This window comes from Bacillus sp. MN7755, assembly GCF_054771475.1.
Map to the genome: position 1 here is coordinate 1 of NZ_BTRL01000003.1, position 57671 is coordinate 57671.

The 57671-nt window shown below is 36.2% G+C and carries 58 protein-coding genes and 1 riboswitch (1 of these 59 running past the window's edge); of the genes, 19 read left to right on the forward strand and 39 right to left on the reverse strand.

Annotated elements, in window-relative coordinates; all coding sequences use genetic code 11:
- Positions 1–2367: Cna B-type domain-containing protein (locus tag ACYVEC_RS02515; protein ID WP_460505556.1), on the reverse strand; the 2367-nt coding region annotated here is incomplete at its 3' end.
- Between the two features lie 1685 nt (positions 2368–4052).
- On the opposite strand from ACYVEC_RS02515, the gene ACYVEC_RS02520 reads away from it, so the two are divergent.
- On the forward strand, positions 4053–4427 hold the full coding sequence (locus ACYVEC_RS02520; RefSeq protein WP_063223907.1) for a hypothetical protein: 375 nt from the start codon (positions 4053–4055) through the stop codon (positions 4425–4427).
- Between the two features lie 26 nt (positions 4428–4453).
- Here the strand turns inward: ACYVEC_RS02520 and ACYVEC_RS02525 are convergent, their stop codons facing one another.
- From ACYVEC_RS02525 to ACYVEC_RS02545, 5 genes are all read right to left on the reverse strand, one after another.
- A complete protein-coding gene (locus ACYVEC_RS02525) occupies positions 4454–5125 on the reverse strand; it encodes an anti-sigma factor (RefSeq protein WP_147786823.1) in 672 nt (223 codons plus the stop codon).
- Positions 5109–5423: an anti-sigma factor gene (locus ACYVEC_RS02530; protein WP_199677979.1), complete on the reverse strand. Its 315-nt coding sequence runs from the start codon at positions 5421–5423 to the stop codon at positions 5109–5111. Before ACYVEC_RS02530 ends, ACYVEC_RS02525 begins: the two co-directional genes overlap by 17 nt.
- Positions 5410–5937, reverse strand: a complete 528-nt coding sequence (locus ACYVEC_RS02535) for an RNA polymerase sigma factor (protein WP_147786824.1) — start codon at positions 5935–5937, stop codon at positions 5410–5412. Before ACYVEC_RS02535 ends, ACYVEC_RS02530 begins: the two co-directional genes overlap by 14 nt.
- Positions 5938–6211: 274 nt before the next feature.
- Positions 6212–7882 (reverse strand): arginine--tRNA ligase, encoded by a 1671-nt coding sequence (argS, locus tag ACYVEC_RS02540; RefSeq protein ID WP_098556248.1) that lies wholly within the window; start codon positions 7880–7882, stop codon positions 6212–6214.
- Complete coding sequence (locus ACYVEC_RS02545) at positions 7882–8319, reverse strand: YwiB family protein (protein WP_000414868.1); 438 nt, start codon at positions 8317–8319, stop codon at positions 7882–7884. Before ACYVEC_RS02545 ends, argS begins: the two co-directional genes overlap by 1 nt.
- Before the next feature lie 202 nt (positions 8320–8521).
- On the opposite strand from ACYVEC_RS02545, the gene ACYVEC_RS02550 reads away from it, so the two are divergent.
- Positions 8522–9508 carry a S66 family peptidase gene (locus ACYVEC_RS02550; protein ID WP_460505560.1) on the forward strand — a complete coding sequence of 329 codons (987 nt, stop codon included), beginning with the start codon at positions 8522–8524 and terminating at the stop codon, positions 9506–9508.
- A 25-nt stretch (positions 9509–9533) separates the two neighbouring features.
- On the opposite strand, the gene ACYVEC_RS02555 is transcribed toward ACYVEC_RS02550, so the two are convergent.
- On the reverse strand, positions 9534–9896 hold the full coding sequence (locus ACYVEC_RS02555) for a YxeA family protein (protein ID WP_063223913.1): 363 nt from the start codon (positions 9894–9896) through the stop codon (positions 9534–9536).
- Between the two features lie 234 nt (positions 9897–10130).
- Between ACYVEC_RS02555 and ACYVEC_RS02560 the strand changes: the two genes are divergently transcribed.
- A complete protein-coding gene (locus ACYVEC_RS02560) occupies positions 10131–11168 on the forward strand; it encodes a PTS sugar transporter subunit IIC (protein ID WP_063223914.1) in 1038 nt (345 codons plus the stop codon).
- A 264-nt stretch (positions 11169–11432) separates the two neighbouring features.
- On the opposite strand, the gene speB is transcribed toward ACYVEC_RS02560, so the two are convergent.
- From speB to ACYVEC_RS02580, 4 genes are all read right to left on the reverse strand, one after another.
- A complete protein-coding gene (gene speB / locus ACYVEC_RS02565; protein ID WP_063223915.1) occupies positions 11433–12305 on the reverse strand; it encodes an agmatinase in 873 nt (290 codons plus the stop codon).
- A gap of 218 nt (positions 12306–12523) precedes the next feature.
- Positions 12524–13351: a polyamine aminopropyltransferase gene (gene speE / locus ACYVEC_RS02570; RefSeq protein ID WP_000424696.1), complete on the reverse strand. Its 828-nt coding sequence runs from the start codon at positions 13349–13351 to the stop codon at positions 12524–12526.
- 186 nt (positions 13352–13537) lie between these two features.
- On the reverse strand, positions 13538–14701 hold the full coding sequence (locus ACYVEC_RS02575; protein ID WP_098556245.1) for an MFS transporter: 1164 nt from the start codon (positions 14699–14701) through the stop codon (positions 13538–13540).
- Positions 14702–14706: 5 nt separating this feature from the next.
- Positions 14707–15114: a MerR family transcriptional regulator gene (locus tag ACYVEC_RS02580; protein WP_000276566.1), complete on the reverse strand. Its 408-nt coding sequence runs from the start codon at positions 15112–15114 to the stop codon at positions 14707–14709.
- 152 nt (positions 15115–15266) lie between these two features.
- On the opposite strand from ACYVEC_RS02580, the gene ACYVEC_RS02585 reads away from it, so the two are divergent.
- Together ACYVEC_RS02585 and ACYVEC_RS02590 are read left to right on the forward strand one after the other, a co-directional pair.
- Positions 15267–15992, forward strand: coding sequence for a glycerophosphodiester phosphodiesterase (locus ACYVEC_RS02585; RefSeq protein ID WP_063223919.1), 726 nt, complete (start codon positions 15267–15269; stop codon positions 15990–15992).
- Positions 15993–16091: 99 nt separating this feature from the next.
- Complete coding sequence (locus ACYVEC_RS02590; RefSeq protein WP_098556243.1) at positions 16092–18143, forward strand: transglycosylase domain-containing protein; 2052 nt, start codon at positions 16092–16094, stop codon at positions 18141–18143.
- A gap of 141 nt (positions 18144–18284) precedes the next feature.
- On the opposite strand, the gene ACYVEC_RS02595 is transcribed toward ACYVEC_RS02590, so the two are convergent.
- Together ACYVEC_RS02595 and ACYVEC_RS02600 are read right to left on the reverse strand one after the other, a co-directional pair.
- Entirely contained in the window at positions 18285–18794 is a 510-nt protein-coding gene (locus tag ACYVEC_RS02595) for a YwhD family protein (protein WP_460505565.1), read from the reverse strand.
- Positions 18795–18819: 25 nt separating this feature from the next.
- Entirely contained in the window at positions 18820–19494 is a 675-nt protein-coding gene (locus tag ACYVEC_RS02600; protein WP_060632996.1) for a site-2 protease family protein, read from the reverse strand.
- A gap of 111 nt (positions 19495–19605) precedes the next feature.
- Between ACYVEC_RS02600 and ACYVEC_RS02605 the strand changes: the two genes are divergently transcribed.
- Positions 19606–19791, forward strand: a complete 186-nt coding sequence (locus tag ACYVEC_RS02605; RefSeq protein ID WP_001147171.1) for a 2-hydroxymuconate tautomerase — start codon at positions 19606–19608, stop codon at positions 19789–19791.
- A gap of 39 nt (positions 19792–19830) precedes the next feature.
- On the opposite strand, the gene ACYVEC_RS02610 is transcribed toward ACYVEC_RS02605, so the two are convergent.
- The 6 genes from ACYVEC_RS02610 to ACYVEC_RS02635 all read right to left on the reverse strand — a co-directional run bounded on the left by ACYVEC_RS02610 (position 19831) and on the right by ACYVEC_RS02635 (position 25840).
- The gene (locus tag ACYVEC_RS02610) at positions 19831–21135 is read right to left on the reverse strand and encodes an HD domain-containing protein (RefSeq protein WP_460505567.1); all 1305 of its coding nucleotides are present in this window, start codon (positions 21133–21135) and stop codon (positions 19831–19833) included.
- Positions 21136–21281: 146 nt separating this feature from the next.
- Positions 21282–22226 (reverse strand): ABC transporter substrate-binding protein, encoded by a 945-nt coding sequence (locus tag ACYVEC_RS02615; protein WP_063223923.1) that lies wholly within the window; start codon positions 22224–22226, stop codon positions 21282–21284.
- A 190-nt stretch (positions 22227–22416) separates the two neighbouring features.
- Entirely contained in the window at positions 22417–23229 is an 813-nt protein-coding gene (locus tag ACYVEC_RS02620) for an ABC transporter ATP-binding protein (RefSeq protein ID WP_016085424.1), read from the reverse strand.
- A 15-nt stretch (positions 23230–23244) separates the two neighbouring features.
- Entirely contained in the window at positions 23245–24261 is a 1017-nt protein-coding gene (locus tag ACYVEC_RS02625) for a FecCD family ABC transporter permease (RefSeq protein WP_098556240.1), read from the reverse strand.
- Positions 24258–25313: a FecCD family ABC transporter permease gene (locus tag ACYVEC_RS02630; protein WP_063223925.1), complete on the reverse strand. Its 1056-nt coding sequence runs from the start codon at positions 25311–25313 to the stop codon at positions 24258–24260. The genes ACYVEC_RS02625 and ACYVEC_RS02630 overlap by 4 nt, the downstream gene beginning before the upstream one ends.
- A gap of 302 nt (positions 25314–25615) precedes the next feature.
- Complete coding sequence (locus ACYVEC_RS02635; RefSeq protein ID WP_000526076.1) at positions 25616–25840, reverse strand: YuzB family protein; 225 nt, start codon at positions 25838–25840, stop codon at positions 25616–25618.
- A 284-nt stretch (positions 25841–26124) separates the two neighbouring features.
- On the opposite strand from ACYVEC_RS02635, the gene ACYVEC_RS02640 reads away from it, so the two are divergent.
- Positions 26125–26817 (forward strand): RsfA family transcriptional regulator, encoded by a 693-nt coding sequence (locus ACYVEC_RS02640; RefSeq protein WP_199677976.1) that lies wholly within the window; start codon positions 26125–26127, stop codon positions 26815–26817.
- A gap of 128 nt (positions 26818–26945) precedes the next feature.
- Positions 26946–27791 (forward strand): lipoate--protein ligase family protein, encoded by an 846-nt coding sequence (locus tag ACYVEC_RS02645; RefSeq protein ID WP_098556238.1) that lies wholly within the window; start codon positions 26946–26948, stop codon positions 27789–27791.
- A gap of 48 nt (positions 27792–27839) precedes the next feature.
- Here ACYVEC_RS02645 and pta read toward each other — a convergent pair whose 3' ends face one another.
- Positions 27840–28811 carry a phosphate acetyltransferase gene (gene pta, locus ACYVEC_RS02650; protein WP_000067215.1) on the reverse strand — a complete coding sequence of 324 codons (972 nt, stop codon included), beginning with the start codon at positions 28809–28811 and terminating at the stop codon, positions 27840–27842.
- Between the two features lie 280 nt (positions 28812–29091).
- Between pta and hemQ the strand changes: the two genes are divergently transcribed.
- From hemQ to gerQ, 4 genes are all read left to right on the forward strand, one after another.
- Positions 29092–29835, forward strand: a complete 744-nt coding sequence (gene hemQ, locus ACYVEC_RS02655; RefSeq protein ID WP_060633003.1) for a hydrogen peroxide-dependent heme synthase — start codon at positions 29092–29094, stop codon at positions 29833–29835.
- 324 nt (positions 29836–30159) lie between these two features.
- The gene (locus ACYVEC_RS02660) at positions 30160–31431 is read left to right on the forward strand and encodes a serine hydrolase (protein ID WP_063223927.1); all 1272 of its coding nucleotides are present in this window, start codon (positions 30160–30162) and stop codon (positions 31429–31431) included.
- A gap of 174 nt (positions 31432–31605) precedes the next feature.
- The gene (gene cwlJ, locus ACYVEC_RS02665) at positions 31606–32028 is read left to right on the forward strand and encodes a cell wall hydrolase CwlJ (RefSeq protein WP_063223928.1); all 423 of its coding nucleotides are present in this window, start codon (positions 31606–31608) and stop codon (positions 32026–32028) included.
- Positions 32029–32055: 27 nt separating this feature from the next.
- A complete protein-coding gene (gerQ, locus tag ACYVEC_RS02670; RefSeq protein WP_000068638.1) occupies positions 32056–32493 on the forward strand; it encodes a spore coat protein GerQ in 438 nt (145 codons plus the stop codon).
- 31 nt (positions 32494–32524) lie between these two features.
- Here the strand turns inward: gerQ and ACYVEC_RS02675 are convergent, their stop codons facing one another.
- From ACYVEC_RS02675 to ACYVEC_RS02685, 3 genes are all read right to left on the reverse strand, one after another.
- Positions 32525–32893, reverse strand: a complete 369-nt coding sequence (locus ACYVEC_RS02675; RefSeq protein ID WP_199677975.1) for a DUF423 domain-containing protein — start codon at positions 32891–32893, stop codon at positions 32525–32527.
- Positions 32894–32957: 64 nt separating this feature from the next.
- Complete coding sequence (locus ACYVEC_RS02680; protein WP_063223929.1) at positions 32958–33245, reverse strand: YwdI family protein; 288 nt, start codon at positions 33243–33245, stop codon at positions 32958–32960.
- Between the two features lie 6 nt (positions 33246–33251).
- Positions 33252–34244 (reverse strand): potassium channel family protein, encoded by a 993-nt coding sequence (locus tag ACYVEC_RS02685; protein WP_063223930.1) that lies wholly within the window; start codon positions 34242–34244, stop codon positions 33252–33254.
- Positions 34245–34339: 95 nt separating this feature from the next.
- On the opposite strand from ACYVEC_RS02685, the gene ACYVEC_RS02690 reads away from it, so the two are divergent.
- The 3 genes from ACYVEC_RS02690 to ACYVEC_RS02700 all read left to right on the forward strand — a co-directional run bounded on the left by ACYVEC_RS02690 (position 34340) and on the right by ACYVEC_RS02700 (position 37123).
- Positions 34340–35623 carry a purine/pyrimidine permease gene (locus ACYVEC_RS02690; RefSeq protein ID WP_063223931.1) on the forward strand — a complete coding sequence of 428 codons (1284 nt, stop codon included), beginning with the start codon at positions 34340–34342 and terminating at the stop codon, positions 35621–35623.
- 178 nt (positions 35624–35801) lie between these two features.
- On the forward strand, positions 35802–36623 hold the full coding sequence (locus ACYVEC_RS02695) for a Cof-type HAD-IIB family hydrolase (protein ID WP_063223932.1): 822 nt from the start codon (positions 35802–35804) through the stop codon (positions 36621–36623).
- Between the two features lie 209 nt (positions 36624–36832).
- The gene (locus tag ACYVEC_RS02700; RefSeq protein ID WP_002191320.1) at positions 36833–37123 is read left to right on the forward strand and encodes a DUF3817 domain-containing protein; all 291 of its coding nucleotides are present in this window, start codon (positions 36833–36835) and stop codon (positions 37121–37123) included.
- Between the two features lie 41 nt (positions 37124–37164).
- Here ACYVEC_RS02700 and ACYVEC_RS02705 read toward each other — a convergent pair whose 3' ends face one another.
- From ACYVEC_RS02705 to ACYVEC_RS02725, 5 genes are read right to left on the reverse strand one after another with little or no spacing between them, the layout of a single operon-like run.
- Positions 37165–37842, reverse strand: a complete 678-nt coding sequence (locus ACYVEC_RS02705; RefSeq protein WP_063223933.1) for a uracil-DNA glycosylase — start codon at positions 37840–37842, stop codon at positions 37165–37167.
- 19 nt (positions 37843–37861) lie between these two features.
- A complete protein-coding gene (locus ACYVEC_RS02710; protein WP_063223934.1) occupies positions 37862–38854 on the reverse strand; it encodes an ABC transporter permease subunit in 993 nt (330 codons plus the stop codon).
- Positions 38847–39764: an ABC transporter ATP-binding protein gene (locus ACYVEC_RS02715; RefSeq protein ID WP_063223935.1), complete on the reverse strand. Its 918-nt coding sequence runs from the start codon at positions 39762–39764 to the stop codon at positions 38847–38849. Before ACYVEC_RS02715 ends, ACYVEC_RS02710 begins: the two co-directional genes overlap by 8 nt.
- Positions 39761–40642 (reverse strand): SGNH/GDSL hydrolase family protein, encoded by an 882-nt coding sequence (locus ACYVEC_RS02720; protein ID WP_153039385.1) that lies wholly within the window; start codon positions 40640–40642, stop codon positions 39761–39763. Before ACYVEC_RS02720 ends, ACYVEC_RS02715 begins: the two co-directional genes overlap by 4 nt.
- A gap of 13 nt (positions 40643–40655) precedes the next feature.
- On the reverse strand, positions 40656–41633 hold the full coding sequence (locus ACYVEC_RS02725; RefSeq protein ID WP_063223937.1) for a LacI family DNA-binding transcriptional regulator: 978 nt from the start codon (positions 41631–41633) through the stop codon (positions 40656–40658).
- 97 nt (positions 41634–41730) lie between these two features.
- Here ACYVEC_RS02725 and ACYVEC_RS02730 point away from each other — a divergent pair, with 97 nt between their 5' ends.
- Complete coding sequence (locus tag ACYVEC_RS02730; RefSeq protein ID WP_063223938.1) at positions 41731–42357, forward strand: YczE/YyaS/YitT family protein; 627 nt, start codon at positions 41731–41733, stop codon at positions 42355–42357.
- Between the two features lie 24 nt (positions 42358–42381).
- Here the strand turns inward: ACYVEC_RS02730 and ACYVEC_RS02735 are convergent, their stop codons facing one another.
- The 3 genes from ACYVEC_RS02735 to ACYVEC_RS02745 all read right to left on the reverse strand — a co-directional run bounded on the left by ACYVEC_RS02735 (position 42382) and on the right by ACYVEC_RS02745 (position 46006).
- On the reverse strand, positions 42382–43677 hold the full coding sequence (locus ACYVEC_RS02735) for a homoserine dehydrogenase (protein WP_063223939.1): 1296 nt from the start codon (positions 43675–43677) through the stop codon (positions 42382–42384).
- Between the two features lie 141 nt (positions 43678–43818).
- Entirely contained in the window at positions 43819–44724 is a 906-nt protein-coding gene (gene metA, locus ACYVEC_RS02740; RefSeq protein WP_063223940.1) for a homoserine O-acetyltransferase MetA, read from the reverse strand.
- The gene (locus ACYVEC_RS02745; RefSeq protein ID WP_063223941.1) at positions 44708–46006 is read right to left on the reverse strand and encodes a bifunctional O-acetylhomoserine aminocarboxypropyltransferase/cysteine synthase; all 1299 of its coding nucleotides are present in this window, start codon (positions 46004–46006) and stop codon (positions 44708–44710) included. The genes metA and ACYVEC_RS02745 overlap by 17 nt, the downstream gene beginning before the upstream one ends.
- A 93-nt stretch (positions 46007–46099) precedes the next feature.
- Positions 46100–46204: riboswitch (SAM riboswitch) on the reverse strand.
- 319 nt (positions 46205–46523) lie between these two features.
- Between ACYVEC_RS02745 and ACYVEC_RS02750 the strand changes: the two genes are divergently transcribed.
- On the forward strand, positions 46524–47756 hold the full coding sequence (locus tag ACYVEC_RS02750; RefSeq protein WP_063223942.1) for a chloride channel protein: 1233 nt from the start codon (positions 46524–46526) through the stop codon (positions 47754–47756).
- A gap of 40 nt (positions 47757–47796) precedes the next feature.
- Here the strand turns inward: ACYVEC_RS02750 and ACYVEC_RS02755 are convergent, their stop codons facing one another.
- Positions 47797–48492 carry a YjjG family noncanonical pyrimidine nucleotidase gene (locus ACYVEC_RS02755; protein ID WP_063223943.1) on the reverse strand — a complete coding sequence of 232 codons (696 nt, stop codon included), beginning with the start codon at positions 48490–48492 and terminating at the stop codon, positions 47797–47799.
- A gap of 106 nt (positions 48493–48598) precedes the next feature.
- Between ACYVEC_RS02755 and ACYVEC_RS02760 the strand changes: the two genes are divergently transcribed.
- The gene (locus tag ACYVEC_RS02760) at positions 48599–49270 is read left to right on the forward strand and encodes a transcriptional regulator YeiL (RefSeq protein ID WP_063223944.1); all 672 of its coding nucleotides are present in this window, start codon (positions 48599–48601) and stop codon (positions 49268–49270) included.
- A 62-nt stretch (positions 49271–49332) separates the two neighbouring features.
- Here ACYVEC_RS02760 and ACYVEC_RS02765 read toward each other — a convergent pair whose 3' ends face one another.
- From ACYVEC_RS02765 to ACYVEC_RS02775, 3 genes are all read right to left on the reverse strand, one after another.
- Complete coding sequence (locus ACYVEC_RS02765; protein WP_063223945.1) at positions 49333–49959, reverse strand: FMN-dependent NADH-azoreductase; 627 nt, start codon at positions 49957–49959, stop codon at positions 49333–49335.
- Between the two features lie 191 nt (positions 49960–50150).
- Positions 50151–50798, reverse strand: coding sequence for a response regulator (locus ACYVEC_RS02770; protein WP_098556234.1), 648 nt, complete (start codon positions 50796–50798; stop codon positions 50151–50153).
- A 20-nt stretch (positions 50799–50818) separates the two neighbouring features.
- The gene (locus ACYVEC_RS02775; protein ID WP_460505579.1) at positions 50819–52369 is read right to left on the reverse strand and encodes a GAF domain-containing sensor histidine kinase; all 1551 of its coding nucleotides are present in this window, start codon (positions 52367–52369) and stop codon (positions 50819–50821) included.
- 134 nt (positions 52370–52503) lie between these two features.
- Here ACYVEC_RS02775 and pdxK point away from each other — a divergent pair, with 134 nt between their 5' ends.
- Positions 52504–53328: a pyridoxine/pyridoxal/pyridoxamine kinase gene (gene pdxK, locus ACYVEC_RS02780; RefSeq protein WP_063223948.1), complete on the forward strand. Its 825-nt coding sequence runs from the start codon at positions 52504–52506 to the stop codon at positions 53326–53328.
- 78 nt (positions 53329–53406) lie between these two features.
- On the opposite strand, the gene ACYVEC_RS02785 is transcribed toward pdxK, so the two are convergent.
- The 4 genes from ACYVEC_RS02785 to ACYVEC_RS02800 all read right to left on the reverse strand — a co-directional run.
- Positions 53407–54465: a GGDEF domain-containing protein gene (locus ACYVEC_RS02785; protein WP_063223949.1), complete on the reverse strand. Its 1059-nt coding sequence runs from the start codon at positions 54463–54465 to the stop codon at positions 53407–53409.
- Positions 54466–54611: 146 nt separating this feature from the next.
- A complete protein-coding gene (locus tag ACYVEC_RS02790) occupies positions 54612–54815 on the reverse strand; it encodes a YbdD/YjiX family protein (RefSeq protein ID WP_142332786.1) in 204 nt (67 codons plus the stop codon).
- Positions 54808–56883, reverse strand: a complete 2076-nt coding sequence (gene cstA / locus ACYVEC_RS02795) for a carbon starvation protein CstA (RefSeq protein ID WP_063223951.1) — start codon at positions 56881–56883, stop codon at positions 54808–54810. The genes ACYVEC_RS02790 and cstA overlap by 8 nt, the downstream gene beginning before the upstream one ends.
- Before the next feature lie 121 nt (positions 56884–57004).
- Positions 57005–57671, reverse strand: partial view of a LytR/AlgR family response regulator transcription factor gene (locus tag ACYVEC_RS02800; RefSeq protein WP_098556227.1) — the 3' portion only. 50 nt of this gene lie beyond the right edge of the window; only the last 667 of its 717 coding nucleotides appear in the window; its start codon lies off the right edge, out of view; the stop codon is at positions 57005–57007.

Sequence of the window (57671 nt, forward strand, 5' to 3'; positions counted from 1 at the left end):
TTTCGCGTTATCATCTTTCCATGTTTTCGTTCCTTCTACTTTTGTTTCGCCTACTTTTGTATTTGTGATATCAGTACCACTTACTTTGGATTCATATCCTGGTACTGCTTGTTCTTTCACTTCATACTTGTACGCTGCTCCGTTTGCATCGTATGCCTGAAGTTTTTCAAACGTGTACTTCCAATTTGTTGCCGCTGTTACTTCTTTTGTATCTACTACTTTACCGTTTTGTAAAAGGTCTACTTTGATCATTTCCGGACGATCTTTCGCGTTATCGTCTTTCCATGTTTTCGTTCCTTCTACTTTTGTTTCGCCTACTTTTGTATTTGTGATATCATAACCATTGACTTTGGATTCGTATCCATCTACCGGTTGTTCTTTCACTTCATACTTGTATGCTTTTCCATTTGCATCGAACGCTACTAAATCTTTAAATTCATACTTCCAACCTGTTTCTTTGCTGACTTCTTGTGTCGCAATCACTGTACCGTTTTGTAGTAAGTCTACTTTGATGGCTTTATGCTCTTCCTCTGTGCCACCTTTCCACGTCTTCGTTCCTGCAACTGATGTCTTGCCTACTTTTGTATTCGTGATGTCATAACCATTGACTTTGGATTCGTATCCGTCTACTGCTTGTTCTTTCACTTCATACTTATATGCTTTTCCGTCTGCATCGGTTATCGCCAAATCTTTAAATTCATATTTCCATCCTGTTGCTTCGCTTACTTCTTGCGTCGCAATCACTGTACCGCTTTGTAGTAAGTCTACTTTAATCATCGTTGGACGACCTTCCGCATTTCCGTCCTTCCATGTTTTCGTTCCTTCTACTTTGGTTTTTTGTACCACTTTTGTATTTGTAATATCATAACCGTTTACTTCTGTTGTGTATCCATCTATCGGTTGTTCTTTTACTTCATACTTGTACGCTACTCCATTTGCATCATACGTTGCTAGGTTGTCGAATTTGTATTTCCAACCATCTGCCGCTGTTACTTCTTTCGTGTCTACTACTTTCTCATTTTGTAGTAATTCTACTTTGATTGAACTTGGACGATCTTTCTCGTTATCGCCTTTCCACGTCTTGGTCCCTGCAATAGATGTAGTTTTCACCTTATTCGGAATTGGCAACTTAACTCCATTTACAGCATCTGATTTAACTTCAAAAATTACTTTTGCTTGAGGATCGAAATCAACATAGTCTGGAGCTGAAACTTCTTTCACATAATATTTACCTGGTTGTAAATTAGGGATTTCAATTATCCCTTTTTCATCTGTTTTATATACATCTCCAACTTGTTCATCAGGCTCTTTATACAACTTAAACGAAACATTTGGGATTACTTTTTCTTCATCCCCTTCAATATGCTTCACAATTTTTAGTGTTCCTTTTGGAGTCACGTTACCTTCAGCACCACCGCCAGCTGTCATATTTTCGACTGGATGAGTACCCGATTCATTAACTGGTTCCTTGTTTAGAACTTGGTAATCAATCGTATAATCATTCTTAAAAAACTCTTGCTTCTTCCCAGCTTCCGTTATAGTAGATGTATAACCAATCGAAAAGGAGGCAAGACGCGCTTTATCCTTATTAAGCACAACTTTAAATGATTTGTCTCCAGTAAAGGTAATCGTTCCGTAACCTTGCTTTTCAAGCTCTTGTAGCGTTAAAGATCGACGACCTATATAATCATCTACAATTATATAGAAACTATCCTTATTAAGTGTTTGACCTTCCTGTAAATTATCAGTCACAACAATATCACGACTTAACTCTTCTTTAGCCAAGTTTATATTCAAGAACCAACGTACTTCATCGCTCTTACCTGAGTTCATATCACCAGTTTTATAAAAAAATGGTGGCTTTCCAGGATCTGTACCCCCACCACTGCTTGGGCCGGTAATTGTTACAGATTGCTTATCTACATTTGTACCGAAATTGGTTTCAATCTCTTTCTTTTCATCCGTTCCTACATTAGCAGCTTCCACAAAAAAGTTTAAATACCCTTTAATATTTTGATGTGTACTCACTTTATCATTAAATGTACATACCACAGTACCTGCAGTGACTTTACAAGTACCATAATCATCTAATAGAAACTCTGTATTTAATCCTTTTAATTCTGGAGGCAGTGTTAATGTTAGTGTGTCTCCAGACTTCAGCTTAAGACTATCTTTTTCACTGAAGTTTATAGTTACTTTAGTCCGTTGTCCGATAGAAAGATCTGTTTTATCAATCTTAAAACTATCCACAAGTCCTAATGTATTTAATTCTTGTGCGTTTGCTACTATAGGTAAAAGACTCTGACCTATAGTAAACATGAAAATCATTATAATCGAAAAAATAGAAGTTATTCTCTTTAAATACATACTTTATGTTAGCCTCCTCATAATTTAAAATATAAATAGTTTCTGGTACAAACATGTTATGATGAAAATTCTATTATCCAACTATTTCACCTACGTATTTTTAATAGCTATTATGATTTCTCTTCCCCCCTTCACTACTACTTAACAACTTGAAACTTGATTTTTTATAAGTGTATCTAACATTTTCGACACGCCTACAATTATGTACTTTTGACCTATATTTTTTAATAGGAACATAGATAAACTTTGACAAAAAAGTTTAAATAATAAATACATATAGACGACAGATACTGGAATACATTTAAAATCAGGAAAAAATGATTTAAAATGCATTCCAGACGAAACTCATGACAACCATTCTTCTTTTTGTGCCTTAGGGATTATAAAATGATTATTCTATGTGTAAAAGATTTTAGTGCGGGCAAATATAGACTAACTACTTCACAGCAAATATGCATCCTATCAACTTCCATACTTATCGTTCTGAAAAATAACGAAAATTAAGGGTTATAGTCGAAATAAGCATACCAACAAAAAAACTTGTAAATGTGGAGCGAGTTAAAATATTACGGACGAAGTATTGTTTGTCTATGAAGATAAAAGAAATATTCTCCAAATCTGAATAAAGTGAAACAAGTTTGGGGGTAACTAAAAACGATTGTGATTTTCAACTGATTTCATGTGAATTTTGCAGAAATACGGGAATCAGTCTTTTCATTTTTGGAGTATATAAATGGGTGTCGAGAAAAAGGGTTTCTCCTGATGGATCTGATTCTAGAGCTATGTCAAAAAATTAAAATAAACCTACATATCATCTATCCGCTAAAAATTTTTAATTTCTTTACGAATAATAAAATATTTATATATACTTATATACATTTATGTATTAATATATATATAAAAGATGTTAAATCAAAAATAAGAGTTGTATATCTCCTCATTATTTTTATCGAATCTAAAAAATCAAGTTGATTAGCACCAAATCCTTGACTCCTTAAATAAGAAGTTTTGAGGATTACCTACTCAGTTGTTAGATAGATTATAATTTTAAGTACACTTACCTTGATTGTAATAACATGATTTAAAGCAATTACAACATTCCCTATTAGCATTTCATCAATAAATAATACAGACATGCCTTTTTTCGTAATTCCCCCAAAAAACAACAAATTTTTTCCATAGTCTATTATTCTAGAATTGTTACCAAAAATCAATAGTTAATTGTTGCTCCCCATTTTTACTTCATTATTATAAGGCATCTTTAGGTTAACCGATTATCCTATTTTACATATCATATTCTGGCTAAGGTTGACCACCCTCATATAATTCTCCTTAATTTACACAACATTATATGTTTAGGTTTTTCAGAAAAAGCCACCTTTCTTCTAAAAGTAATAGCATCTATATCCTCATTAAAAATATACAAATAATTCAGGTTGCACTTTTCTATTTCTCAATATAAATTAATTAAAATAAAGAAAATATATAATAAAGTCTTTATCCGTCTTCTTTTGTCAATCCAAAAGAAAAACAATTAGTTATAGCAAAAATCACCTACTTTAAAGTGGTGATATTTTATTGAGAAAAAATATATATGCATAAAAGCATATTTTTTCCTACTCATTATCGTATACAATATTTACTGTAACAAAAACGATTACAACTAATAGGGAGGCTTTTCTACTATGAAAAAAATGATTTTAGCTGGTGCGTTAACTTTAGCAGGAATTACTGGTGCTACCGCATTTATTCCTGAAACAAAAGCTGCGGCTGCCGCTCAAGAACAAAGTTTCACAAAATTTTATTCTTTGCAAACTGGAGGTAGTTCTGAACAAGAACCTATTTTCCTTCAAAAGGGACAAGAGCTAACAATTCAACCTAACAGTAAAACTCCTAGTTACAGTGTTTATGACTCAAATCATAATCTTATTGGACGTTATTCTGATGGTTACGGCCGTATTTTCACTGCAAAAACGGATGGAAATATGTATGTTCAATTTCATGCACCCTTCGTTTACTACAGTCCTGTGAGCTTTTCTGTTACTTATACTATTCAATAGAAAAGAGGTCCTTTACAGGGCCCCTTTTATTTCTCTTCCCAATTCACTTTTACAAATCCATCTTTCACCATTACACCACTTATATTAAACACATATTTTTCATTTGCTTTCAATGTAACTGTAAAAGTACCTTTTTTCGATTCACAAATTTCCTTTAATTCGTTTATACCTCCTCCTTGTCTTTCATATACGCTAAAGCATAAGTTCCCTCGTTTTGCATCTGTCTCATAAGAAAATGTCACTTCTGTATCCTTTTCATACTGAAGTTCAATATCTTTACCGGCAATATCCCATGATGAGAATTTTGCCTCGTAACTTGTCTCCCCTTGCTTCTCATTTTCTAAATATATATCTCCTGCTCTCCACGCATCATCTAACGTTTGCGCAAAAGTAAAACCACTAAGTAATACAAACATTGTACTTGCCAATATCGCAACTAATATTACCTTCTGTTTTTTAACAAAATTCATCTTATATTCTCCTTCAACTTTCTTTTTACTTCTTCTCACCATATATAATAAAAACCCAATAAAGAATGGCAATATAACCGCTAAAACACTCCATCCTTTACTCATTTGATGTGCTTTAGCATCTGTATATACCCATGATGCAACACATATTAAAAGTGCTATAAAAGCTAAAAACATTGTCACTCCAGCTACTTCAAATATTACAAACGGATTAGCGAACTCTTTCATGTAATTTATACTCCTTCTTTAAAAATGACTGTATTACAACATATATCTGAATGTATACGTGCATCATAATAAAGACTGCTATAATAATTGGAATTTTGTTATCTAAATGAGTAACAAATTGTTCTATAACAACTGTTAACAAAACAATCCAAATGGCGTGAATACAAATCATCCATCTCTTCTCTAACTTCTGAGCCTTTCGCACGCCCTGCTTCGTATTATTTATCAGCTCTTCGCTAGGAATCATCTCTCCCGCTAAACTACTTTTTATCTTTTGATCAAATTTATCTTCCTTCATAAACGAACCCCTCCAAATGTTCTCGCATTTGCCTCTTCGCATAATTAAGGCAGTATTTCACCGTACCAATTGGTATATTTAATATTTCACTCATTTCTTTGTAAGAATATTGTTCATAGTAGTAGAGTACGAGCACAGTTTTATATTTTTCATTTAATAACTGTATAACTTCTCGTATCATTTCTGCTTCGACTTTTTGAATAAATTCTTCTGATATATTCACATCATCTGCATGCTCTATTTCTCCACCATCTTCTTTATGAAATAAATCCAATACACGATCTTTCCACCTTTTCTTTTTCCGATAAAAATCATAAAACGTACGAACACAAATTGTAGTAATCCACTTTTTATAATTCTCCACGTAAGAGAGTTGGTACCGCGATGAAAAAACTTTTATCCACGTCTCTTGAAAAATATCTTCCGCGTCTTCTTTCGTCTTCGCTAACTTATAGCATAAGGAATATATTTGCTGCTTATATATATCAATTAATTCTTCTACCTTTTCTGCCATCATAAACCTCCTGTCATTTATATAAGACGACGCAAATTCTCCTTTTGTTTGATAAAATTTTATTTTTTTATTATCTCCACACAAAAAGGCAATCACAACATCGTGTGATTGCCTTTTACTGAAAAACGAAAGTCCGCTTCCGCTTTTCTTTATGTCCAGCTCTGCCTCCTAGCCCCTTCTGTCTAAGAACCTTCCCCACGAGAAGATAAAATGCATCTTCTGTGGGAAAGAACCTTAGCCTTCGGGACTAAACAGTCGGCTCCGCTTTTCTTTATTACATTTTTTCTGGTGCAGATACTCCTACGATTGCTAATGCGTTTTGAAGTGTAGTGCGTACTGCTTTCATTAATTCGTAACGAGCTTTACTTAATTCTAAGTTATCTTGGTTTAATACTTTTTCTGCATTGTAGAAGCTGTGTAGTGCTGCAGCTAATTCAAATGCATAGTTTGTAATGCGGTGTGGCAGACGTTTTTGTGCTGCATCCGCAACTACAGCTGGGAATTCACCAAGTTTTTTCAGTAACTCTACTTCTTTCTCAGAAGTAACAAGTTTGTAGTTCACGTCTCCGCCTGTAGCTAATCCTAACTCTTCACCTTGACGAAGGATACTGCATACACGAGCATGAGCATATTGTGCATAGTATACTGGGTTTTCATTAGATTTTGATACAGCTAAGTCCATATCGAAGTCTAAATGAGAATCACCGCTACGCATTGCGAAGAAGTAACGCATTGCGTCCACGCCTACTTCTTCCATAAGCTCACGAAGTGTAACTGCTTTACCTGTACGTTTACTCATCTTCATTTTTTCACCGTTTTGGTATAGTTGTACCATTTGGATGATTTCTACTTCAAGTGTTTCTTTATCGTAACCTAACGCTTGAATAGCAGCTTTCATACGAGGAATGTAACCATGGTGGTCAGCACCCCAAATGTTAATTAACTTATCGAAACCACGCTCTAATTTATCACGGTGATACGCGATATCTGGCGTTAAGTATGTGTAAGAACCGTCGTTTTTAATTAATACACGGTTTTTGTCATCGCCGTAAGTCATTGAACGGAACCAAGTTGCGCCGTCTTCTTCAAAGATTTCTTCACGCTCTTTTAATACAGCAAGAGCTTGATCGATTTTTCCGTTTTTGTATAATGAAGTTTCTGAGAACCATACATCAAATTTAACACGGAAGCTTTCTAAGTCTTTTTGAAGTTTTGCTAATTCATATTTTAAACCGTATGAACGATAGAACTCATAGCTTTCTTCAGCATCAGCTTTTGCATAACGATCGCCAAATTCTTCAGCTAAACGCTTACCGATTCCAATGATATCCGCACCATGGTATCCGTCTTCTGGCATTTCTTTCTCTAGGCCTAAAGCTTGCATGTAACGAGCTTCAACAGAAAGAGCTAAGTTATGAATTTGGTTACCAGCGTCATTAATATAGTACTCACGAGATACATCGTACCCTGCTTTTGCTAATAGGTTACATAGAGTGTCACCTACTGCTGCGCCACGTGCATGTCCTAAGTGAAGGTCACCTGTTGGGTTCGCAGATACGAACTCAATTTGTACTTTTTCACCTTTACCAGTATTCGTTTCACCGTAAGCTTCGCCAGCGTTAACGATTGTTGGAATTAAGTCTGTTAAGTAGCTATTATCCATGTAGAAGTTAATGAAACCAGGACCTGCGATTTCAATTTTTTCAATAGAAGCTTTTGCTTTATCGAAGTTTGCAACTAATTCTTCTGCAATCATACGAGGTGCTTTTTTCGCAACGCGTGCAAGTTGCATTGCCATGTTTGTAGAGAAGTCACCATTTGTTTTATCTTTTGGAGATTCTAATACAACGTTTGGAATCTGTTCTTCTGTTGCTAATTCTGCCTTTAATACAGCAGCTTGAATTTCTTCTTTAATCAATCCTTTTACTTGTTCTAAAGAATTCATTATTTTGCCTCCTTCAAATTAAGTGTAATTGTATATCTGCCAGCTTCTTGTTCACTTAGAAGCAATGCGTACGTTAAGAAGAGTTGTCCTTTTTTCTTTTCATCCGACCATTTAAAAAGAACGTTATCAGTCTTTGTTTGCAATGCAAACGTACCAAGTTCACTCGTGTACGTACCAGTTGTCCATTCACCTTTCACATGCGTTTGACGCATTGAAACAGCACCTGAACGCATAATGAGAACTTGTTCATCTTGAATTTTAATAATTGTTTTCACTTCGCCCTGTTCGTTCGGCTCTTGGAATGTTACATATGTACCTTGACCTTTTACATAGTATTGACCATTTGCTTCAAAAGCAACGGTTTCCTTCCTCGCCCCTTCACGGATTTCTGTTACGAAATGAACGTGTACCGGCAAGCCTGCAAGTTGTTTCTCCACGTCTTGCACACCTTTCAAATGTTATAGATATTAAATAATGTATATAATAAATCACTTTTCCTATCATATCAAAAAAAACCTCTGTCTGTCTGCTGAAAAATCAGGAAAACTCCATTTCAAAAAATAATTCACTTTCACTTTATTTCATATGATAAAATATTTTTTAAATCTAAATATTCTTTCATTTAAAGGGGTGAGTTATGTGCTACCAACAAGATTGAAAAAAGGTGATGAAATTAGAGTTATTTCACCATCTTGTAGTTTAAGTATTGTCTCAACTGAAAACAGAAAGCTTGCTATAAAAAGATTAGCCGACATGGGCTTTCAAGTTACATTCTCAACATATGCTGATGAGATAGATCGATTTGCTTCCTCTTCTATTTCTTCACGCGTTCAAGACTTCCACGAGGCATTTGGAGACCCTAATGTAAAAGCCATTTTGACGACACTTGGCGGATACAACTCTAATGGTTTATTAAAGCATCTCGATTATGATCTAATTCGAGAAAATCCGAAGTTTTTCTGTGGCTATTCTGATATTACCGCTTTAAATAATGTAATTTACACAAAAACAGGACTTGTTACATATTCAGGACCCCATTTCTCTTCATTTGGAATGAAGAAAGGACTCGAGTATACGAACGATTACTTTTTAAAATGCTTAACTTCTAATGAGCCTATTGAAGTCCTGCCCTCTGAAACATGGAGCGATGATTCTTGGTATGTAGATCAGGAAAACCGAGATTTCATTAAAAATGAAGGATACTTTTCAATTCACGAAGGCGAAGCAACTGGAGAGATTATCGGTGGTAATATGAGCACATTGAATTTACTGCAAGGTACACCATATATGCCAAATTTACAGGATAAAATTTTATTTCTTGAGGAGGATAGCTTAACTGGAAAAGCTACTCTTAAAACCTTTGATCGTTATTTACATTCCCTTATGCAGCAACAAAATTTTGAGTACGTAAAAGGCATCGTTATAGGAAAGATGCAAAAAGATGCAGAATGTAAGATAGAAGACATTCAAGAAATGATTACTTCAAAACCTGAACTTGCACATATTCCTATCATTGCAAACGCAAGTTTCGGGCATACAACCCCAATTTTCACTTTCCCAATTGGTGGACGTGCAAAAATCATGTCTAACAAAGAAAAAACATCTATCACTATTTTAACGCACTAAAAAAGGAGCGAATAAGTCGCTCCTTTTATGGTTTTTCTATTTTTTGCAACGCTTTTTGTGGGATTGACTCTTTTGGGATTTCAGCCCACCCTTTTCCTTGCATACCTTTTGCATAAATTTTTATAAACGCCCCTGTATGCAATTCACGGTTCATCATTCTTTTAACAACTTGTAACTTTCCGTCTTCTGTATACCCTTTAAATGTATACAAGTAATCTCCGTCTTTTTTCTCACCTTTATCTATAACCGCATAATAATCTTGTATTTCTTTATTTGAAAAGAAGTTGTCTACAAAAGCATGTACACCTTCTGTTTTTGTGTTCAAATAGTACGCTGTTCCACCTAGAATGATGGCGAATACAACCAAAACTTTAATTACCAATTTCATACATGCGCCTCCTGTTTGCACTTCTTTTTCCCTAGTCATATATCCATACTTGTATTATACGAAAAATGACATACTATACTCTATCTAAACACCTTACACTTTCCTTACATTATTGTAAGGCATTTTCACCTTATAGCAATTTCCCAATAAAAAATTTTTCCGTTTCATGAACTTTTATATTATTATTGAATGATACAAATTTTTATTACAAAAATCAAAGGAGACAGTTTTCAAATGGCTATCTTGCAAGGTTTAGCACTATTACTTGTTGTACTTTGTCTATTTACACTTTTTAGTTATCGTGCTCCTTACGGAATGAAAGCAATGGGTGCTTTAGCTAATGCAGCAATCGCAAGTTTTCTTATTGAAGCATTTCACCGTTATATCGGTGGAGAAATGTTTCATAATGACTTTCTACAATCAGTAGGAGAAGCTTCTGGTAGTATGAGTGGTGTCGCAGCGGCAATTTTAGTCGCACTAGCAATCGGTGTTTCACCTGTATATGCTGTTTTAATCGGTATCGCTACTAGTGGATTCGGTATTTTACCAGGATTTTTCGCTGGATACGTTTGTGCTTTCGTCGTGAAATTTCTCGAAAAGAAATTACCAGCTGGTGTAGAGTTTTTAGCAATTTTATTTATTGCTGCACCAATCTCACGCGGAATGGCAATGCTTATGGATCCGCTCGTGAACGCAACGCTCGGTAAAATCGGCTCTATGATTTCAGTTGCAACTACAGAAAGTCCTATCATTATGGGCATTATGCTTGGTGGATTAATCACAGTTATTTCTACTTCTCCACTGAGTTCTATGGCACTAACTGCCATGCTTGGATTAACAGGTTTACCAATGGCAATTGGTAGTCTTGCCGTAGCAGCCTCAGCCCCAATGAACTTTATTTTCTTTAAACGATTAAAAATTTGTTCAAAGAAAGACACAATCGCTGTAGCAATCGAGCCTTTAACACAAGCCGATGTTGTTTCAGCAAATCCAATCCCAATCTATGCTACAAACTTTGTTGGCGGTGCACTTGCTGGTATTATTACATCTCTGTTCCAACTCGTTAATAATGCACCAGGAACAGCATCACCAATCCCAGGACTTCTTGTCTTATTCGGATTTAATGACGTTGTAAAAGTAACGATTGCTGCTGTATTATGTGGAATCGTTACCACGATTGTTGGATACATCGGATCAATCTTGTTCCGTAAATATCCAATTCGTTCTGCTGATGAAATTCGTGGCATTACTTCGGAAGAAAAAGTAGCATAAGAAAAAGAGTTATTCTCATCGTTTGAGGATAACTCTTTTTTGTGTTGTGTGATAGCCAGTGAAATTATATCAGCGATTTTTTTAATATATCGACTTACCGACACATAACGACAAAATAAGAGCCCCCTAATCATATAGGAGGCTCTTATTTTATCCAGCTACAGCGGCTAGAATGATCAGTGGCTTCACTTCTTCCCTCGAGGTAAAAAGCACCTTTTGCAGGAAAGAACTTTAGTCACCAGGTCTAAACAGTCGGCTTCACTTTTATTTCACCCAACCGAGCAGCATTTCCCGCACGAATTTGCTTGCTGCGACTGGTGTTTGATCACTATGGTCGTAGACCGGAGCTACTTCTACTAAGTCTGCTCCAACTACATTTATATTTGAATTTGCAATTGCCACGATGGAATCTAATAATTCTTTAGATGTGATACCTCCAGCTTCTAATGTTCCTGTTCCAGGAGCATGAGCTGGGTCTAATACGTCAATGTCAATTGTGACATAGACTGGGCGTCCTGCAAGTTTCGGTAATACTTCTTTTAACGGTTCTAATACGTCAAATTTATATAAGTTCATACCTACTTCTTTTGCCCATTCGAATTCTTCCTTCATTCCAGAACGAATACCGAAAGAATATACGTTTTCCGGACCAATTAAATCGCACACTTTACGAATTGGTGTAGAGTGAGATAAAGGCTCCCCTTCATACGATTCACGTAAATCAGTATGAGCATCCATGTGGATGATTGCTAAATCCGGATATTTTTTTGCCATTGCCTTAAAAATTGGCCAAGACACTAAGTGCTCACCGCCGAGACCTAGTGGAAACTTATCGGCATCTAAAAGTTCTGATACATACTCTTCAATCATATCTATGCTGCGTTGTGCGTTTCCGAATGGTAATGGGATATCACCCGCATCAAAATATTTTACCTCTTCTAGTTCACGATCTAAATATGGGCTATATTCTTCAAGACCGATTGATACTTCACGAATACGTGCAGGGCCAAAGCGAGATCCTGGACGGTAACTTACTGTCCAATCCATAGGCATCCCGTAAATAACTACCTTTGACTCTTCAAAACTTGGATGACTTTTAATAAATACTTTACCTGAATAAGCTTCATCAAAACGCATATTCTTTTCCTCCTTATGTGGAACTTAAGGTATCCCAACCTTTCATTATTTCTCAAATTTGGAGCGAGCTGCTCCTCTTTCTCGATTTACCGGTGTCTTCTTTTTTACAATAAGAAGACGATTTTCTTTACAGAAGTGTAAATAGCTAGCATGTTCAAGTCTTCTGGACAAACACCTTAAATGAGCTACTTACACTTTATTTGTTCCATACGATTCTCTTACTTAATTAGATCGCCAACAAATTTCGGTAATGCGAATGCTGCATTGTGTAATTCTTTTGTGTAGTATTTCGTTTCGATTTCGTGGAAACGCTCTTCACTTACTTCTAATGGATCATGTTTTTTAGATCCAATTGTGAATGTCCAAAGACCACTTGGGTAAGTTGGAATGTTCGCTGTGTATAAACGAGTAATTGGGAAAATCTCTTTTACGTCTTTAAACACAGTTGTAATTAGTTCTGGTGTGAACCAAGGGTTGTCCGTTTGTGCAACGAAAATACCGTCTTCTTTTAACGCTTTTGAAATTCCAGCGTAGAAGCCTTTTGTAAATAGATTTACGGCTGGGCCTACTGGCTCAGTAGAATCTACCATAATTACGTCATATTCATTTTCGCTTTCTGCGATGTGTAGGAAACCATCTCCTACTTTTACTTCTACACGCTCATTATCTAATGCGCCTGCAATTGATGGTAAGTATTGTTTAGAGTACTCAATTACTTTTCCATCGATTTCAACAAGAGTTGCTTTCTTTACGCTTGGGTGCTTTAACACTTCACGAATAACACCGCCATCGCCGCCACCTACAACTAATACGTTTTCAGGGTTTGGATGTGTAAATAAAGGTACGTGCGCTACCATTTCATGATAAACGAACTCATCTTTTTCTGTTGTCATAACCATGCCATCTAAAATAAGCATGTTTCCGAACTCTTCCGTTTCAACCATATCAAGTTTTTGGAATTCTGTTTGCTCCGTATGTAATGTGCGGTTAATACGCGCCGTAATCCCAAAATGTTTTGTTTGTTTTTCAGTGAACCATAGTTCCATCGTACAATCACGCCTTTCAATGCAAATTTATAATAGGGACATCATTAATGTCCCCTAACAAAAATAAAACAAAACATCCAAAATGTATAGTTAAAAGTACAAAAATACCGAAAATATATTTTAGTCAGAGGGTTCTAACATATGTACGAAAAGGGTTTGCCCCATAACAGGAAAGAAAACCCTTTCTTAAGAAAGGGCTTTTGTCTCTACTTCTACTGGTTTACGAATTGGAATTAGGATCATAATACAACCAATTAACACCACAATTCCACCTACTAAAAATGGACTTTGTGGTGAAACAGTATGACCGATAACTCCTGATAAAATCGGAGCAATTGCGCCTCCTAACCAACGAACAAAGTTATAAACACCTGATGTAACAGATCTTTCATAAGGTGAAATATCCATTACATAACTTGTAAATAATGCATTATTTAATCCTGATGCTAATCCTGATAGAACAATTAATACAATTTGTAACCACATAATTTTCACAAAGAATAGTGCAATTAAGAAAATCGCAAATACGAGTAAACTACCTTTCAATAATGCTTTTGGCTCATATTTACCTTCTAGCTTATGCGCTAAAATTGCAGAACCGTAGGCTAACGCTAATCCCCATCCACAGAATACAAATCCTAATTGAATAGCAGATAAATGCATAATAAGTGGTGAATATGCTAACACAACGAAAAATCCGTAGTAGTATAACATCCCTGAAATCGCACCTTGCATAAATGGCTTATACTTCACTAGGTTAAGTAATTCCCCTACGCCTGCTGCTTTACGTTTCACTTTTCGCTCTGGTTCTTTCACAAAAAAGAAAACTAAAATAAATGCTAAGAAAATTAAAATACTCGTCGCGAAAAACGGATAACGCCAAGAATGTCCACCTAATATACCACCTAATAAAGGCCCGCCTGCCATTCCTAAACCGATAGCTGCTTCATATAATCCAACTGCTTCATGAACCTCTTTACTTAATGCAATCAATAATGTCATCGCCGTTGCGAAGAACATCGCATTTCCTAATCCCCATCCAGCGCGGAAAAGAGATAATTGAGCAATCGTTTGCGATATACCACATATAAACGCAAATACAGTTACGATCGCAAGACCAATTGTCATCATTCGTTTATCACCAAATCTTGATGCAAATATTCCAGCTGGTAACATCATAATTGCCATCGTTAAAATATACGCCGTAAATAACATCTCGACTTGCCAATGCGTTGCACCAATCTTTTCAGCAATAATCGGCAAAATCGGGTCGACTACCCCTATACCCGAAAAGGCAAGAAAGGTAGCCACCACTGTAATCAATCTCCCCAGTTTTCGTTTGCTCTCCATTTTGATTACTCTCCTTTTGTATTCTCTAAAAATGTCACTGCACGATGTAAGCTATCCTCAAGTTCCGCCTTTACACGCTGCATTTGCTCCATTTTCTCGTCTAACGTTTGCACTTGTTTTTCAAGCATCTCTTTAATTTCTTGAATCACTTCACGGTCACGAGGATTCTCGCTATTTCTTCTCTGTTCCATTCTTTCTTTTAACGATAAGAAATGCTGCATTTCTTGTAGCGTAATTCCTAGTACTTCTTTCGCTTCCACAATCCTTTTAATCCTTGCGATATCCTCATCTGTATACAGGCGAATGTTCCCCTCACTACGTTCAGGGGGATGAATTAAACCAATTTCCTCATAATAACGAAGTGTACGTTTTGTTAAACCAACTTGCTTTGTGACTTCATCAATCTTATACATGTTTATTCCTCCCTTCACTTGATTATTACATTTTACGTTAACGTTAACTTTTGTGCAACTGTTAGACTTTTGTAAATGTTTGTCATATTAAATTGTATTTTTTCCAAAGCAGTTTCATAATGGAAGAAAAGAGATGATAAGGAGAATTTCACATGAGTAAACCACTTATTTTCGCTCACCGCGGCGTAAAAGGAACACATCCCGAAAATACGATGATTGCCTTCCAAGAAGCTGAACGCATTGGCGCTCATGGAATTGAGCTTGATGTCCACCTATCAAAAGATGGTGAACTTGTCGTAATTCACGACGAAACAGTCGATCGTACAACAAATGGCATAGGACTTGTTTCCGAAAAAACGGTGGAGGAGTTACAAGCTTTAGATGCTGGTAGCCATAAAGACCCTTCTTTCCAGGAAGCAAAAATCCCAACGTTACGAGAAGTATTTATTTGGCTATCTACAACAAGCTTACAACTCAATATTGAATTAAAAACAGACGTGATTCACTATCCAAGTATCGAAGAAAAAGTTGTGGCTCTTGTTCGAGAATATCATCTATCGAATCAAATTGTATTTTCCTCATTTAACCACGAATCTGTTTCATTATTAGCAGAGATTGCTCCTGAAATCCCAAGAGCGATTTTATATGATACACCACTTGCTGATCCTATCGCTGAAGCAAAAACTAGAGAAGCAACTGGTTTACATCCAAACTTTCAACTACTAACAAAAGAATTTGTTCAACTAGCACAAAAACAAGGATACGTTTTCCGTCCGTATACAATTAACGAATACAAAGATTTACAAACTATGATTGATTATGGCGTAGATGTCATTATTACTGATTGGCCAGCACGCGCCTTTGAGCTCCTTTCTTAATTGAAGGAGCTTTTTGTTTTCCAAATTTCATTGTTTAAAATAACCGAAAACCCTCAATACTAATACAATAATGTTTGTATGAATGAGGGGCTGAAAAAGATGGATCAAACTATGAATCCGAAACTTAAAAAATATAAACGTCTTTTCTTCACCGTAATGTTTTCTTCTGTTCTTTTTTTCGTTTTTTCCTTTTTTGTTATTATTATAGTTGCAAAAATTATGGGACCTCCTCCTGTTGCTGTCCCGCAAACAAGTGTCTTTTACGCTAATGATGACACTGTTATAGGACAAAGTAATGAAATGCAAAAACGCTACAATGTATCTCTCAATGAAATCTCTCCTTATGTAAAAGAGGCGACACTATCTATCGAAGATCAACGATTCTACAAACATCATGGCTTTGATATGAAGCGTATTGCTGGTGCCATTGTTGCTGATTTAAAAGCGATGGCAAAAGTCCAAGGTGCTAGTACAATTACACAACAATACGCACGTAATCTGTATTTAGATCATGATAAAACGTGGAAACGTAAACTATTAGAAGCAATGTACACAATCCGCCTTGAAGTAAACTATAATAAAAATCATATTTTAGAAGGATATTTAAATACAATTTATTACGGGCATGGTGCTTATGGAATCGAAGCTGCGTCTCGTCTATATTTCGATAAAACAGCAAAAGAATTAACATTAGCGGAGGCTAGTATGCTCGCAGGAATCCCGAAAGGACCTAGTGTCTACTCTCCCTTTTTAAAAGAGGATCGTGCGAAAGGACGACAATCTCTCATATTAGATGAAATGGTAGAACAAGGTTATATTACGAAGAAACAAGCAACTTCAGCGAAGAAAGAGCCATTAACTTTTGCCTCATTGGATACAAAAAAAGTCGCAGAGATTGCACCTTATTTCCAAGATGCTGTACAAGCTTCTCTTCTTCGTGATATCGGATTAGATGAACAAGCCTTACAAAAGGGTGGCCTGCGTATTTATACAACACTAGACCCTAAACTACAATCAGTTGCAGAGCAAGCTGTAAGAGATCACATACCTGAAACAACAAACATACAAACTGCTCTCGTCTCTATGAATCCAAAAACAGGTGAAGTAGCTGCCCTTGTGGGAGGCACCGATTATAATAAGAGTCAATTTAACAGGGCTACACAAGCCGTTCGTCAGCCTGGTTCTACATTTAAGCCATTTCTATACTATGCAGCACTAGAACGAGGATTCACCCCTGCTACGCGCTTAAAAAGCGAATACACGGTATTTACTTTAGGTGATGGTGTTTCAAAGTATAAACCAAAAAACTATAAAGATTATTATGCAGATGATTTCGTAACGATGGCACAAGCTCTCGCAGTCTCCGATAACATATATGCTGTGAAAACAAATTTATTTTTAGGTGAAGATATCCTTACAAAAACAGCGAAACAATTCGGAATTACGAGCGCATTAAAAGATGTTCCGTCTCTTGCTCTTGGCACATCTCCTGTAAAGCCAATTGAAATGGCAAATGCTTATAGCATGTTCGCAAACGGTGGAAAAGAAGTAAAACCGATTTTTATTCGCCGCATTATGGACCATGAGGGAAACATATTATACGATGCTCATCTGGAGAGTAAACAAGTCCTCGATAAAAGCAAAACGTTTGTCATGGAAGAAATGATGACAGGTATGTTTAATAAAAACCTAAGTAGTTATGCCGCTGTAACTGGCCAATCGATGTTATCAAAACTATCAAGAACATATGCCGGAAAGTCTGGTTCTACAGAAACAGATAGTTGGATGATTGGGTTTACCCCGCAACTTGTAACTGGTGTGTGGGTCGGATACGATCAACCTAAATCGATTTCAAACGTAGCAGAACAAGGATATGCGAAAAAAATATGGACCGATACGATGGAAAAAGGATTAGATGGACAGCCTAAAAAAGAGTTCAAAAAGCCAAGTGATGTCGTAGCGGTGAATATTAACCCTGAAAACGGTAAGATTGCTACAAAAAATTGTCCAATTTCAGTGAAAATGTATTTTGCAAAAGGTACAGAGCCGACTGAATATTGTATGGATCATGTTGATGATAAAGAGGAATTTGAAAAAACAACTGAAGAAAAGAAAAAGACGGGTTGGTGGAAAAAATATCTCCCGTGGTAAGAAAGCTATCGTCATTCTTTGTCGGGAAATGGATACTCCTTTTCGAATCGTTGATATATTTTCCTATCCCATGGTCCCGATCTCCCAAAACAAAAAGGATGTCACCTAGTCAACAATCGACTAGTGAGACATCCTTTTCTTTTATTCACTTAATAATGCACGGCGCAATTCTTCACTAGACTCGTTCCAAATTGCTTCATTATGTTCTTTCAAGAACGTACCAAGTACTTTTTTAGATGATTCATCCATATGGTCAACCATAATGTGACGCTTCATTGATTTATCCATTTTGTTTACGTGCTCTGGAAGTGATTTATATCCACGGCGAATTTCACGGTCTACTGTCATTTCACAAGCTGTTACACCTGCGTAATAAGCACCTGTTGTAGTTCTTTCAATCGTCACCCAAACAAGCCAAAATGGTTTACCGTTTGGAACTTCATCTTTATTTGTTAAAAACTTAATCCCTTTTTCTACTGTACTACGCGCATGCATCGCACCGATATCAACGAATGCTGTTTTCTCTAGTACATCGACAAATACAGGCGAAATGTTTTCTAGACTTAATGCCCCAACGCCAAAACCACCATGTCCATCTGTTGAATCATTTTTCACGATATTAAAACCGATTTTTTTCTTTTTCTCTGTCATATGTAAACTCCTCCTCACTTAATGATTATAAAAGGCCAAAAATAGGCGCAATGATACTGTCTAAAAATACAAATACATATGGAATGACAACATTGAAAATAGGTTGAATTGTATAATTGCTAAGCGGTGTAATAACAAGAATTAATAACGCTATTGCTCCATACTTTTCATACTGTGTCATTTTCGCACGAATATTTGTTGGTGCTAGATCTTCCACAACTCGATACCCATCAAGTGGCGGAATTGGTAATAAGTTAAATACAAGTAATACGATATTAAGCATAATAAAAATTCGGAAGAATTGAGCCAACGTATCTGCTACTGCAAATGGAATTGAGTCTAACACACCAAATGTTAATAGGCTATACCAAATAATTAAACCAATTGCACTTAAAATTAAGTTACTAATCGGTCCTGCAATAGAAACTAATATCCCTGCAAGACGTGGCTTTTTAAAGTTGTACGGGTTAACAGGCACTGGTCTTGCCCAACCGAATCCAAGAATTAATACAGCAATCATCCCGATAGGGTCTAAGTGAGCCATCGGTGATAACGTTAAACGCCCTTGTTTTTTTGCTGTATCGTCTCCAAATTTATATGCAACATATGCATGCGCAAATTCATGAACTGATAACGCAATAATAATGGCCATTGCTACCAACGGAATTTGGTGCAACGGATATCTAAATAACTGATCCATGATTCATCTCCTCTTCAATATGTCAAAAAAGAAAATATTTGTTTTTTCGATTGTTCTTCCCCATAATCCGCTATAATAAGAGTGTAACTTACATAAAAGGAGCGATTATATATGCCATACGTAACAGTGAAAATGCTAGAAGGACGCACAGAGGAACAAAAGAAAGCTCTTGCTGAGAAAGTAACAGCAGCAGTAAGCGAAACAACTGGTGCTCCTGAAGAAAACATCGTTGTTTTCATCGAAGAAATGTCTAAAAACCATTATGCAGTTGGCGGAAAACGCTTAAGCGACAAATAATTTCAAGTTCTTTCATAAGAAGCAGCTAAGAGCTGCTTCTTATTTTTTACCTTCTAGTAACTCGATGATTCTCTCTTTATATTTTCCTTTTCTTCCATCTTCATAGATTAGATCATGCGGATAGAATAATTTTTGATCCCTTCTCTTCTTACCAGTAATTGCTTCAACAATATCCGATTCACGTGAAAGCTCTCTAAGCTCTCCATTTGGCATAAGAAGTAAGATCGGCAGACGCTCTTCTTCTTCACCAGCACGGTAAAAGTCGTACGGTAAATCTGATGTTGAATCAACTACTAAATAGTACTCTGGATCGAGTCCAATCTTTTTAAATAAGCTACTTAATTCCATCCAATTATCTAAACCGTGCTTATCTGTAAACTCTACATATTTAAATAGGTTTCGATTCATAAAGCGGCGGCATAAATCACTTAATATTGGATCCTCTTCGTCTTGCCATACTTGGAAGTAATAATACATAACGTTCTCGTCTAACTTCAAATAATCCTCTACTGTTACTTCTTCTTCAAATAAAGAATAGAAATGAACCGGATGATTTTTAAATGTATAATACTTCTCATGCAATGATTTTGCACGGTGTAAAATCTTCGTTAAAATAACTTCAGCACTGCGCGTTACCGGATGGAAATATACTTGCCAATACATTTGGTAACGACTCATAATATAATGCTCAACAGCATGCATGCCACTATTTTTAATGACTACCTGATTCCCGTACGGACGCATTACACGCAGTATACGTTCCATATCAAAGTTTCCATACTTTACGCCAGTGAAATACGCATCTCTTAATAAATAGTCCATACGATCTGCATCAATTTGACTGGAGATCATACTAATCGCTAATTTATTAGTAGATGTTTTTGCGATTACATCGGCTACCTTTTGCGGAAAGTCTTTATCCACACGATTTAATATGCGATTAATTTCCGTATCTCCAACGATAATCTTTTGCGTAAATTTCTCATGATCTAATGAAAATACTTTTTCAAACGAATGAGAAAATGGGCCATGACCGACATCATGAAGTAATGCCGCACATAAACATAACAATCTATCTTCAGCATTCCAGTTCGGTCTGCCATCAAACACATCATCAATCATACGACGAATAATTTCATATACACCTAACGAATGAGTAAAGCGACTATGCTCTGCACCGTGAAATGTAAAAAATGTCGTTCCAAGCTGCTTAATACGGCGCAAGCGTTGAAATTCTTTCGTCCCGATTAAATCCCAAATAACACGATCGCGTACGTGCACATATTTATGTACCGGGTCTTTAAACACTTTTGTTTCGCTGAGTTTGTCGTTTAAATATACCACTTTCCGACATCCCCCTTTCTTTACTGCATTCTTACTATATATTATAAACGAAATAGGAAACAGAAAGAAATGAAAGACTATATTAATTGCCTTTATAAAAAGAAAAAATCACTTTTATCAGAGTAAAAGTGATTTTTTGTTATATATTATTTCCCTAAAACAAACTCAGAAACTTCATCTAAGATCATTTCTTTACCTAGTGGGAAGTAACCTTTGTTTAAGTCTTCGTTTTTAATTGTAAACACGTGGTTGTTTTTAACAGCGTTCATATTTTTCCAAATTGATTCTTCTTGGAATTCTTTTAGGCGCTGAGAACCGTCACCAGTCGTAAATACGAATAAGTAATCTGGGTTGTAATCGATTAAAGCTTCTTTTTGTACTTGTACTAACGGTTTATCAGTTGGTGTACCTTTAACTGCTGGTAATTTTAAATCATTAAAGATTACGCTACCGTAACCGTAGTCACCGTATACACGGAAAGCATTCGGATATGCAGCCATTTTCATGAATTTAGCATCGCCAGTTTTCGCAACGATTTTGTCATGTATTTTGCTTGCTTTTTCGTCATACTGTTTGAACCATTCTTTTGTTTCTTTCTCTTTACCGAAGATTTGACCTACTTCTTCGAATTTTGGACGCCATTGGTCTAATGGAGTTTTTAACATAACTGTTGGTGCAATTTTAGATAATTGATCATAAATCTTTTCTTGACGATTGTTTACAAGAATTAAATCTGGTTTTGCAGCAGCTACTGCTTCGATATTAATTTTATCGCCCCAAGCAGAACCAACTGGTTTTACGTCTTTTAATTTCTTTTCAATATGTGCATCAATTTTTTCTTGAGATGTATTAGCAGTAATAATTGGTTTCATACCAAAGATTAATAATTCTTCTGTTGAACCACTAAGGTCAGCAATTTTCTTTGGATTTGCAGGGATTTTAATTTCCCCTTTTGCGTGTTGTACAGTGCGCTCTTCAGTCTTCGCATCCTTCGCATCTGCTTTCTTCTCTTCTTTGTTAGAACAAGCTGCAAATAGTACAGAAGTAACGACTAGTACCATTGCTAATAACGCCATTTTAAAATTCTTCATGTTCCCACTCCTTCTAGCTGTATTTCTCTTATAAGTTACAGTGAACTATAAGAAACAAGGTTAACAATTAATCAATATATTTTTATTAATTGTTGTTTATGCCCCGTTCTAACGGGTGTTCAACTTCCTATTTACTAATAAGAAGCTCAACATCCATTAGAAGCCCCCCTCTTTACGAGGGGGATTCTACTTATGCTTTTTTACGCAATTGATTACTAATCATCGCTAAATCATATGTTAAACAAATCGGTTTACAGTTTACTGGACATGGAACGATTTGAGCTTCAATCTCAAATACGTTACGAAGTGTTTCACTCGTCATAACTTCATCTGGTGTTCCTTGTTTCATTAACTTACCTGCTTTTAATGCAATCATATGATCTGAGAAACGAGAAGCATGGTTTAAGTCATGGATAACCATAACAATCGTTCTACCTTCTTCTTCATTTAACTTTTTCAATAAGTTTAATACTTCTAATTGATGGGCCATATCTAAGTACGTTGTTGGTTCATCTAATACGAGTAATTCTGTTCCTTGTGCAAGAGCCATTGCAATCCATACGCGTTGACGTTGCCCACCTGATAACGCCTCTGCTGAACGATTTGCGAATTCTGTCATTCCCGTCACTTCAAGTGCCCAATGGATGTAGCGATAATCCTCTTCTTTCAACGTTCCAAATCCTTTTTGATGAGGAAATCGTCCATATGAAACGAGTTCAAACACAGTAAGGCCAGTTGGCACTTCTGCAGTCTGTGGTAAAATCGCCATTTTCTTTGCGATTTCTTTCGTTGGCTGTTTCTCAATTGCTTTTCCGTCAAGATAAACAGTACCTTTTTTTGCTTTCAAAATACGAGAAGCCGTTTTTAATAATGTGGACTTCCCACAACCATTTGGTCCAATAATTGTTGTAATTTTCCCTTCCGGAATTTCAACTGTTAATCCATCAATAATTAACCCTTCATTATAGCCAACAGATACCGCATCAACTGCTAAAGTTGCCATACAAAAAGCCTCCCTTTATTTTGTCCTCATAAGTAAGTATATGAAATACGGTGCACCAATTACAGAAATAACAAGACCGACCGGTATTTCTGAAGTTGGTAACACACTTCTTGAAATTACGTCTGCGAATAAAAGTAAAAACGTTCCTATTAGTGCAGCTGTAGGCAGCATAATTTGATGTTTACCACCAACAAGGCGCCTTGCTAAATGTGGAGCCATTAAACCGATAAAACCAATTCCTCCGGCAACAGCGACAGATGCACCTGCTAAACAAACTGCAATAAATAATAATTTACGTCTTTCTTTTTCTACGTTTAAACCAAGACCAACTGCTGTAGAGTCGCCTAGGTTCATTACATTTAATATGTGCGCCTTACTAATAGCAAGTGGCAAGAAAATAACCATCCATGGAAGTACACTTAGCACGAACTTCCAATCTGTGCCCCACAGACTTCCTGCTAACCAAATCGTAGCAAAACGGAAATCGTTAGATGTCATCTTCATAGAAAAAATTAAACTAACAGCACCAAATCCGGCTGCAACGGCGATACCAACAAGTATCAATCGAGTAGATGAAACGCCGTCCTTCCATGCTAGTAAATAAATAATAACCGCTGCTAATATCGCTCCAACTAACGCGAAGAATGGAAGGATAAATACAGATAAAAATGTACCAGTCCCAACTTTCCCGAAGAAAAAGTAGACAAATATAACAACTGTTAATCCCGCTCCAGCATTAATACCGATAATACCTGGATCAGCAAGTGGATTTCGTGATAACCCTTGCAAAATCGCACCTGACATAGCTAAAGCCGATCCAACTAATATAGCAATAACCATACGTGGCATACGAAATTCAAATAAAATAACAGACTGATCTTCAGCCCCGAGTCCAACCAATGACTTTAATACGTCCATTGGTGGTATTTTAAATGTCCCTGTATTTAAACTCACTAAAAATACAGTAACGATTAATCCTACTAAAATTGTTAAAACAGAAACGTTCTTTTTTGTTAAGACACTTGTCCTCACATTTTCCCTCTCCCTTCGTTACGTGCTAAGTAGAGGAAGAATGGAACTCCAATTAGCGCTGTAATTGCTCCAATTGGCGTTTCAAACGGCGGATTAATAACGCGAGATAACATATCTGCACATTCAATTAACAGCCCACCTAAAACCGCAGAACATGGAATAACCCATCTATAGTCTGAGCCTACAAGGAAACGAGTCATATGTGGGATTACAAGACCAACAAATCCAACCGATCCTGCCATAGAAACTGCAGAACCTGTTAACACAAGAACAAGTACTGTTCCGATAAATTTAATTAATGTCGTATTTTGACCAAGTCCAATCGCAATTTCTTCACCGAAGCTTAAGATTGTAATATACCTCGACATCATAATTGCAATAAAGAGACAAACAAGCCCAATCGGCACTAACATATTAATACTTTCCCATTTCACTCCAGCAACTCCGCCTGCATTCCACATACTCACCTCTTGGGCAAGGTTGAAATACAGTGCAATTCCAGATGAAATGGCCCCTAATAAAGCACTAATCGCTGCACCTGCTAAAGCTAATTTCACAGGTGTTAATCCACCTGGTGAAGAAGACCCAATTCCATATACAATGCTCGCTCCAAACGCAGCACCAATAAAAGATGCGATAACGAACATTAAATAAGGTGAATTAGGGAAGAATGCATACATAATTGCAATTCCAAACACAGCCCCATCTGTAATCCCCATTAACGATGGAGAAGCAAGTGGATTTCGCGTCATACCTTGCATAATTGCTCCTGATACCGCTAAAAAAGCACCTGCAACTACGCCCCCTATTGCTCTAGGCATGCGAAGTTCTTGAATTACGTTATGATGCGTCAACGACCCATCAAACTGAAACACAGCTTGCCATACAGTCTTTAAACTAATATCAGCAGCACCAAATGAAATAGAGACTGCCATGCTTAAAGCTAATAAAACCGTACCTACTACTAAAATAATAGAAGCAATGAGCGGTCTGCTCTTAATCTCTTTAACATTCACATCTTGCTGTTCTATACTCCTTGCGCTCGCTTCCATCCCTCAACCATCCTAACCAACAACATATATTTAATGAAATGAAATTTATTCTCAAATAGTAATAAAAAAATTAGGCGAATTGACCTTTTCCTGATAATGATTCTCAGAATCACACTTTCTATTCTACCTATCGCTTTAAAAGGCTGTCAACCATTATTTTGAAATATAAATTTATATAGATAAAAATTTGAATAAACGGATATCGCCTATCCTTCATTGAAACTCAATTAAACTTTTGTAGAATAAATCATTCCTCTTATGGACATAAAAAAAGAAGAGTAATCTGTTCACTCTTCTTTTTCTTACTTATTTAACTTCACTTCAATCTTTGTAATTAATTCATCTTCTGTTGGAGCCGCAACTGGACGATTATTTACAAATGCGAATGATTTTTTACGACCAGGACCACAGTAAGACTGACATCCAACTTCAATCGTTGCACATGAATCTACTTTTTTTAACTTCGGAATCAACGTTTTAACGTTCGTTGCCTGACAATCATCACACACACGAAATTCGTTTCCCATTATATAACACTTCCTCTATTTTAAACTTTTCTCAAGTACATTTAAAAATAAACACTAAATGGTATTTTACCGCTCTTTGAAGCTCGTTGCAAGTTTCCTTGCGACGCTCTTTCTTCATATAATGCTACATATTTATATGTTCTCCTACAGAGACTTCCGTCATTCTTGGCAAAATTTATACCTTTCATCGAAATCTACCATATTTTTAAAAGCTTTGTATAAAAGCACATTTTTTTGCCCATTATAAAAATAGGAAGTTCATAAAAAGAAAGGGAGTTGAATCTATGAAAGTAAGACAAGATGCTTGGACGGATGAGGATGATTTATTACTTGCTGAAACTGTACTTCGTCACGTTCGAGAAGGAAGTACTCAATTAAATGCATTTGAAGAAGTAGGAGATCAATTAAATCGTACATCGGCTGCCTGTGGTTTCCGTTGGAATGCTGTTGTTCGCTATAGCTATGAACAAGCTCTTCAACTAGCAAAAAAACATCGTAAAGATAAAATGCGTGCTGCAAGCGGGGAACAAGCGAAGAAACGTTTACTTTATACACCACCAGCTTCAGATTCGATAACTGATTATGAAGAATTCGTACGAGAGGAATCAATTGTACAATATAAAGAAGCTATTCCATATCAAGAATCTACCGTTCCTGTTGCAAAAAGCTCTATGACAATGCAAGATGTTATTTATTTCTTACAAACAGTTGGATCCTCAAATATAAAAGTAACAGCTCTCGAAAACGAGAATACGAGATTGAAACAAGAAATTAAAGCACAAATCCTTCGAAATGAAGAACTAGAAAAGAAACTAGAAAAATTAGAAAAGCAATCTCATACTGTACAAGAAGATTACGAAACACTTATGAACATTATGAACCGAGCTCGTAAGTTGGCAGTCATGGATGACGAAGAACGTTCTCAAACATCTTTCCGAATGGATCGAAACGGTAATTTAGAAAAAATTGCAGAATAAAAAGGATGCATTACATGCATCCTTTTTATTCTTTCACACCTAAACTTTCCCTTTATATATGAGAAAACTCCATTCTTCATTTTTTGCTATAATAGAGATTGTCATTTTAAAGATAAGGGGTTAGTTATATGAGCAATTCCCGTTCCATTTTATCGCAGCCAGAGTGGCGTATTGTAGATCAGTCTAGTTTAGGACCAACATTCCATGCATTGCAGTCATTCGCAATGGATGACACATTATGTACTAGTATCGGAAATGGTCAATCAGCTGCAACAATGCGTTCTTGGGTTCATCACAATACAATTGTTCTTGGCATTCAAGATTCACGCCTACCACACTTAGAAGAAGGTATTTCCTTTTTAAAGGAAAACAACTTCAATGTTATCGTTCGTAATTCCGGTGGACTTGCAGTCGTACTTGATGAAGGTGTTTTAAACGTATCACTTTTATTCCAAGAGACGGAAAAAGGTATTGATATTGATCTTGGATACGATACGATGTGGCACTTAATTCAGGAGATGTTACACGACTATGATGTTACAATCGAGGCAAAAGAAATTGTAGGTTCTTACTGTCCTGGTAGCTATGACTTAAGTATTTGCGATCAAAAATTCGCTGGCATTTCACAGCGACGTATTCGCGGCGGTGTCGCTGTCCAAATTTATCTTTGTGCTACAGGAAGTGGCTCTGAGCGTGCCGCACTCGTTCGTGATTTCTACAACCTAGCAATCCAAGGAGAAGAAACACGCTTTACGTATCCTGAAATTGTACCGAGTACGATGGCTTCACTTTCAGAATTACTTGGCGAAACCATTACAGTGCAAGATTTAATGATGCGCCTTTTAAAAACACTGCAGCAATTCGCTCCAAAGTTAACACCATCTCAATTAACAGTAGATGAAGTTCCTTTATATGAGACGAATTTACAACGTATTATTGATCGTAACAATAAAGCACTTGGCTTAGAAAAATAAAGACCGTCGCTATTATAGCGACGGTCTTTATTTCAATTCATTATAGAATTAAAGTGCTTGAGCTGCTGTAATTAAAGCTAACTTGTACACTTCTTCTTCGTTACATCCACGAGATAGGTCATTTACAGGCATGTTTAAACCTTGTAAGATTGGTCCTACTGCTTCGAAGTTACCTAAACGTTGAGCGATTTTGTAACCGATATTACCAGCTTCTAAGCTTGGGAATACGAATACGTTAGCATCACCTTTAATTGTAGAACCTGGAGCTTTTTTCTCAGCTACAGATGGTACGAATGCAGCATCGAATTGGAATTCTCCATCTAAAGTTAATTCTGGAGCCATTTCTTTTGCAATGCGAGTTGCTTCTACAACTTTTTCTGTTTCTGGAGATTTCGCAGAACCTTTTGTAGAGAAGCTTAACATAGCAACGCGTGGGTCAATACCGAATAATTCAGCAGTTTTCGCACTCTCGATACCAATTTCAGCTAAATCTTGGCTGTTTGGTGCAATGTTAATTGCGCAATCAGCGAATACATATTTCTCTTCTTCACGTACCATGATGAATACGCCAGAAGTTTTTGTAACGCCTGGTTTTGTTTTAATGATTTGAAGTGCTGGACGAACTGTATCAGCTGTAGAGTGAGCTGCACCACTTACTAAACCGTGTGCTTTGCCCATGTATACAAGCATTGTACCGAAGTAGTTTTCGTCTTTAAGGATTTTGCGAGCGTCTTCTTCAGTTGCTTTACCTTTACGACGTTCAACGAAAGATGCTACCATTGCATCCATTTCTTCGTATGTAGCTGGGTCATAAATATCAACGCCTGCTAATGTTAAATTCATGCTAGCAGCTTTTGCGCTAATTTCTTCTTTATTACCAACTAAAATTGGTTTTACTAACTCTTCTTTTGCTAAACGCTCTGCAGCGCCTAAAATTCTTTCATCAGTTCCTTCAGGAAGTACGATAGAAATGCCTTTTCCTTGAACTTTTTCTTTTACTGTTGTAAATAAGTTGCTCACGAATAAACCCTCCTACATATGTTAAAAAAACTCTATCTTTAAGAATACTGCTTTTCCTCTATATTTTAAACTTATAGCTCCCAAAAAATAGATAAAATAAAAATGATTATATTTTCATAAAATTCAGCATAGAAATAAATCCCCTTTAAGCCTTATCTTCTCCTATTTTCCAGTAAATTAAAATGTGACAATTTTATGTGCCAAGGTTTTATATAGATGATTTTAAAACTATATATGCTATAGTTAACGTGTAAAACTATCATTAACTGAGGTGAATAGAATGAGTGAAGCAACAACAACGTTAGATGGCTGGTATTGTTTACATGATTTACGTTCTATTGATTGGGCTGCATGGAAAACATTATCTAGCGACGAACGCGGACAAGCTGTGTCTGAATTTTTAAATGTCGTTGAAAAATGGAACGAAGTAGCTACTGCGAAAAAAGGCAGTCATGCAATGTATACAGTTGTTGGCCAAAAAGCTGATATTATGCTTATGATTTTACGTCCAACAATGGAAGAGTTAAATGAAATTGAGACAGAATTGAATAAAACAACATTAGCTGAATATATGGTTCCTGCATACTCTTACGTATCTGTTGTTGAACTAAGCAACTATCTTCCAGCTGATGAAGATCCATACCAAAACCCACAAATCTTAGCTCGCTTATATCCAGACCTACCAAAAGCAAATCACATTTGCTTCTATCCAATGGACAAGCGTCGCCAAGGTGATGACAACTGGTACATGCTTCCTATGGAAGAACGTAAAAAAATGATGTACAGTCATAGTAAAATCGGTCGTCAGTACGCAGGTAAAGTACGACAAGTTATTTCAGGATCAGTCGGATTCGACGATTTCGAGTGGGGCGTAACATTATTCGCTGACGATGTTCTTCAATTTAAAAAACTTATATATGAAATGCGCTTCGATGAAGTAAGTGCTCGTTATGGTGAATTCGGAACATTTTTCGTTGGAAACATTTTACCAGACGAAAAGGTAGAGAAATTTTTACACATATAAAGTGAAACTTTAATCAGCCCTCACCAATCGGGCTTTTACGGGCAGTTGATACCCCTCCTAACTCCTTTGTTTTCGCTGAATTTCGAGGTAGGAATCTTACTGCTCAGCAAATAGCGGGGTAAATCGTAAAAAAGGAACGAAATTCGTTCCTTTTTTTATTATCTTCTATACTTCTCTTCAAAAAACTTCTTTTCTCTGCAAATTTGAACAAAAATCGACAAATTCTTTTCAAATTCCTAGTAAAATTGTAACCTTTTCATATTCAAATTTATGCTAAAATGGTACGAGCTACATGCTAATAACGATGCGAAGGTGATAAACTATATGAAGAAAATCTTGTCTATTTTACTAGCGCTTTTATTGTCAATTTCTTCCTTAGGAGTAACAACATCCCATGCGGAAGAAAAAATACATATAGAGGCTGCTGCTGCACTTCTCTTTGATGCAGATACAGGAAAAATACTGCATGAACAAAATCCAGATGAATTACTAGCTATCGCTAGTATGTCAAAATTAATTGTTGTTTATGCTGTATTAGAAGCAATTAAAGAAGGAAAAATCACTTGGGATACAAAGGTAAACATTTCTGATTACGCTTATGAAGTTTCACGTAATAATGAATTCTCTAACGTTCCGTTTGAAAAGGGACGCCAATATACTGTAAGAGAATTATATCATTCTATCGTTATCTTCTCTGCAAACGGATCTAGTATTGCCTTAGCAGAACTTCTTGCAGGAAGTGAGAAAAACTTCTTAAATCTTGCAAACGAACATGCAAAAAAACTAGGGTTAAAGAAATATAAATTTGTAAACGCTACTGGGTTAAATAACGCTGACTTAAAAGGAAAACATCCTGAGGGTACTGATTCAAATGCAGAAAACTCTATGTCAGCTCGCGATATGGGTATTCTTTCAAAAACAATGATTACAAAGTATCCAGAAATGCTAGAGGATACAAAACAAAGATTTAGAAACTTCCCGGACAATCATCCGAAACCAATTCGTATGGAAAACTGGAACTGGATGTTACCAGGTGCCGCTTTCTCTTATGAAGGAACAGATGGTTTAAAAACAGGAAGTTCTGATACAGCCGGATACGGATTTACTATTACTGCTAAACGTGGTGATGTACGTCTTATTTCGGTTATTATTAAAACAAAATCAATGGACGAGCGCTTCACAGAATCTCGCGAATTAATCGAATATGGGTTTAATAACTTCGAAAAACAAAAGCTAAAAGTGAATAAAAACAATACAATTTCTGTAGTAAAAGGGAAAGAAGATCAAGTAACTGTTGCACCGGAAAAAGAAATAACAGTAATTGCGAAAAAAGGTAGCAAAGATTCTTATAAAATTGGGACTGAAGTAGATAAATCTCTTGCTAAAGATGGACATTTAGTTGCCCCTATTAAGAAAGATGCCAAAGTAGGCTCCATTACTTTAGAATCAACTGATAAGTATGGTTTCTTAAACGGTAGTAAAAGTATGAAAGTTACTGCAAAAACAACAGAAGAAGTTGAAAAAGCAAATTGGTTTGTGTTAACAATGCGCTCTGTTGGGGATTTTTTCTCAAACTTATGGTCTAAAGTATTTTAATGATGAAAAGCTGGCTCACGCTAGCTTTTTTATTTTCCTCTCTCAATGTAAAACTTCGTTTGGTTGTCATATCTGAGTCCTTTTCCTCATACGTATGAACTAGTAATCGTTACACACTTCATCTAGAAATAAACCTCTTTCCAAAAGGTATTCCAAAAAGAGAGGTGACACATAATGGGTGTTATTGCTTATAACGAAGAAGATGTAAAGTTATTAGCTAGACTGATGCGTGCTGAAGCCGAGGGAGAAGGGCAACAAGGAATGTTAATGGTCGGAAATGTTGGGGTAAATCGTGTCCGCGGAAATTGTTTAGATTTTAAAAAAATACGTAATTTACGTCAAATGGTTTATCAAAATCCTGGCGGTTTTGAAGCAACTCAAAAAGGGTATTTTTATCAACGTGCAAGAGAACAAGATATCGCATTAGCAAGGCGAACGATTCAAGGACAACGTTTTTGGCCTGCCAACTTCTCCTTATGGTTTTTTAGACCTGAAGGCCCTTGTCCGCCAACTTGGTACAATCAGCAAAACTCTGGTCGCTTCAAAAAGCACTGCTTCTTCCAGCCATCTGCCGGAGACTGTCCAAGCGTATATTAAGGAATGAAAATGAGGAGGGATTTTTGAATGGCACAGCAACAAAATCCGTACTATGGAACAGGTTTTTATCAACCATCTGGAACTTATGTACAACCGCAACAAATGACTGCCGGGCAGCAACAACAACAGCAAGCAATGCAACAACAAGCTGCTCAAGCTGCTCAAGCCCAATATGCAATTTCTCAAGGTATGTTACCTCTAGAACAATCCTATATTGAAAATATTCTTCGCTTGAATAAGGGCAAACAAGCTACAGTTGTAATGACCTATGAGCGCGGTAGCTCACTCGGTACACAATCGTATACAGGTATTATCGAAGCTGCTGGTCGTGATCATATTGTAATTAGTGAGCCACAATCAGGGAAACGTTATTTACTATTGATGATTTACTTAGATTATGTAGAATTCCCAGAAGAAATTACGTATTTACCTAGTCAACAAGCAACTTATGCTCCAAGACCATAACAAAAGCTGGCATATGCCAGCTTTTGTTTTTTTATAACCCTTTTACAACTGCAGTTCCGATTAAGATCCATGCCACGATAAACGCTACACCACCAAGAGGTGTAATTGGTCCAAAGAACTTAATCCCTGTTGTGCTTAACGCATATAGACTACCTGAGAACATAATAATCCCAGCTACCATAAGCCAACCAGCAGTAGTTAAAAGTGATGATTGAATCTTATCCATTAATAAAGCAACTACGAATAGCCCACCTGCATGGAACATTTGATATGTAACGCCTGTTTTCCAAACTTCTAACATTTTTGCAGAAATTTTATTTTCTAAACCGTGTGCTCCAAATGCCCCTAACGCAACAGATAGCCCTGCTGCAATACAACCTAGTAAAAAGAAAATTTTCATTTTAATTCCCCTTTTTTATTTTTATCATAAGCAATTTTCACATATAATCCAAACGATTTAATTCTTAAAAATCAAATAACGAATTACCATTTGCGCCTTCTTCTTTTATATAAACAGGTTCTCCAGAAACCGGCATAACTGGTTGAACAGTTGTTATAGGCTGCGTTCCAATTACTTGCGATTGAATTTGCGGCTCTCTATACGTAGGAGATTCAACCTGTTCATCTAATAGTAAATCACATAAAGCACGCACAACTAATAAATGATCTTTTGATTTTTGTCCTTCACTACTTTTTGCCTTTGCAATTTCATTCGCCATTTTATTTAAAATCTTATCGCTCGATATTTGCATTCCTTATCACCTCGTACTTTGTAGTTCTTTCTCAAATTGCTCCAGCTTCTCTACTGAACCAAATACTATTATCATATCATGTTCTTGCAATTTTTCCTGCCCCGTCGGATTATGTATAACATTCCCATTTCTCAAAATCGCTAAAATTGTTACATCAAATTGATTTCTCACATCACTTTCTAGTAACGATTTACTAGCTAAAATAGAGCCCTTGCCGACTGCAATTTCTTCAATTACAAATGACTGATCCACGCCATACAGTACTGTATCAATATAATGAACTGTTAGCGGATTCGCAATACCTTTTGCAATATGAATTCCTGCCATACTAGATGGATTAATCACCTTATTTGCACCGGCACGCCTTAATTTGTCTTCGGTTTCTGGTTTTTCCGCTCTTGCCACAATTTTAATTGCATCATTTAATCCTCTTGCCGTTAATGTAATAAATACATTTTCAGCGTCATTGGCTACGATAGCAACTAAACCGGCTGCCTTTGAAATTCCAGCATGATGTAACACTTGGTCTTCCGTCGCGTCCCCATGTACATACAAAAGTTTTTCCTTCTCCAATATACTTTCATCTTTATCCACGACGACAAATGGAATTTTCTTTTCTTGCAATTCATGTACAACTTGAAGCCCCACTCTACCGCAACCACATACGATAATATGATTTTGTAACTGTGCTATTTGTTTATCCATCTTCTTCCTCCGTACTGCATGAAATAAATTCCCTTCAATAATCATAGCTGCCACTACACCAATCGCATACGTAACGATACCGACGCCAACTGGTATAATAAGAAGCGCAAATACTTTCCCTGCATGTGTTACAGGAACGGCATCTCCGTATCCAACAGTTAATACGGTAATCATCGTCATCCAAAATGCTTGAAACAAACTAATCTCTTCAATTGTCATAAATCCTAACGTTCCTAGAATTACAATAAAGGTCATACATATAACTGCTATCCATAATTGCTTACGTGCATTCATATCGTGTTTCAACTCTTTTCTCTATCTACAATCTTTGCCAGTGGAAATGAAATACATATATACTAGATACGGAATCTATGAAAGAGGTTGATATAATGAAAACATTTCTTTCCGCCTTACAATGGGCGCTATTTATTTTAGCTGGGAGCCTTATTGTACCAATTAGCGTCGCAACTAGTTATGGCCTCGATGGAGCTGAAGCTATTGCATTCGTACAAAGAACATTATTTGTTCTTGGCTTTGCTGGTCTACTGCAAGCTATATTTGGACATAAACTTCCTATTCAAGAAGGTCCTGCAGGCCTTTGGTGGGGGATTTTCTCCCTTTATGCAAGTTTAGGTGTCGTATTATTTGGATCCAGCAATGAAACGCTTAAAGTCCTTCAATACGCCTTCCTATTAAGTGGTATCATTTGTATTATTCTTAGTGTTTTTGGACTCATCGATAAGCTAGTTCGCTATTTTACACCGACAGTCATTGGAACATATTTATTCCTTCTTGTCGCACAACTTAGCGGTTCCTTCTTAAAGGGAATGTTCGGCCTTGACGGACAACATACAGACGTACAAGCCGACGTATTTATTCTTTCACTCATTGTTATTTTACTATCCTTTTTCATTATGAAGCTACCTATTGTTGGACAATATTCCGTTCTTTTCAGTATTGTCTGCGGCTGGATATTATTCGCATGCTTCGGATTATCTAATCCAGTAACGCCTGTGACAGATGTAATCCGTTTTCCATCCCTATTTGTTTTCGGAATGCCTCGCATTGAATGGAACATGGCGATTACGGTCGTTTTCGTTACACTATTACTTCTAACAAATATGTTAGCAAGTATTCGCGTTGTGCAAAAGATTGTCTCTAAGTATGAAGAAGATGCCGCACCAGATCGTTTCAAACAAGCTGGCATTATAACAGGAATCAATCAATTACTAGGCGGTCTATTCTCAGCTATTGGACCTGTCGCCATTTCTGGATCAGCAGGGTTTATTGCAACGACTAATATTTATAAGCGACTCCCATTTATGTTAGGATCAAGCTTTATTATTGTCGTTAGTATATTCCCAAAGATCACTTCATTCTTTGCAGCAATCCCAGTTGCAGTTGGTTATGCTGCTATCTATCCTGTATTTGCAAGTATGATTGGTCTAGCTTTCCGTGAATACGACACAGTACAAAATAAAGAACGATTATTTAAAGTAGCAGGCCTTTCCATCTTTACTGGGGTCGGAGTTATGTTCGTTCCAGCTGGAGCATTTTCTACACTCCCACCATTTCTAGCATCATTTTTAAGTAATGGTCTCGTTCTTGGATCTGTCATGGCAATTCTGCTTGAAATACTATTTTCTCGTTCTACAGAAAAACAACTATCGTAAATTGGAAAACTTCCATTATTGCACTCTACCTGTAGAGTTGTTACGATAAATTATCATGGGCAATACGCTCATGATAATTTATTTACTTCTTCCTGAAGAAGTTCGATGTCTTACTATTTATTCCTTAATATCTTCATGAACATGTATTTCTATTTAAATAAAGAAGGGAATTTTCAATATGACTTATAAAATGATTGTTTTAGATTTAGATGATACTTTACTACGTGATGACCATACCATTTCACCTCGTACGAAAGAGGCTCTAATGACTGCGCAAGAGCAAGGAGTAAAGGTAGTACTTGCTTCTGGACGTCCAACGTTTGGTATGCGCAATGTAGCGAAAGAACTTCGTTTAGAAGAATACGGCAGCTTTATTCTATCTTTTAATGGCGCAAAAATTATTAACTGTAAAACAAACGAAGAAATCTTTAGTAGTACGCTATCTCCTGAAATCGTTCACAACTTATTTGAAATTAGTAAAACTGAAGATGTATGGATTCATACTTACATTGGTGATGATATCGTAACAGAAGAAAATAATCCTTATACTGAAATTGAGGGCGATATTACTGGTATGCCAATTGTTGTAGTAGATGACTTTAAAGCTGCTGTTAAAGAGCCTGTAGTAAAAGTATTAATGAATAAAGAAGCTGAACGCCTTGTTGTAGTAGAAAAGAAACTACAAAAACAATTAGAAGGTCAATTAAGCGTTATGCGTTCGAAACCATTCTTCTTAGAATTTACTGAAGCTGGTGTTACAAAAGGAACGAGCTTAAACCAATTAATTCAAAAGCTAGGCATTAAGCGTGAAGAAGTTATCGCAATGGGCGATAGCTATAACGACCAGGCAATGATCGAATTCGCTGGTCTTGGTGTTGCAATGGGCAATGCACCAGATGATATTAAAGAAATTGCAAACTACGTAACAGATACAAATATGAACGATGGTGTTGCAAAAGTTGTAGAGAAATTTGTATTAAAAAGAGAAGCGCTCGTTTAATATTTTCACCCATAAAACCTATTTGAAGTCAAACACTTCAAATAGGTTTTTATTTAAATTCTCATGTTTTTGTGACTATATTTTGAACTTTGCACTATTCTCGTAGTGTAAACTTTCTTTTTGTATATAATGAAACAAAATAGACTATTTTATTTTGAAAAAGAATACAAATTTACTATAAACAAGCATACGTTAAAGGAGGATACTTTATGTTATCTACACCAATCGGACGATTAAGAGCAATCGGCTTAATTGAGGGGATTTCTTTCCTATTACTATTATTTGTAGCAATGCCATTGAAATATTTCGCAGGATTTGCAACAGCTGTTAAAATTACAGGCATGGCTCACGGCGTTTTATTTATTCTATTCATCTTTGCAGTAATTCAAGTAACAATCGTACACCGTAAATCGATTTTATGGGCACTTGGGGCATTCGTTTCATCAGTTATCCCATTTGGTACGTTTGTACTAGATGCAAAACTAAAGAACGAACAATAATAATAAAAAGGTAGTTAACGAATGTTAACTACCTTTTCTATTTATAAATTTGGAATTTCCCAATCAATTTTTCTCTCGCCCATATTAGCTAAAATCGTATTTACTTTAGAGTATGGCTTACTCCCAAAGAAACCACGTCTTGCTGATAATGGACTTGGATGTACGGATTCGATAATATGATGATTCGTATTCGTAATTAACTTCTTCTTCGCCTGTGCATGGCGCCCCCACAATATGAAAATAACTGGTTTTTCACGCTCATTTAATAGCTCAATCACGCGATCAGTGAAATGCTCCCAGCCTTTTCCTTTATGAGAATTTGCTTCACCTTGTCGAACTGTTAATACAGTATTTAATAGTAGTACCCCTTGCTCTGCCCACTTTACTAAATAACCGTTATTTGGAATATCATACCCATATTCATCTCGAAGTTCTTTATACATATTTAGTAATGACGGTGGCGTTTTAATGCCTGGTTGTACCGAGAAGCTTAGACCATGCGCTTGATTCGGTCCATGATAGGGATCTTGCCCTAAAATAACGACCTTTGTATTTTCATAACTTGTATACTGAAGGGCATTAAAAATATCTTCTACCTTCGGGTAAACGACATGTGCACTGTACTCTTCTTTCAAAAAACTGGCTAAAGTACGATAATATTCTTTTTCAAATTCTGGTGCCAATAATGCCTCCCAATCATTCTTTAAAACATTTTCCATACCTTCACTTCCTATCCGATTAATTCACCATATCCTGCTTTGTAAACACTACAAACGAAATAATAAGAGACACAACTGCCCAAACAGTTAAATTCATTAAAGAAAACCCCATCGATAAACCTTGTAATGCAGGTAGTTTTCCTGATAAATAATCTGTTAATGATAAGTTCACACTAAAAATATATTTCGCACCTTCCCAAGATGTTGCAAATGAACTTAAAATACCACCTGCGATTAATGCGGCTAGCATAACGCCCATACCAGCTGGTGTATTTCGAATTAAAACAGAAACCATAAATGATATAGTTCCGACAACGATCGCAACAAACCAAGCTAATCCATACGCCATCAAAATATATTGCCACTGCGGAATCAAATGTACAAAGTTTGTATTTAACGTTTCCTTATCAATGACAAATCCTGTTAACACAGGTAAATTCCATCCTGAGTATCCAAATACAAGCCCAGATAATATGTACGCAAACAGACCTACGAGAAGCAGTATGAGTGAAATGAAAAATAACATTGTCACGTACTTACTAAGAAGTATTTTCCAGCGCCGAATCGGCCGCGTAAGTAACATCTTCATCGTTCCATCACTTCTTTCTCCTGAAACAATGTCAATAGCGACAATCATGACAAGAAGCGGAATAAACAATGTAATTCCTTGCTCAATAAACGCCCTTACAAAAGTTGGTGCACCTGGTGCCATCGGGTTAATATCGTGATCTAAATAATATTGTTGTTGCTCCACTCTTACCTTTAGCCAATCACGCCATTCTTCTGGCAACCTAGAGTTATTTAACCGATTCTGAGAATCAACAATTTGTTGTTGCAGTGACACTTTCCAATCAGTTGTGCCAAGTCGTTTTTGGGTCGTTTCTATTTCACGATACTGCGCATATACGAAAAGCGGGATCAAGATTGCTAAAATAAGCATGACAACAAAAATACGTTTCTTACGATAAATCTTTTCTGATTCATTCAAAACTAGATTCGCAAATTCACGCATGCTGCTCACCCCTTGTGAGTTCAATAAATAAATCTTCTAGCGTAAATACAAGCTCCTTAACACTATGTACATCTATCCCATTTTCTACAAAATATTTATTCCAACTACTTATAGATGCAATATCCATCCGGCATAGTAATCGGTCACCTTCTATACTCACTTCTCTTACTTCCTCAGCAGCTTCTAGCATATCTTTCGCCTTAGAAATTGGTGTAACAATCCATTCTACACGATCACTCGCTGTTTTAATTAACTCTTCAACCTTGGCAACTGTTATCATTTTCCCTTTATGAATAATAGCAACTCGATCGCATATCATTTGTACTTCACTTAGCAAATGACTTGAAATAAACACACTCATATTTTCTTCTTTCACAAGCTTATGTATAAATTCCCTAAGTTCTCTAATTCCAGCTGGATCTAAACCATTTGTTGGCTCATCTAATATGAGCAATTTTGGATTTCCAAGAAGCGCTTGCGCAATGCCAAGACGCTGTTTCATACCGAGTGAATATGTTTTTACCTTATCGTGAATTCTTTCATCCAAATGAACCATTTGAGCAATTTCAATAATACGTTCATCTGATATATCACCTAACATACGGGCAAATTGTTTTAAATTTTCCCATCCCGTTAAATATGTATACAGTTCTGGGTTTTCAACGATACTCCCAATTTGACGCATCGCTTCTCTGAAATTTTCCTTAATAGAATAACCACCAATAGAAATCGTACCTTCTGTTTCTTTAATCAATCCGACTAGCATTCGAATGGTAGTCGTTTTTCCGGCACCATTCGGTCCTAGGAAGCCAAACACTTCTCCTTGTTTTACATCGAAGGAAATATTCTCTACAATTGTCTTCTTTCCAATTACCTTCTTCACGTCTCGTACGGAAAGTATCGTCGTCATTTTCCCCCTCCTTGTTCTAGTCTTAATTTACTCGCAACATTTTGAACTAATCGGTCTGCCATATATGTATACCCTACTTCATTCGGATGGAAATGATCGGAGTATAATAAATCTTTCCCACGGTTTTGGAATAAATCAAATGTCGGTGTAATATACACATTTTTATTATTTATCGCTAACTTTTCTAAAGATGCATTCCAGTCTACAACAATGTTTGAAGACCCTTTTAAATCTTCTACATCTTCAAAAGGATTATATAAACCTAGCCAAAAAATAGGGCTATCTGTATTTAACTTACGAATTTCTTCTATAATTTTCTTCGCTTCATTTTGGAATGTTTCTGTATCAGGACGGTATGTTTCTAAATCTATCTTTCCAAGCGATTCCCAACCAGGAAATAAATCATTTCCTCCAATCGTTAAAACGATTACATCTGCTTGCTTAATTGAATATTGAGCGCCACTACTTTCAATTTGTTTTAATAAATCCGGCATTTTCGCACCACTAACCGCTAAGTTAGTTAAGGCAACCTTTTGCTTATAATCTTTTTGTAAATCTTCTTTCGTCCGTCCAATATAGCCAATTCCTTCTTTATCACCAACACCGCGTGTTAATGAATCACCTAAACTAACGATTTGTAACGTTCCTGTTTTCTTTTTCTCTTTTGCCACTACATCGGTCTTTTTAATTAAATTTGAAGCTTTCGGATTTAATACATCATTTACACCTGAAACAAAACCATATGCAAATAAACAGAAAGATGCAATTGTAATGAGTAGAATTACTTTTACTACTTTTGATCTCATATCAAAACCCCTTTTAGCTCTCATAGATTGTCCATAATTATACCAAACGCAATTTTGAAAAGCGATTTTCACACCTTATCTATTATTATGTTGTTTCCCTATGTACTAATTCTGACAATAACTCTACGTGCTTTACATCTATTTTCTCATCATTAACCTTTTCATATAATAATTCAAATGCCTTCACGCCAACATTTTTACTAGAATATGAAATCGTCGTAATGCCTAAAATATCTGCCACATCTTGATCATCACAACCAATAATCGTAATATCTTCTGGAATACGAATTCCTTGTTTTTTCGCTTCCGTTACCATTCCCGCTGCAATATGGTTGCAAGATACAAGAAACGCAGTTGGTTTCACAGACATACGGATCCATTCCCTGATTACATCACGCCCATCCTCCACCGTAAAACAGTCCTTAAACTTCCAGGCCTCTATCTGTGGTGCAGCAATCTGTTGAAGTGAATCCGCATATGCTTGTTTTCTTCTCTGACTATTAATACTATTGCTTCTTCCAATGCAATACCCAATACTTGTATGGCCGGCATCTATTAAGCTCTTCATCCCACGCGAAAACACTTTATAGTAATCAATGTGCACACTCGAAATGAAATTCGAGTCTATTTCTTCACACATAACAATCGGGCCAAATTTCGTATATTCTTCAAGCTGTTCCTTACTATTTGCCCGGGAACATATAATAACCCCATCAAGTTTTTTCATTTTTAACATATTCAAAATTTCTAATTCTCTTTCCTCACTATAATTCGTCTGACAAAGCATCATATTATAATTGTTTTTTGCTGTTTCCTTTGATATCCCCTCGATAATAGCGCTATAATACTGATCATTTACGTGCGGTAATAAAACGCCAATTACATTCGTTTTTCCTTTCACTAAATGAATTGCATTCACATTTTGCGTATAATTTAATTCTTCTATGATCGCTAAAATTTCTTTTCGTTTCTGTTCATTCACATATGGATGATTATTCAGTACACGTGAAACAGTTGAAACAGATACCCCAGCAAGTTCAGCAATCTTTCTTATATTCGTCATCTCATTTTTCCCTTCTCATAAAAATTCTCCCTTGACCTGGTAAGCTTTCCACAATATATCCTGTCCTAGCAAATACATTTTGAAAGGATATACAACTATGCTTCGATTCAAATTAGAATATATATTTTTCATCGGCGGCCTACTTATTCTCGCCATCGGTATTAATATGATGACGACAATTACTTCCTTTGGACTTAGCCCTTATGATTCCTTCTTTATTGCACTATATCAAAATTTCGGGATAAGTATCGGTTTTTGGCTTTTCATGATTAACTTTGCTTTTACCCTTATCGTACTCTTTTGGAATAAAAAACAAATAACAGTTGGTACAATCGTAACAATGGTTCTTATTTCTCTTTTTGTTGATTGGATTGGTTCCATTACAACTATTATGGACGCTATCCGCTCTCTTCCAAAATATATAACACTTATTTGTGGAAATCTATTCGTTGGGGCTGGGATTGGTCTTTACGTCTCTACAAACCTTTGCGCAGCACCTCAAGAGGCTTTTGTTTTAACAGTTGCTGAGAAAAAGAAATGGACATTTAGAAGAACAGAAATTTCATTAGCGTTTTTATTTTTAACATTAAGCTTTTTATTAAATGGACCTATCTATTTTGGAACTATTATCTTATCTTTTACAACAGGCTGGATTATACAAGCATTTATTCAAGTTGGTACGCAGATTTTAAATAGAAAAAAACCTATTAAGCAAGCCGCTTAATAGGTTTCTTTATTAGTCGAGATACTACTTAGCATCCCCTTCAATTCGATAGTTTGCTTTCACACAATCTATTTCTTCATACCCTTGCAACGTATGTAGAATATAATCATAATCAGCAAGAGACGCACGGTGCGTTACAATTACAATTTCAGCTTTTCCTTTCTCTTCAAGCGGCATTTGAATAATCTTTTCAAAACTAACACCACGCTCAGAGAATAATGAAGTAATTTTTGCAAATACACCAATTTCATCTTTTACATGAAGTCTTAAAAATTTCTTCACAACAATTTCGTCTGGCTCTTTTAATACCTTTTTATACTGCGGGGATACCGCACTATTTCCATTTACACCCAATCTAATGTTTTGCATTACAGCTACTAAATCTGAAACAACAGCTGTTGCTGTCGGTAAGCTTCCTGCACCTGGTCCATAAAACATCGTTTCTCCAACTGCTTCACCATACACATATACAGCGTTATATTCGTTTTGCACGGCCGCAAGAGGATGTGTATTTGGAAGTAGTGTCGGTTCAACTGTAACCTCTAATTTTTCACCATCTCGCTTCGCAAGACCGATTAATTTAATCGTGTATCCTAAACTCTTACTGTATTCAATATCTTCTTCTGTAATAGAAGTAATCCCTTTTACCTTCACATCTCCAAGCTCTACATTTGTAGAGAAACCAAGGGTAGCCAAAATCGTCATTTTTCTTGCTGCATCTAAACCTTCCACATCTGATGTTGGATCTGCTTCTGCAAATCCAAGTTGTTGGGCTTCTTTTAACACGTCGTTATATGCTCTCCCTTCATCTGACATTTTCGTCAAAATAAAATTTGTCGTTCCATTTACAATTCCCATTACTTTCGTAATAAGATCGGAAGAAAGTCCTTCTACGATGCTTCGTAAAATCGGAATCCCTCCGGCTACACTTGCTTCATAAAACAAATCTGCTTTATTATCTTTTGCTACCGCTAATAGTTCCGCCCCATGCAACGCCATTAAATCCTTATTGGCAGTCACAACATGCTTCCCACTTTGTAAAGCTTGCAAAATATATTCTTTTGCATCATCAATGCCACCCATCACTTCGATGACAACGTCAATATTTGGATTATCTAAAATTTCATTTGCATCTTGTGTTAATAGAGTAGAAGGTACCTCTACTTCTCTCTCTTTTTCAATATTTTGCACTAGTACTTTCGTTACTCTCACAGGACAACCTACTTGGTGTATAAGCCGCTCTTGATGATCTGTAATGATACGAACTACACCGCTACCAACTGTCCCAAGACCTAATAAACCAACTTGAATTTCTTTCATAATACTGTCCACCCCTCAAAAATTGTGTTTAGATGAAATTATATGAGCAAAAAATATGAAAAACAATATTTTTTGAACATTCGGAAAAATAAAGGTTAATCTTTACAAAGAAAACGTTGCCACGTGTTACACAATCTTTTTTTATAATACATAAGGGGTTTCTTGATACACGTAATAATTCAGCCAATTAGAGAATAATAGATTCCCATGGCTCCTCCACCTAACAAGCGGTTTCTCATTTGGATTATTATGCTTAAAATAATTTTTTGGCACATCAATATTTAACCCTTTTTGACGATCTCGTTCGTATTCTTCTTTTAACGTATCACAACTATATTCGCTATGACCGAGTGCGAAAACTTGCCTGCCTTCTTGCCCGATAACAAGATGAACACCTGCTTCTTCAGAGTTCGCTAATAATGTTAATTGTTCCACCTCTCTAATATCACTCTCTCGTACTTCTGTATGACGAGAGTGCGGAGCAAAAAACAACTCATCAAAGCCTTGTAACAATTTCACATGTTGTTCAAGGACCCCATGTTCAAATACACCAAACATTTTTTCCTTAAGAGGATACTTTGGAACGCCATAATGATGATACAAACCAGCCTGTGCCCCCCAGCAAATATGAAGCGTAGATGTTACATTCGTTTTTGAGTACTCCATAATACGCCCAAGCTCTTCCCAATAATCTACCTCTTCAAAAGAAAGAGTCTCTACTGGCGCCCCCGTAATAATAAGCCCATCAAATTTTTCATTCTCAATATCACGGAATGTTTTATAGAAACTCGTTAAATGTTCCTGTGCTACATTACGAGACAAATGCGATTCCATATGAAGTAAATGAACATCTAATTGCAGCGGTGTATTACCAATTAAACGAAGTAATTGCGCTTCTGTTTCTTGCTTTGTAGGCATTAAATTTAATATAGCAATTTTCAATGCCCGGATATCTTGTGTTTCTGCTCGCTCCTTCGTCATTACAAAAATATTCTCCTCCTGCAACACTTTGCGAGCTGGTAAATCTTTATCAATTATGATCGGCATGTTCTTTGCCTCCGACTAGCGCTGCTTCTAAATCTGCAATAATATCAGAAACATCTTCTATACCAACCGATAAACGAATTAAATCTGATGTAACGCCAGCTAAACGCTGATCTTCAGCACTTAATTGTCTATGCGTTGTACTAGCAGGATGTATGACGCAAGTTCGTGCATCAGCTACATGCGTTACGAGAGTTGCTAGTTTTACATTTGCGATAAATTCTTTCGCTGCTTCTAATCCTCCCTTAATACCGAATGTTAAAACACCACTAGCACCTTTTTTCAAATACTTTTGTGCTAACGAGTAATTTTCATTACTATCTAATCCCGGATAATTCACCCATTCAATACGTTCATGATCAACAAGCCACTTAGCAACTGCAAGAGCATTTTCACTATGACGCTCCATTCGTAAATGCAATGTTTCTAAGCCGATATTGCTAATATACGCATTGAATGGGCTCATACAGTTTCCGTAGTCTCTTAATAATTGAACACGTGCCTTCACAATATAAGCTGCTGCACCAAAATTTTGAACGTAACTTACGCCGTGATAACTTGGATCCGGTTCAACAAGTTCAGGATATTTCCCATTTGTCCAATCGAAGTTCCCTCCGTCAATGACAATGCCACCTAAAGAACTTGCATGACCATCAATATATTTCGTCGTAGAATGAACGATAATATTTGCTCCATGTTCAAATGCTTGGCATAAATAAGGAGTTGCTAATGTATTATCCACAATAAAAGGTACTTCCAACTCTTTGGCTGCATCTGAAAATTCTTTGAAATTTAAAACGTTCATCGCTGGATTTCCTAGCGATTCCGCATAAACGAGTTTCGTCTTATCATTAGCAAGGGCCACAATTTCATCAGCTGTTAAATTTGGATTAAAGAACGTAACATCAATACCAAGTTTACGCAAACTCACCCCAAATAAATTAAACGTCCCGCCATAAACTGTGGAAGAACAAAGCAAGTGGTCTCCGCTACTACAAATATTTAAAACGGCGAGCATAATAGCAGCCTGCCCAGAGGCCGTTGCAACAGCTCCTACACCGCCTTCTAAATCTGATAACTTCTGCTCAAATGCTGCTAAAGTAGGGTTGCCAATACGCGTATAGATATATCCTTCTGCCTCTAAATTAAATAGTGCTGCTAAATCATCCGAAGTATCATATTTATACGTTGTACTTTGATAAAGCGGTAAAACACGCGGTTCACCATTCTTTGGCGTATAGCCACCTTGCACACAAATTGTTCCTTTTCCCCATGATTCTCCCATCTCTCATTCTCCTTTCTTCTTATACAAAATAAAAAACTGCCCCTTTCCTGAAAACAAGAAAGGAGCAGTTTGAAAACACGCTCTAAAGGCTCTTTCTTATCTTTCAGGATTATTACCTGCAGGATTTGGCACAATTCCGTTATACGGCTGTTGCCAAGGTTTCATCGGGCCTGTCCCTCCACCTTTTCTTGATAAGACTATGCAATTACCGTTGATTTTATAGCAATAATTTCCTAATGTCAATCAGTTTTTCTGAATGTTCTAAATTAACAACAAATAATTTGATACACATAACAAAAGAAATATATTCCATATTCATTTGAAAAAGACCTTTTAAAATCCCCTATTAATACATAGAATTAAATAAGTAGTTTAACTGTGTACATTCCAAATTCTGACGAGACCTCAATATATTGAATAAGCCAACCTCTCAAAAAGATACTATACATATTCATTTCATTTCACAGTAGTATATTTAATTCTTTCAACATTAAAACTTACATAACGGAGGTAGAACATGACACACACAAAGGACATGCACTTTATACTCGTCCTATACGGCATTATTTTAGGCTCTATAGTAGGAGCAACAGTCTGGTTATTTTTAGTTACAATAAATATCGGCATTCACTTTATTTGGGGATACTTACCTACTATCTTATCTTCTCCCCCGTATTACACCATTTGTATAACAACTATCGGCGGTATTCTCGTTGGCTTAACCCAAAAATACTTCGGCACATATCCACGTCTTATGCCGGAAGTAATGGGTGAATATAAAAAAACAGGTAGAATTGAATACCGTTTTGTACATAAAGCTACTTTAACTGCGATTATCGTTTTAATATTTGGGGCTAGCTTAGGTCCCGAAGCAGCACTTGTTGGCATTATCGGTGGACTTTGTACATGGGTAGGGGATCGCTTTACATTCGCCTTAAAAGGAATGAATGAACTAACAGAGGTTGGAATTGGTGCTACTTTAAGTGTAATTTTTAACGCGCCATTATTCGGTTATTTAGCTCCAAATGAAAATGAGGGTGAGCAAATTAATGAATTTTCTAAAGGAAAAAAAGCGATTGTATATTTAGCTACTACTTTCGCTGGTTTTTCCATTTATTTATTACTTAGTAAATTTGATAATCGTGGATCCTTTATCGTTGATTTTGGGGAAGGTTCCCTTTCTCTTAATGAATGGATTGCCTTTCTACCACTTGCTAGTATTGGTGCTATAGTTGGATTCTTTTATTTTAAATTAGAATTCACATTAGAGAAATTCATTCATCCTTTTAGGGAATACAAACTTATCCTTGGAATTATCGGTGGTATTTTATTAGGGATTGCAGGAACTTTTCTCCCATACACATTATTCTCCGGAGAACATCAATTAAAAGATTTAGTCGTTGAATGGAGCCATTTATCCTTCTGGGTACTACTTCTTTCAGGGGTTTTAAAATTATGTATTACTGCCGTTTGTTTAAATACAGGTTGGCGTGGCGGACACATTTTCCCAATTATATTCGCTGGATCTAGTATCGGATATGCTATAGCTTCCATTATCCCTATAGATCCAATTGCTTCGGTAGCCATTGTCACAACAGCAATTTCAAGCTATGCATTAAGAAAACCAATTGCTATAACACTACTATTACTCATGTTTTTCCCGCTCAATTTACTATTACCGATGCTTGGAGCGGCAGCGATTGGTAATGCATTTCCACTTCCTAAAAACAACGAAGCTACAAACGAATAAAAATAGGCAGTAGGGACAAAAGTTCCACTGCCTATTTTTATTACACACGTTGCTTCAATAACGCATATAACTCTTCAAAATTTTGTACTTCATATGTTGGCACAATCTCGCTATTATTTGATTTCTTTTCTGGATTAAACCAACAAGTATCAATTCCCGCTACATATCCACCTTTAATATCAGCACTTAACGAATCCCCAATAATGAGTCCTTCTTCAAAGGAAAAATTAGGAATTCGTTCGAAAACATAATCAAAATACTCTTTCATCGGCTTTTGGAATCCCGTATCTTCAGAAACGAAAATATCTTTAAACAAGGCATGTAATCCTGCATTACGTAAACGTTTATCTTGCGTCTTAGAAATACCGTTTGTCACTATATATAAATCGTACTCCCTTTGAATTTGATTTATAAATTCAAACGCGCCTTGTATGAGTTGATTCCCTTCTTCTAAGTAACTGCGATAATTATTTTCGAATAATATCCCATCCACTTCTTGTCCATATTCTTTAAATAAAACCGAAAATCTTGTATTTACTACTTCATCACGATTTATTTTACCTTCTTCAAAATCATCCCAAAGACCTTTATTAACTTTTTTATACTGTGCTTCAACCTCGCTAGTTAGAGGAATCCCTTTCTCCTCAAAAAGCATACGTAACGCTATCCTCTCAGCCTTTTGAAAATCTAACAATGTATCATCTACATCAAATAATAGTGTTTTATATTTTTTCATAGTCCCCTCACACTCTCTTTTCTACAAAAACAAATTCACATAAATCGTACCATTCTTCCTTGTAAAAATAATAGGAGATATCTCATACTAAACATGAGGTGAAAATATGAAAGTCAGCAAAAATAGCGAAGAAATCTCTCGTTACATACAAACTTACAACTTCCATGCTCTTTTTTCTTTTGATGTCTTACCATATGCTGAACTACATTCCTTTCAAAAGAAAGAAAGGATATGTAATGAAGGGGTTGATTTCCCTTATCTTTATTACTTAATTTCCGGTAAAGCAAAAATATATATGAGTCACAAAAACGGGAAGGTTTCCTTAATTAACTTTATTCAAGCACCTTCGTTTATTGGAGAATTAGGGTTAATTGGTGTAGAATCTGTTACGAAAACGGTGGAAGTGATTGAAGAATGTATGTGCTTGGCGCTTCCTCTTAAAGATTGTCAGCATCTTTTATTGCAAGATGCTACCTTTCTACAAAAACTATGCAAATTTATCGGTGAAAAAACAATTACCCGAACAGAAAGTTATGCCAAAAACAATAGTTATCCGTTCGAAAATCGATTAGCGGCATTTATTCTATTAACAGAACAAAATAACAGTTATACAGAAAAACATACCGAGGCTTCGGAATACTTAAATGTCAGCTACCGTCACCTTTTATATGTATTAAACCAGTTTTGCCAGCATAATTACTTAAAAAAAGACGGAAGAACTTATTACATACAAGATCGAGTTCAATTGGAAAAATTGGCTGACGAACTTAAAATATAAAAAAGTAGCATTAACATATAGACGTTAATGCTACTTTTTTCGAGTGACGATTCTATTTTCAATTAAAATTTGCTTGCTACTTTAGCTGCTTCTTCAAGACCCGCTGTAATGATCTCTTCTGCCTTATCTGGGAATTGGTTATGTCCTTCAATAACTACTGTTTCCATATTTGTTGCACCGAAGAAGCCCATCATGCTTGCTACATATTTAACAGCCATTTCTACTTCAGCTGCTGGACCTTCAGAATATACACCGCCGCGCGCGTTTAACAATGCAATCTTCTTATCTCCAATTAAACCAACTGGACCTTCTGGCGTATATTTAAACGTTTTACCAGCTCGGTTTAAATAATCAATATATGTGTGTAGTACTGCTGGAATCGTTAAGTTCCATAATGGGAAACCGAAAACAACTTTATCAGCTTCTAGGAATTGATTTAAGTACTTATCAGCAACTGCTACTGCTTTTGCTTCTTCTTCTGTTAAATCAAATCCTTTACCTGCTTTGAATGTACCATTAATCATGTCTACGCCTACGTATGGTAATTCTTCTTTATATAAATCAAGTTCTACTACTGTATCATTTGGATGTGCTTCTTTGTAATTTGCTAAAAATGCCTCATATAATTTCACACTAACTGCTTGTTCCGCTGGACGGTTGTTTGCTTTTACGAATAAAACTGTTGTCATTATGTTTTCCTCCTAATACTAGCTCTTCTGTTGTTATATGCTTTCAAAAAAGGTATCCCTTGTAATTGTTGTTTGTTGCTTACAAAACATATTTTATCTTTATATCAAGATAATTTCGTCCTCACATAGACGTATTTTTCCATAAAAAAAGTCCACCTTCCAAAGGCGAACTAGGTCTTACGACTTTTGTCTTATACAATTCCATTTTTCACTGCATATAACGCCGCTTGCGTGCGATCAGATAAATGTAATTTACTCAAAATACTACTTACATGAGCTTTTACCGTTTTTTCTGTAATAACTAAAACCGAAGCGATTTCTTTATTACTCATCCCTTTTGCTAATAGCTGCAACACTTCATTTTCTCTTGCTGTTAGCACATCCACTTGAATAGAAGGTTCTTCTTCCTTTTCTTCCACAGGTAATGTTTGAGAGAGAAGAGCGGTTGCTATATCTGGATGTAATTGAATATTACCTTTATAGGCGCTTCGAATAGCTTCAACAAGTTGGTCTGGTTCTACATCTTTTAAAATATAGCCGCTTGCTCCCGCCCTTAATGCTGGTAAAACATGTGCCTGATCAGAAAAGCTAGTTAATACTATTACTTTCACATCCGGATATTCTTGTTTGATACACGCCGTTGCCTCAACACCATCCATTTCGGGCATATATAAATCCATTAGTACAACATCAGGATCTGTCTCCCCTACTTTCACTAATGCTTCTTTCCCATTATTCGCTTCTCCAACTAACGCTAAATCTTCTTGCGTACTTAAGAAAAATGCTAATCCTTTTAAAACGACTGTATGATCATCAACTAACAATACTTTTATTTTCACAAACTTCCCTCATTTTCACATCATAATGGTACGTTTACTTTTATACTGGTTCTTTTCTTATCACTTACAATTTTAATTGTTCCACCAATTAATTCTACTCTTTCGCGCATCGTAGTCATGCCGAGTGATTTCTTCTCTTTTATATCCTTTTCTACAAAGCCTTTTCCTTGATCGACTATTTCTAATGATACATTCTTCTCCGTCACTTTGAAATAAATCGTTGCTTCTCTGACATTCGCATGTTTACTTACGTTATTTAAAGCTTCTTGACCAATTCTCCATAGCGCTTCCTCTACTACACGCGGCAAATCACGAACACCTGTAACTTGTTCACGAATTTTCAATCCCAAGTTTTCACCGTACTGCTTTAAAGCTGGTAATAAGCCTTTTTCTAAACCTGCCGGACGAAGCTGCCAAATTAATGTTCTCATTTCCTTTAAAGCTCCTTGCGCTAGTTCACGCATCTCATGCAAAGATTGATCAACCTTTTCATTTTGACCTTTTAAAACAGCTTCAGCCCCTTTTGTCATAAAGGTTAATGAAAATAATTTTTGCGAAACAGAATCATGTAAATCCCTCGCTAATCGGTTTCTTTCTTCCATTCGTACGAGTTCACGGCGCTGTTCGTTTAATCTTAAATTCTCTATTATTAATGAAACGTGATTCGATAATGCTTGAATTACATCTATTGTATTAACATCAAATTCCCCATTATTTAAACTAACACATAAAACACCAAATATATGATTTTGGATATGTATTGGTGTAGCAATAACAACTCCATTTAGATGTTTTAATAGAGCTAGCTTACCTTGTTCTAACGCCTTCTTTGCCGCTTCTTTTACATCCTCTTGTAACTCTTCCTGACCATAAGAAGCTCGCAAAGATAACTCTATTTCTTCCCTAATAAAAAACGACACTTGATTCCACTGAAATACTTCACCTACGTGATTTACCACATTTTCAGGTAATATATTAAACTTATGAATCGTTTTTAAAGCTTGAATAAACCGCTCCAATTTCACATAATAATGTGCTCTTCGCTTTTCATTTTCATATAATTTTGTTCGCTTTAAGGCCGTTCCGATTTGGAAAGCAACTGATTGGAGCAATACTAATTCTTCTTCCGAAAAATGTGTTTTACCTGGACTAGCTACATTTAAAACACCAAATTTCTCTCCTCCAGCCTTTAAAGGAACCGTAGCATGATGAAGGATTCCTTCTGTATCTCCCCAATTATATTCAATTGCATTATTAATTCTTTTACATTCAATAATATTAACCGCTCGCTCTAATTTCCCATCCACAAAGCCACGTAAACACCAACACTCACCTTCACACATCGGGCGTTTATTTTCATATGTAAGTGCCTCTGGTAACTGGTAATCGATTAACTTCGTATATTTCCCATTTTCATCCGCAAGAAAAATCCAGCCCGTCGTTAGACCTGTTACACTGAGCAATTTTTCTAGCACCGCTTGCAGTACATGGTACATATCATTTGATGTATTTAGTGTTTCTGCAATTTCTTTTAATATAACTAATTCATTTGTACGATTCTCTTGAAACATAATTCGTCTCCTACATACAAGATTTTAAATAGCTCCTCAAATAAATCATCTACTTTTCACTTTGTACTTATTCATAACATTGATATAATGGTGAAAACATAGTTTTCATTATATCACCTGAGGGGGCTTTCATAATGACATTAAATAAAGCACTTACTATCGCTGGTTCTGACACAAGTGGCGGTGCTGGTATACAAGCAGATTTAAAAACATTCCAAGAACTTGGTGTATACGGAATGACATCTCTTACGACAATCGTAACGATGGATCCACATAACGGTTGGGCACATAACGTATTCCCAATCCCAGCTTCTACATTAAAACCACAGTTAGAAACGACAATTGAAGGTGTTGGAGTAGATGCTTTAAAAACAGGTATGCTTGGATCAGTAGAAATTATTGAAATGGTTGCAGAAACAATCGAAAAACATAATTTCAAAAATGTAGTAGTTGACCCTGTTATGGTATGTAAAGGTGCTGATGAAGCATTACATCCTGAAACGAATGATTGCTTACGTGACGTTCTTGTTCCAAAGGCATTAGTTGTAACACCAAACTTATTTGAAGCTTATCAATTAAGTGGTGTGAAAATTAATTCTCTTGAAGACATGAAAGAAGCAGCGAAAAAAATCCACGCTTTAGGTGCGAAATATGTCCTAATTAAAGGCGGTAGCAAGCTTGGTACGGAAACTGCAATCGACGTCCTATATGATGGAGAAACATTTGATCTTTTAGAATCAGAAAAAATTGATACAACAAATACACACGGCGCAGGTTGCACATATTCTGCTGCAATTACAGCAGAGCTTGCAAAAGGAAAATCTGTGAAAGAAGCGGTAAAAACTGCTAAAGAATTTATCACAGCTGCTATTCGTTATTCATTCAAGATCAACGAATACGTAGGCCCAACACATCATGGTGCATATCGTAAATTCGTTGCATCAAAAGAACTTGTCTAACTAAATGAAAACACCCACAGAGTTCATATATTCCCTCTCTGTGGGTGTTTTTTATAAGCTCTTCCGGTCATCTTACCTTTAAGATGCAGAACTGACCTGATTTCTACCATTTCTTTTGGAGTAATATAACGCGTCATCAGCAGCTTGAATAAATTGCTCTGGTGACTGTTCATATACCGAAATTCCTACTGAAACTGTAATTTTTATTTTTGTTCCATTTAACAATTGGAATGAATGTTTCTCAACAGCTGTGCGAACTTGTTCCCCCATACGCATTCCGTAAGTTAATCCCTTCCTCGGTATCAGAAGCGCGAACTCCTCTCCACCCTTTCGGAAGGCCAAATCTGGAAACGTTGAAACTTCTCGTAAAATACGCCCTATTTGTTTTAATACTTCATCTCCTGCAGGATGCCCATACGTATCATTTACATACTTAAAATGATCAATATCTATAAGTAGTAAACAAAGTGAATCATTTTCCATGCGCTTATTACTAATATGACGATTCATCTCTAAGTCAAACTGTCTTACGTTTCCTAAACCTGTTAACGCGTCTATCGTTGCATATTGCTTCATCGTTTGAAATAACTCATTGGATTGTAAAACATAATTTGCACCTATGAATGTTATATAGCCTGTAATAATACTAGAAATTAAATATAATCCCACTATGTTAATATCTTTAATCAACCATATATATAGTGAGGGAATTAGAATAGATAAAATATATGTATGTAACCATGCCCATTTTTCTCCTAGAGAAAGATTTAGACGCGAAATAAAGATACTACCTAATCCTATTGCAATAATTGTATAAAAGGCCACTTGAGACGCTAAGGAATAATCCATAAATAATAACCTAGTTACTAAAATCATACTAACAGTTATAGTACTCGCTATTGGGCCTCCAATTATGACGGCTAGAATAACAGCTAAGTAACGTAAATCTAATAGGATAGTACCAACATGAACACCGAAATACATTAGTAATATACCTAATATTCCAGTAAGAATGCCCACTACACATTTCTGCCAAACAGAGAACCCTTCTTTTAACGGTTTATCTCTTAAAAGCTGACCTCCAATAAAAATAAAGGAAAGAATAATTGTTGTGTTTACAAATAAATCCCTTAACATAAAATAATCTCCCTACTTTTCTATCTATCCCTTTCCTTATTTTATTGTATACGAAGTTCCTATAATTCCCAAAGATTTTTATTTATTTTTTGCTGTTTCACGTGGAACAGCAAAAAATAAAAAAGGACGAAAATTCGTCCTTTTCACTAACAACAGCGCGAGATCTTTCCACCCTTTGCATTAAATCTAGCTTCTTGTGCTTCTGCAAAAAACTGTTTTTGACATACAACATCTTCTTCTGGATGATGCTTTTTCATATGCTCTACATATGTTTCATAGCTTGGCACTCCAACAAGTAAACTAATAAAGTGTTTCCTTTGTCCCCATACTTTCCATAGTCTTTTAAGCATAGTTCCTCGACTCACTTTCATCTCTAGAAATATATGGTGCCTCTTTTAGCGGCATCGGCTTATTTCTTAATACTTGAATCCAAATTCGAATTGCAGAAATTAATACAGCGATTACAACTATCATAAAAATCCCGCAAAGTGCCGCATCAATATAATCATTGAAAATAATTTGCTTCATTTGAGCGACATTTTTAGCTGGCGCTAACACTTTCCCCTCGTCTAATGCTCCTTGAAACACCTTTGCGTGGGATAGAAATCCTATTTTAGGGTTTTCATGAAATAGCTTTTGATAACCCGCCGTCATCGTTACAATAAGCAATCCGACAGTTGGAATAAGCGTCACCCAAACATATGCCTTTTTCCCCATTTTGAACAAAATTGTCGTTCCAAGTAATAATGCAATACCTGCTAACATTTGGTTTGCAATACCGAAAAGTGGCCATAATGTATTAATTCCACCAAGCGGATCAACTACCCCTTGATATAAGAAATAGCCCCATCCTAATACACATAACGTTGTAGCTATTACATTTGCTAATGTAGAATCCGTTTTCCCAAATGGCTTATATACATGCCCTAAAATATCTTGAATCATAAATCGGCCTACACGCGTTCCAGCATCAATCGTTGTTAAAATGAATAACGCTTCAAAGAGAATCGCAAAATGATACCAAAATGCCATCATGGCCGTTCCACCTATTACTTGTGAGAAAATATATGCCATACCTATCGCTAACGTTGGCGCACCACCTGTACGTGATAAAATCGTTTGCTCTCCAACATTTACAGCGAGATCTTTTAGTTCATTTGGTGTAATAGCAAATCCCCATGAGGAAATAACTTGAGCTGCCTGTGAGACATCTGTACCGATAAGTGCTGCGGGACTATTAATTGCAAAATAAGTTCCCGGTGTTAATACACAAGCTGCAATCATCGCCATCGCCGCTACAAATGACTCCATTAACATCGCTCCATAACCGATTGGCTGTGCGTGTCCCTCTTGCTCAATCATCTTCGGCGTCGTACCTGATGAAACGAGAGCATGGAATCCAGACACTGCACCACAAGCAATAGTAATAAATAAGAACGGGAATAAGTTTCCAGAGAACACAGGACCAGTTCCATCAATAAATTTCGAAACTGCTGGCATTTGTAGCTCTGGTGCTACAATTAAAATACCGATTGCTAATCCTACAATTGTTCCGACTTTTAAAAATGTGCTTAAATAATCACGTGGTGCTAAAAGCATCCAAACTGGTAATGCCGATGCGATAAATCCATATACAATAAGCATAATAGCAATTGTTTCGCCGCTAAATGTAAACATGCTTGCAAGTGCTGGATTTTCCGCTACATACTGCCCTCCAATAAGAGACAGTATAAGTAGGATAATTCCGATTGCCGACCCTTCACCAACCCGTCCAGGCCTAATGTAGCGCATATACACTCCCATTAAAATAGCGATAGGAATCGTTGCTGCTATTGTAAACATTCCCCAAGGACTTCCGACAAGCGCCTTTACTACTACTAATGCTAATACCGCTAATAAAATAATCATAATGCCTAAAATACCGATCATTGCAATAAGTCCTGTAACAGGACCAATCTCATCTTTAATCATTTCTCCTAAAGATTTACCATTACGTCTCATCGAAGCAAATAAAATTACAAAATCTTGCACAGCTCCAGCGACAACTACACCAACAATAATCCATATTGTCCCTGGTAAATATCCCATTTGTGCCGCCAAAATTGGTCCTACTAAAGGCCCAGCCCCAGCAATTGCTGCAAAATGATGCCCAAATAATACCCACTTATTTGTCGGAACATAATCTTTTCCATCATTTAATGTATGGGCTGGCGTTTGCCGATTATTATCTAAACCGAATACCTTTCTCGCTATAAATCTACTATAAAAGCGATAAGCAACTGCATACACACATACCGCAGCTACTAAGAGCCATACGGCATTAATAGTTTCACCTTGTGATAAAGCTATTACACCAAATGCACCTGCTCCTACTGCTGCAATAACTCCCCAAAGTAAAATCGACTTCAATGTTCTCACATACAATCCCCCCAATACTATTTCTTAGTGGGATTGTACTAAATTTTCTGAATATTTAACTTGAATCCTCCCTATCATGAAGGATTTTTAGTTTATCATGTTAAAAAGTTCGCATTATCTGCTACAATTCAATTTTATTTCGAAGTCGTTTCACATAATTACGACTAACTGGAATCGGTTGCTCATCATATTTATCTAAATACAGATTATATGTGCCATTATAATAAGGTTTTAGTTCTTGTACATATGACATATTAATTAAATAACTTTTATGCACACGTAAAAAATCATATGCATTTAGCTTATTTTCCAGCTCCTGAAGTGTATATGTTGAAATATACTGATTATTTGTTGTATAAATTGAAACCGTTTTGTTTTCCTTATTTTTGCTTATATATACAATATCATCAGGGGAAACATACCTAATCCCCTCTTGACCTTCTATCGGTAGTTTTCGCAAATAACTCTTTGCTTTCTCGCCTTGCTCTTTACCCATTCTATATAAAAGGAATTGCAAATCTTCTTCGCGAAATGGGCGTAGTAAATAATAAACTGCTTGAAAACGAAATGCTGTAATGGACTCTTCTATATCTTCACCCATAAAAATAAATTTCGTATAACAATTTACTTCCCGTAATAAACTCGCATATTCAAAACCTGTTCCATCTAGTAATTTGGAATTTAAAAAAACAAAATCTGGTGTATGCTTCTTCATCATAAATAATGATTCTGTTCCTGTATTTGCTTCAAAACATTCTACATTCCTTATATTTTCAGTAAATTTTTCA

Excerpts from the sequence above, each read along its gene's own strand:
- ACYVEC_RS02520 (WP_063223907.1), top strand. The coding sequence starts at position 4,053 with ATGAAAAAAATGATTTTAGCTGGTGCGTTAACTTTAGCAGGAATTACT.
- ACYVEC_RS02525 (WP_147786823.1), bottom strand. The coding sequence starts at position 5,125 with ATGAAAGAGTTCGCTAATCCGTTTGTAATATTTGAAGTAGCTGGAGTG.
- ACYVEC_RS02530 (WP_199677979.1), bottom strand. The coding sequence starts at position 5,423 with ATGAAGGAAGATAAATTTGATCAAAAGATAAAAAGTAGTTTAGCGGGA.
- ACYVEC_RS02535 (WP_147786824.1), bottom strand. The coding sequence starts at position 5,937 with ATGGCAGAAAAGGTAGAAGAATTAATTGATATATATAAGCAGCAAATA.
- argS (WP_098556248.1), bottom strand. The coding sequence starts at position 7,882 with ATGAATTCTTTAGAACAAGTAAAAGGATTGATTAAAGAAGAAATTCAA.
- ACYVEC_RS02555 (WP_063223913.1), bottom strand. The coding sequence starts at position 9,896 with ATGAAATTGGTAATTAAAGTTTTGGTTGTATTCGCCATCATTCTAGGT.
- ACYVEC_RS02560 (WP_063223914.1), top strand. The coding sequence starts at position 10,131 with ATGGCTATCTTGCAAGGTTTAGCACTATTACTTGTTGTACTTTGTCTA.
- speB (WP_063223915.1), bottom strand. The coding sequence starts at position 12,305 with ATGCGTTTTGATGAAGCTTATTCAGGTAAAGTATTTATTAAAAGTCAT.
- speE (WP_000424696.1), bottom strand. The coding sequence starts at position 13,351 with ATGGAACTATGGTTCACTGAAAAACAAACAAAACATTTTGGGATTACG.
- ACYVEC_RS02575 (WP_098556245.1), bottom strand. The coding sequence starts at position 14,701 with ATGGAGAGCAAACGAAAACTGGGGAGATTGATTACAGTGGTGGCTACC.
- ACYVEC_RS02580 (WP_000276566.1), bottom strand. The coding sequence starts at position 15,114 with ATGTATAAGATTGATGAAGTCACAAAGCAAGTTGGTTTAACAAAACGT.
- ACYVEC_RS02585 (WP_063223919.1), top strand. The coding sequence starts at position 15,267 with ATGAGTAAACCACTTATTTTCGCTCACCGCGGCGTAAAAGGAACACAT.
- ACYVEC_RS02590 (WP_098556243.1), top strand. The coding sequence starts at position 16,092 with ATGGATCAAACTATGAATCCGAAACTTAAAAAATATAAACGTCTTTTC.
- ACYVEC_RS02595 (WP_460505565.1), bottom strand. The coding sequence starts at position 18,794 with ATGACAGAGAAAAAGAAAAAAATCGGTTTTAATATCGTGAAAAATGAT.
- ACYVEC_RS02600 (WP_060632996.1), bottom strand. The coding sequence starts at position 19,494 with ATGGATCAGTTATTTAGATATCCGTTGCACCAAATTCCGTTGGTAGCA.
- ACYVEC_RS02605 (WP_001147171.1), top strand. The coding sequence starts at position 19,606 with ATGCCATACGTAACAGTGAAAATGCTAGAAGGACGCACAGAGGAACAA.
- ACYVEC_RS02615 (WP_063223923.1), bottom strand. The coding sequence starts at position 22,226 with ATGAAGAATTTTAAAATGGCGTTATTAGCAATGGTACTAGTCGTTACT.
- ACYVEC_RS02620 (WP_016085424.1), bottom strand. The coding sequence starts at position 23,229 with ATGGCAACTTTAGCAGTTGATGCGGTATCTGTTGGCTATAATGAAGGG.
- ACYVEC_RS02630 (WP_063223925.1), bottom strand. The coding sequence starts at position 25,313 with ATGGAAGCGAGCGCAAGGAGTATAGAACAGCAAGATGTGAATGTTAAA.
- ACYVEC_RS02635 (WP_000526076.1), bottom strand. The coding sequence starts at position 25,840 with ATGGGAAACGAATTTCGTGTGTGTGATGATTGTCAGGCAACGAACGTT.
- ACYVEC_RS02640 (WP_199677976.1), top strand. The coding sequence starts at position 26,125 with ATGAAAGTAAGACAAGATGCTTGGACGGATGAGGATGATTTATTACTT.
- ACYVEC_RS02645 (WP_098556238.1), top strand. The coding sequence starts at position 26,946 with ATGAGCAATTCCCGTTCCATTTTATCGCAGCCAGAGTGGCGTATTGTA.
- hemQ (WP_060633003.1), top strand. The coding sequence starts at position 29,092 with ATGAGTGAAGCAACAACAACGTTAGATGGCTGGTATTGTTTACATGAT.
- ACYVEC_RS02660 (WP_063223927.1), top strand. The coding sequence starts at position 30,160 with ATGAAGAAAATCTTGTCTATTTTACTAGCGCTTTTATTGTCAATTTCT.
- cwlJ (WP_063223928.1), top strand. The coding sequence starts at position 31,606 with ATGGGTGTTATTGCTTATAACGAAGAAGATGTAAAGTTATTAGCTAGA.
- gerQ (WP_000068638.1), top strand. The coding sequence starts at position 32,056 with ATGGCACAGCAACAAAATCCGTACTATGGAACAGGTTTTTATCAACCA.
- ACYVEC_RS02675 (WP_199677975.1), bottom strand. The coding sequence starts at position 32,893 with ATGAAAATTTTCTTTTTACTAGGTTGTATTGCAGCAGGGCTATCTGTT.
- ACYVEC_RS02680 (WP_063223929.1), bottom strand. The coding sequence starts at position 33,245 with ATGCAAATATCGAGCGATAAGATTTTAAATAAAATGGCGAATGAAATT.
- ACYVEC_RS02685 (WP_063223930.1), bottom strand. The coding sequence starts at position 34,244 with ATGAATGCACGTAAGCAATTATGGATAGCAGTTATATGTATGACCTTT.
- ACYVEC_RS02690 (WP_063223931.1), top strand. The coding sequence starts at position 34,340 with ATGAAAACATTTCTTTCCGCCTTACAATGGGCGCTATTTATTTTAGCT.
- ACYVEC_RS02695 (WP_063223932.1), top strand. The coding sequence starts at position 35,802 with ATGACTTATAAAATGATTGTTTTAGATTTAGATGATACTTTACTACGT.
- ACYVEC_RS02700 (WP_002191320.1), top strand. The coding sequence starts at position 36,833 with ATGTTATCTACACCAATCGGACGATTAAGAGCAATCGGCTTAATTGAG.
- ACYVEC_RS02705 (WP_063223933.1), bottom strand. The coding sequence starts at position 37,842 with ATGGAAAATGTTTTAAAGAATGATTGGGAGGCATTATTGGCACCAGAA.
- ACYVEC_RS02710 (WP_063223934.1), bottom strand. The coding sequence starts at position 38,854 with ATGCGTGAATTTGCGAATCTAGTTTTGAATGAATCAGAAAAGATTTAT.
- ACYVEC_RS02715 (WP_063223935.1), bottom strand. The coding sequence starts at position 39,764 with ATGACGACGATACTTTCCGTACGAGACGTGAAGAAGGTAATTGGAAAG.
- ACYVEC_RS02725 (WP_063223937.1), bottom strand. The coding sequence starts at position 41,633 with ATGACGAATATAAGAAAGATTGCTGAACTTGCTGGGGTATCTGTTTCA.
- ACYVEC_RS02730 (WP_063223938.1), top strand. The coding sequence starts at position 41,731 with ATGCTTCGATTCAAATTAGAATATATATTTTTCATCGGCGGCCTACTT.
- ACYVEC_RS02735 (WP_063223939.1), bottom strand. The coding sequence starts at position 43,677 with ATGAAAGAAATTCAAGTTGGTTTATTAGGTCTTGGGACAGTTGGTAGC.
- metA (WP_063223940.1), bottom strand. The coding sequence starts at position 44,724 with ATGCCGATCATAATTGATAAAGATTTACCAGCTCGCAAAGTGTTGCAG.
- ACYVEC_RS02745 (WP_063223941.1), bottom strand. The coding sequence starts at position 46,006 with ATGGGAGAATCATGGGGAAAAGGAACAATTTGTGTGCAAGGTGGCTAT.
- ACYVEC_RS02750 (WP_063223942.1), top strand. The coding sequence starts at position 46,524 with ATGACACACACAAAGGACATGCACTTTATACTCGTCCTATACGGCATT.
- ACYVEC_RS02755 (WP_063223943.1), bottom strand. The coding sequence starts at position 48,492 with ATGAAAAAATATAAAACACTATTATTTGATGTAGATGATACATTGTTA.
- ACYVEC_RS02760 (WP_063223944.1), top strand. The coding sequence starts at position 48,599 with ATGAAAGTCAGCAAAAATAGCGAAGAAATCTCTCGTTACATACAAACT.
- ACYVEC_RS02765 (WP_063223945.1), bottom strand. The coding sequence starts at position 49,959 with ATGACAACAGTTTTATTCGTAAAAGCAAACAACCGTCCAGCGGAACAA.
- ACYVEC_RS02775 (WP_460505579.1), bottom strand. The coding sequence starts at position 52,369 with ATGTTTCAAGAGAATCGTACAAATGAATTAGTTATATTAAAAGAAATT.
- pdxK (WP_063223948.1), top strand. The coding sequence starts at position 52,504 with ATGACATTAAATAAAGCACTTACTATCGCTGGTTCTGACACAAGTGGC.
- ACYVEC_RS02785 (WP_063223949.1), bottom strand. The coding sequence starts at position 54,465 with ATGTTAAGGGATTTATTTGTAAACACAACAATTATTCTTTCCTTTATT.
- ACYVEC_RS02790 (WP_142332786.1), bottom strand. The coding sequence starts at position 54,815 with ATGCTTAAAAGACTATGGAAAGTATGGGGACAAAGGAAACACTTTATT.